Consider the following 57,671-nt stretch of genomic DNA (forward strand, 5'->3'; position numbering starts at 1 on the left):
GCTCGTCGCCAAGCCTGGCCTCGATGGCCACGACCGGGGCGCCAAGGTCATCGCCCGCGCCCTGCGCGACGCTGGGATGGAAGTGATTTACACCGGCCTGCGCCAGACGCCGGAAATGATCGCCGAAGCCGCTTTGCAGGAAGATGTGAACGTGGTCGGCCTTTCCATTTTGTCGGGCGCGCACAATGCGCTCGTGCCGCGAATCATGGAATTGCTCAAGGCCAAAGGCTTGAGCGATGTCAAAGTGTTTCTGGGCGGCATCATCCCTGACGAAGATATCCCCGCTCTCACCGCCCAGGGTGTGACCGGGGTGTTTGGCCCTGGGGCCAACACCCACTCGATCATCAACGCCGTTAAAGAGGCCGTGAAGAAATAACGCCCCGCATGACTCTGCCCGATTCCATCCTCAACGGCGACCGCCGCGCGTTAGCCCGTCTCATCACCCAAATTGAAAACGAACGCCCCGAAGCGCGCGCCGCTCTCGCCGCCCTCCACGCGCACACCGGCCGGGCCTACCTCGTTGGCGTGACCGGGCCGCCCGGCAGCGGCAAGTCCACGCTGGTGACTGAGATGGCTAAAGCTTATCGCCGCCTCGGCCAAACCGTTGCCATCGTGGCCGTTGACCCTACCAGCCCGTTTACCGGCGGCGCGATCTTGGGCGACCGGATTCGGATGCGCGATCTTTCCGGCGACGAAGGCGTCTTCATTCGAAGCATGGCCACCCGCGGCAGTCTGGGCGGGCTGGCCCGCGCCACCGCCGACGTGACCGATGCCCTCGACTCCGCCGGCTTCGATCTCATCCTCATCGAAACCGTCGGCGCCGGGCAATCGGAAGTGGACATTGCCGGGCTGGCTTACACCACGCTCGTCGTCGAAGCGCCCGGCCTGGGCGATGACGTGCAAGCCATCAAGGCCGGCATTCTTGAGATTGCCGACGTGCTGGTGGTGAACAAAGCTGATCAGCCGGGGACGGAAGCGGCGGTGCGCGCCCTGCGCGGCATGTTGACTCTGGCTCATCCCTCGCGGCGGGAATTTTTTCCTCACCACGGTTCTGAGGTGGAAGCCGCCGTCCACGCAGGTGACGGTGAAACCGGCCCCGCGTGGGCGACTCCTATTTGTGAAACTATCGCCCTCGAAGGCAAAGGGATCGAGTCGCTTCTGGAGTCGATCAACAATCACCGCGCCCATCTCAACGCCAGCGGCGAACTGGCTCAGCGAAGACGCGCCCGAATCCGCCGCCACCTGGAAATGTTGGTGCGCGAGCAGTTGTATGCCCGCTTTCTGGATGGCGCGCCCGACAAGCTTGAGGTTGCCATTGAAGCCGTCGTCAACCGGACGCGCGATCCTTATTCAATCGTCGAGGAGCTATTGAAATGATCATCGGTCAGAGAGTCCGTCTGCGGGCCATCGAGCGCGCCGACCTGCCGCGCTTTGTGGCCTGGTTCGCCGACCCGGAAGTGCGCGACGGGCTGGGCCTGCACCTGGGCATGAGCCTGGCCCAGGAAGAGCAATGGTTTGAAGAGACGTTGAAGCGCGACCGCAACGAGCAACCACTTTCCATTGAAGTCGAGTCATCTGAAGGTTGGGTTCACATCGGCTCAGCCGGCTTCCACGAGATTGACTGGCGCAACCGCCACGCCGAGCTTGGCATTGCCATTGGCGACAAACAATTCTGGAACAAGGGTTACGGCACGGACGCCACGCGAACGCTGACCGGCTTTGGCTTCGACGAACTGAATCTGGAGCGCATCTTTCTGCGCGTGTTCGATACCAACCCGCGCGCGATCCGGTGCTACGAAAAAGTGGGTTTCAAGCACGAAGGCCGCCTGAGGCGAGAGCGATTTCACGACGGGCGTTATAATGACACTCTGATCATGGGGATTTTGCGGGACGAGTGGGAGGCGGGCAAGACATGACGGGACGGCTTCACCGGGAAGTTGAATCAATGTATGGCGGCATCCGGCTGATCGGCGGCACTTCGACGCCCGACCTGGCCCAGGAGATCAGCGACTATCTCTACACGCCGCTCGGCGGGCGCGACATCATCGAGTTCCCCAACGAGAATATTTTTGTGCGCCTGCACTCCAGCGCCCGCGGCCAGGACGTGTACGTGATCCAGACCACCAGCTCGCCGGTGAACTACAACCTGATGGAACTGCTCATCGTCCTGCAAACCCTGCGGCTGGACTCGGCGGCCCGCATCACCGCCGTCGTTCCCTACCTGTGCTACTCGCGTTCGGACAAGAAGGATCAGCCGCGCGTGCCTATCACTGCCCGGCTGGTGGCCGACATGATCGAGGCCGCCGGGGCCGACCGTTACATGACGATTGACCTGCACGCCGGCCAGATTCAGGGCTTCTTCTCCATCCCCGGCGACGTGCTCACCGCCTTTCACATGTTGAGCGAATACTTTTTAGCCAAGCGTGAGCAAATGGCCGACCCGGTGATTGTGACCGCCGATCTGGGCTTTGCCAAGAAGGGCCGCAACTTCGCCGCCAAGCTTAACGCTTCGATGGCCTTTATTGAAAAGCGCCGCACCGGCAACGACGCCAACGCCGAAGCCATGACCGTCATCGGCGACGTGAACGGCAAGGACGTGATCATCGTGGACGACGAAGTGGACACGGCCGGCTCGGTGGGCCAGGCGGTAAACATCGTGCGCGATCACGGCGCGCGCGACGTGTATTTGTCCTTTGTTCACCCGGTGCTGTCCGGCCCGGCGGTGGAGCGCCTGCGGAAGCTGGAATTGAAGGAGATCGTCACCACCAACACCATTCCCGTGCCGCAACACAAGAAATTGCCCAACATGACCATTATCTCGGTAGCCAAACTGCTGGGCGAAGTGATCCGCCGCGCTCACGAGGGGAGGAGTGTGGGGGAGATGTTTAATGAATGAAAAAAAGACTTCGGAAGTCTCCTCAGACTTCCGAAGTCTTTTTTAGTTATAGATGCCCTCGTATGGAATTGGGTCACCTGTGCCAATGTCCCAAAACGGATTATAACTGCGTTCTGCAAAGATGTACCAAGCTGTTGCTCCAATATGTAAAGTATTAGGGGAGGTCCATCCATAGCCAGTCACCGCTCCCCCAAGGCAAGCAGATACGATCCCCTTATTGTTATTGTTGGGCACAACAACTTGAACTTTACGCAGAACTTCCAAGAAGTCACTTGCTTTAGCAGTTTCATTTTTCATTTGGAAAGCTATAATCATGTGAGCCGTTCCCTCCCACCAACAACCCCTAGGTCTGTAATTAGGGTCCTTATATCTAGGATCGTCGCTACGCATGAAACTGAATAAGAATCCTGTGCATGTTGGGCAACCAGGGCAGGAACTCACCTCCAAGTTGTTTTCGACCCAAGTGATTCCAGTGCCATATTTGCTTATCTCGCCCAAAGCCATCAGACCCCAAGTCTGTGCGTCTTCGGGGATGGGGCTTCCATTCACAGATCCATTATTTAGTGTACCTGTCCAAAAATGGGCAAGTAATATTGTTGGATTCCACATACTTTGGACAAAGTTCTTGGCGTACATGGCACGTGTTCGCCAATCTGCATTACCCGTAGCTTCATATAACTTCATAAAGGCAACATAAACGTCGATATTGTGTTCTGTGCCTTTCCACTCAAGCTTCTTGTAAGAATTTGTGCCTTCGTCAAAGAAATAGCCGCCAGTATAGCCGTCACATACTCCAGTGTTGCAAGTGTTGTCGTAGATCCACTCGCCCAAACTTTGGGCGGCAGTTAAATAAGTTGTTCCACCTTGAATCTCATAGTAGTCAAGCAGGGCTAACATAGCCCATGCCATGTTTCCAGTGTTCGAGTCGAGGCTTGGTACGATGTAGGGAACAGGAATGCAAGCCTTTCCATCTGGATTCATTAGGTGTGATGCGCAATAGGCATCGCGAAGGCGACCATCATTGAAAACGGGATCATTGTTTTGCGCTTCGATAAAGCTATCCGCTATGACTTTAGCTCTCTCCCAATCCTCAGATGTGCCTCGAGCCATAAAGGCTATCATTGCCAGAGCATTGTCGTATACCCACGCAGTATCGGCATCATTAGTCCCTCTATAACTCTCTAGGAGCCGATTCGTACTGCCATTGCCATAAGCATCCATAACTTCATACAGATGATCATAGGCTAGACCCCCGCCTGGCATGATAAAGTTCCGAATTTCTGACTCGCTATATTGACCTGCTGTATTGTATGCCCTGACCCGCCAATAATAGATCGCTCCTCGAGTCAACGGGGTTTCTACAGTGTAGGTTGAAAAGGGCGTTCTGCCTCCTTGTCTCCGCCCCAAAACAGAACTAAATTGAGGGTTTGTGGAAATTGTGACTTCATAATAGGCAGGTGCAGAGTTGGAGTCGCTCCAATCTAATATTGGCATTGGACCTGTCAGCATTGGTGCACCATTAGTTGGCGAAGTTAACATCGGCACGCTCGGAGGGTTCGGGCTGTCGAAGTGTCCTACTCTTGACCAGGGGCTCGAGCCGCTAGAGTTATTAGCACGGACTCGCCAGAAGATCGTGGCATTGCGCGGCAAGTCGTTTGTTAAGGTGTGTGCTGATGATGCCATGTTCATACTCACTTCGCAAAAGGCAAAGCTCCGCGAAATTGAAACTTGAAGAGTGTAAGACAAAGCTCCAGACACGTTTCCCCAATCAAACAACGGACGTAGTATTGGCGGTGGATATAACTGGTTGGGCGTGATGAGCTGTGGTGTAGAAAGTGCTGGATTTGGTTTATTGATTACAGCACAACTCACTGGCGAGTTTTGACTGTTGGCGAATCTTGAGATTGTTTCTGAAGTGTCAGCTTGAACGGTTGATGGATCAAACCAACCGACACTAGCAATGAGCAAGCTCACGAGTGCAACTGAGCGAAGAAATTTGACCATGCTGTTCCTCCTCGGCTAGAATTGTTATCAGTTTAGCACGGTCATTGCCAGTTTGATCCTTTCAGTTTGACAGGTCTTCATTGGCCACAAAAAAAGAACCGCCCTTCAGTGTTTCGTTGGAGGGCGGTTAGACGCTTTCAGTTTAGCCTCAAGGTACTACAAACGCCCGTCTGGCCGACCACGGCCCAAACTGCAACAGGCCGTCAGCCGAATAGTTCACCGCTCGCACGCGCCAGTAGTAAGCGTTGGATGCAAGCGCCAACTCGACCGTGTACTGCGAAACTGCTGTTCGCCCACCTCGCCCGCGCCCAAGCCAGGTGGCAAAGTTGTCGGTTGAAATTTGCACTTCGTAGTAGGCCGGGGCGGGAGTCAGGTCGTTCCAGTCCAGAGTCGGCGACCCCGTGACGGCGGCGCCGGCGGCAGGCGCAACCATCAGCGGGGCGCTGGTCGGCGGCGTGGCGCTGTCGAAGTGCCGAGTCCGCGACCAGTTGCTGGCGCCGAGCGCCCCGTTGGCTTTCACTCGCCAGAAGATGAGGACGCCACGCGGCAGGTCAACCGTTGGCACGTAAGCCGAAGCGCTGACGTTGAGGTTGACGAGCAAGGTGGCAAAGGTCTGGCTGGTGGAGATTTGAATGGAATACGAGTCTGCGCCGCTGACGTTGTTCCAGTCGAAGACCGGGCGAGTGCTGTTGGCGGCCAGGTTGGCAGGAGCGGGCGACTGGACGATGGTTTTGAAGGTAAAGGTGCTCGACCAGCCGAATGATTGATTCAGGTTGTTGTAAGCGCGAACGCGCCAGTAGTAGGTGACATCGGCGTTGAGCGGTGCGCCGGGCGTGAAGTCGGACGTTGTCAGTGTGGAGTCGTCAATCGTCGGCGACGAGAAGTTGCTGTTGTCGTCCACCTGAAGCTGATAGTGATCCAGGTTGCCGGTCGAGTCATTCCAGTCGAGTGTCGGCGTGTAGTCAGTGGTGGTGGAATTATGGGCCGGGGCAACCAGGGTCGGGATGCCCGGCGCGTTGAAGAGGACGTTGGCCGTGAACAGGCCGCGCCCGTGCGTGGCGGCCACCAGAGTGTCGTTATCCAGCCAGAACAATTCGTCCACCGAAGTGTTGGTGGGGCCGTCGTGCGGCAAGCCCCAGGTCGCGCCGCCGTCTTCACTGGCGAAGATGCCGAGTTCGGTGCCCACGTACAACCAGTCGGGGCTAAACGGCTGAATGACCAGACTGCGCACGGGCAGATCGGGCAAACCGACCGGCGAGTTGCCGCCAGTGATGTCGTTCCAGGTTGAGCCGCCATCGGCGGTGCGCCAGACGTTATCATCACTGAAGCCGCTGAAGGTGACGTAGACTTTGTTGTGGTCGGTCGCGTCAATCGTGATTCGCATGGCAATGCGGTTGGGCAGGCCGGGCGAGTTGGTGTCCACCTGAGTCCAGGTGGGCGAGGCCGCCGTGCCGTTGGCCGTCTTGTAAACGTTGCCGTTGTTGTGGCCGACCCAGATGATGTCTGAGTTGCCGGGAGCGACGGCAATGGCGCTGATGTAACTGCCGGTGGATGATTTGATGGCCGACCACGACGGGCCGACGGTGAATGTGTTGGCCGCCTTGGCGTTGTTCGTCCGCCACAGCGACAGCCCGCCGCCCAGCAGTCGGTTGGCGTTGTTGGGGTCAAGAATGAAAGGCGCGATGAAATTGGCGTCACTGTTGAATGCGTCTTCGATCCGGTAAGGCGGATTCTTCCAGGCCCAGTCAAAACCGTCCCAGTATTGGCCGCTGATGTAGTCCGCCGACGCGCCGCCGTCGCTGCTGCGGTGAATATTCAGATAAACATATTCACCATAAAAGTAGTTGGGATCAACCGGGTCAGCCGCCGACCAGCCGCCATCGCCGCCCTCGGTCGTCCCCCAACTTTGACTGCCCGAGTAGAACAGTGTGCCGTTGTCCTGCGTGCCGCCGATGATGTCACCCGTCGTCGGGTTGCCCGCCGCCCCGTAGAACTGGGTGATGCCCAGGTTGTTGTTCAACTCTGTCCAGCCGGTGGTATCGTCTACGGTGTAAACATTGGCTGTTTTATAGATGCCGCCGTCATTGCCAAAGAACACCGTGGTGTTCGATGTGCCGTTGAAACTTGGGTGTTGGACAATAACGTGATGGTCGGCGTGGGCCGAATAAGGATTGCAGTAGGGCGGGGCGCAATACCAGATGCTGATCTGGCTCAAGGTGGCGCCGCCGTTCGTGCTTCGCCACAGGTCAATGCCGCCGACGATCAGTATGTTGGCGTTCGTCGGATCCACCCACAGGGCATTGTCGTACCAGCCCTGATTGCCAAGATAGCTGTAGCCACTGCTGACTCCGTTATATATTGCGCCGCCGTCAGTGCTCTTCCAGATTTCGCCGCCGTTGCGGTTGACGGAGGCGTATACAATGGAAGGGTTGCTCGGCGCATAAGCAATTTCAACGCGGCCAGGGAAGCCCGACATGCCGGAGAACGTGGCGGCTGACCAGGATGCGCCGCCGTCAATGGAATACCAGGCCTGGCCGCCCGAGCCGCCGGCGACGGCCTTGTTGCTGTTGGAAGGATCGAAGTTTATATCGAACGCCGTTGAAAAAGATGTCAGGCTCCAGTTTGCGCCGTCGTCGGCGCTTCGCCAAATGCCGCTGCCGGTGGCGGCCAGAATCGTGGCCCCGTTCGGCGAGATGGCGAGACGGTTGACGTAGTAGAAGTTGGCGTCGTTGGTATTTGCCAGTTGAGTCCACGTCCCGCCGCCATTGGTCGTTTTGAAGACGCCTGCGCCGCGTATGGCGTCGCCGTTGAAAAAGCCCTCGCCCGTTCCGGCGTAGAGCGTATTCGAGTCGGTCGGGTCAATGATCAGCGCCGAGACGGCCATGTTGGCCATGAAGTCATCCTGAATACTCCACGACACGCCGCCGTCAGTCGTCTTCCAGATGCCGCCGCTCACACTGCCGATCCACATCGTGTTGGGCGTGGTGGGATGAATGACGATGGCCCGGATGCGGCCACCGATGTTGCCCGGCCCGATCCACGTCCACGAGCCGGGCGCGATCCCGGCCTCGGCCGCGCCCACTTCCTGTTCGGCCCGCATCGCGTCCATTTGCGCTTTGGCCGCCAGCAAACCGTCCGGCGGAATAAAACCGTTCTCGTCCTGCAATTGCATATTGCGAAACTCAACGGCCTCGCCCGGATGATCGGGCTTGGGGGTGTTGGCCCGGAAGATGGCCCGGTTGAGCTTGTCTTGTGGCATGGCGCAAATGTTGTCCGGCGTGAGGCCGCGCGCCCGGTGCAGGAGATGCAGAGTCTCCAGCGAGATGCCGCGATAGGCGGCAATTTGGGCTTCGGTCATTGGCTGGCCGTTGCAGGAGAACGTCTCGCCTGCGCCGAATTGCGAGAGGCCAATCATCAAGGCCACCAGCGCCGAAATCAACAGGGCTTGTGGGCGGCTGATCAGTTCAAGGGACGGTTTCTTCACAGGCAACTCCTTTGGCTGGGTCACTTCACTTCAACGGTTAGTTCCAGGCGCTGAGGCATGAGCGGGCAGGGCTGAGGCTGGTTGCAGGTCACAACACTCGTCAGCACGATCAACCCCTGACCGGCGGCAACGGCTTTGAAGCGCCAGCCGGCCTCGGTTGGCGTTGGCGATTCAAACAGGTCGGGGTCAAACTCCACTTGCCATTCAGAAGACGGATCGGGTGACGAGATGACGAAACTCTGGCCCAGTCGAATCGTGATCGGTTGATTGAATTGATCCGGCCTGACGATGACATCCGGCGACGGGGTAGCGGCCACTGAAGTGGGGGGCGGGGGAGGCGGCGTCACCGTTGGCAAAGGGGCGGGCGTGGAGGCCGCCGGTTGGCAGGCGGCGGCCAGCCATCCACTCAAAACGGCGATTAGCAGAGAAAAGTGACGTGGCCGATTCAACTGCATATCCAAAAAAACGAAACGGGCTTGACATTGCCAGGCCCGTTGAAAACGTCAGATAAACAAGTTATCTGCGGCAACCTGGCGATCATAGCTGTGTAGCCGCCTTCGGTTCGGCCACAACTTTAGACCCATAGTTTTGCGCCCCCGGCTTTTGCCGGGTTTGCCTTTCACATTCAATTGGTAAACAAACTGCCCAGACTTTACTGCAAAATTGCGGGCGCTGTCAATCGCCGTTTCGTCTGGGGTGCCGAGACGCGCCCGGCAAAAACTACGGCACGCGGAAGCTCCGACTGCTCGACCAGTTGCTCAAGTGGCCTTCGGCGTTGACGGCGCGGACGCGCCAGTAGTAAGTGCCGGTGGTGAGCGCCGCCTCGACTGTGTACTGCGAAACCGCCGTTCGCCCGCCTCGCCCACGACCGAGCGTGGTGGTGAAGTACGGGTCGGTGGAGAGTTGCACTTCGTAGTGATCCACGTTGGGCGCGGAGTCGCTCCAGTCCAAAGTCGGCTGGCCGCTTGCCACCATCACGTTGTGGGCCGGTGTGAGCAGGGTTGGCACGCCCGGCGGGTTGGGGGTGTCGAAGTGGCGCACGCGTGACCAGGCGCTTGGCCCGTTTGCGCCAAGCGTCCTCACCCGCCAGAACAATAGCGTTCCCTTTGGCAAATCAGCCGTTGGCACGTAAGCCGAAGACGAGACGTTCATGTTCAGCACCAGCGCGGCAAAGTTCTGGTTGACGGCAACTTGCAGGTTGTACGAGGATGCGCCGCTGACATTACCCCAATCGAAGAGCGGGCGCAGGCTGATGGCCTGTTGAACGTTGCCGGGAGACGACAATAGCGGCGGCGCAAGCGCCGTGCGAAAGGCGCGGGCCGCCGACCAGGCGCTGGACTGCCCTGAGTTGCCGAAGACTCGGACGCGCCAGTAATAGCGCGTATTTGGATTCAAGGGCGCCGCAGGAATGAAGTGAGAAGAGGCAATGGTTTGATTCGCTGCCGGACTAACAAAGGCGTTGTCAACGGCGATCTGTATTTGATAGCGATCCGGAGCCGGGACCGAGTCGCTCCAATCGAAGGTGGGCGTGTACTGAGTCAACAAAGCGCCCTCTGCCGGGGAAATAAGGGATGGGACGGGGAGGGGGTCGTTGTCTAAAATAGTGATTGTGGCCGGGTTGAGCGATCCCAGCGAGGCATTGGCCGGCGCGCTGAGCGTGACGATGAACGTTTCGTTGCCCTCGTAAACCGAGTCATCTTTAATTGGCACTGTGAAGCTCTGGCGGGTCTCGTTGGGAAGAAAGGTGAGCGTGCCTTTGGTTGGCAGGTAATCCGCCCCAATTTTTGCCGTGCCGTTGCTGGCGTCGTAGTTCACGCGGATGGTTTGGCCGGGGGCCTCGGACAAAACGGCGGTGACAGTGAGATCGCCCGCGCCTTCGTCAACGCTGTAAGCTGGACTGTCAAATTGCGCGTTGACGCCGATCAAGAACTCATTGTTGGCCGCGTTCCAATGAGTGGCCAGGTAACTGTTCGCCGGCGGATTGGTGTTGAAGTAGTCATCGTGGTTGCAGTCGGCGATCCGGTCGTGGCTCGAATTTTGGCAGATGATTTGCATGGATGGAAAAAAAGGCTCGTCCGAATAACACATCAGGTCGTACTCATCCACACAGTGGCCGCCGCCGCTGGTGTGGGGGGCCGAAAGTTGCACCCCACCCAGGTTGTGCATCAACTCGTGGGCCGCTATTCCGCCTCCCCAGCATCCAACGTAAGTGGCCGCATAATCGGGGCCATTGTTGTTCAGGTTGGCGGCGCCGGGTTGCTCGTCCAGGTCCATAGTGGCCCAGCCGCAAAGGATATTCGAGTCGACGAAAATCATATACTTCCGATCAGCTCTGTTGTAGCCTAGAGCTTGAAGCTCGTTGACAGTGTTGGCAAAGGTGTCATCGCCTGCCGGGGAAAGTTGAACGTTTGGAATGATCAGGTTGCAGTTCGCATCGTGAACAAACCGGATGCGCCTGACGCCGCCCGTCTCTGCCGCGCTGTTCTGATAGATAGCGTCTGCTTCTGCCGCCCACTGATGGAAAGAAGAGAGATAGGTGTTGTAACGGTCGGGGCGATCCGAAGCGCGAACGTACATCACCTGGGTGCGTTTGCCGCTGACGCCCTCGCCTTCACACTGAATGCTCGCCGCGCTGACAAGATCGGCGATGGGCGACATGCTGACCGCAATGTCCACGCCGGGCGGGGCCGGATCAGGTCCATGCGTGCAATAATTTGTCCCTGCGATTTGGAAGGCTCCGGCGCAAGGCCCGTCGGTGGCCCATTCCAGACCGTCATGGATGACGTTGTGTTGTGGCTGGTTGGTGGGAAGGGGCGTTGCGCTTTGCGCTTGGGCCACAACCGTCTGGCGTCCGCCTAAATTTGAGAGAAGCAAATATAGCGTTATGGCCGCAACCAGAAACCTGGCGGGTTGTTGATAATGATGCGAGTTGTGCATGGTTTTACTGCTTCGGATTTTATACTCCTTTTGAGCAGTTGAAAACAAAACCGCCCTCCTGCGAAATATAAGAGGGCGGTGCTGGTGTTGGCTCAGGCCGCAAACTTATGGCACCCGGAAGCTCCGACTGCTCGACCAGTTGCTGAACTGCCCCTGGGCGTTGACGGCTCGCACGCGCCAGTGGTAAGTGCCGGATGGCAAGGCCACTTCGGGCGTGTACATCGAAGCAGAAGTTCTGCCGCCTCGCCCACGACCGAGCACGGTGGCGAATGTCTCGCTCGTGGAGAGTTGTACTTCGTAGTGATCCGCGCCGGGCGACGAGTCGCTCCAGTCCAGAGTCGGCTGTGTTGACGTGGCGGCATTGTTGGCGGGTGAGAGCAGGGTGGGCACGCCTGGCGGGCTGGGGGTGTCGAAGTGGCGAACGCGGGACCAGGCGCTCGGCCCGTTCGGGCCGTTGGCTCGGACGCGCCAGAAGAGAGTTGCGCCTTTCGGTAAGTCGCTAGCTGGCACATGAGCCGACGGTGTAACGTTGAGGTTTAGCGCCAACGTATTGAAATTCTGATCTGTAGAGACTTGAATACTGTATGACGTAGTGCCAGTTGTGGGTGTCCAGTCAAAGACGGGCCGCAGAAGTGGTGTAGTACCGAAATTGCTTGTGGGGAATGACTCTGGCGGTAGCATTGCAGCGTGGAACAATCGAGCAGGTGACCATGCCCCAAACTGACCAACACTGTTGACGGACCGAGCACGCCAGTAATAGGCGGTGTCGGGATTAATAGGATCGTTCAGTGTATAACTTGAATCAGCAACCGTTTCGTCTCGTACCATTGAAAGGAAAGCACTGTCTGTGGCAATTTGTATCTGGTAATGATCAGGTGGCGGAGTCACATCATTCCAATCAAGAGTGGGCGTGTAGATTGTGACAACGCCATTATGAGCAGGCAAAGCAAGGCTTGGAACCTTGAGAGGAATGCTGAAGTCTACAACCGCAATTGATTCATCGTGGATTGTTATTCTAGCTGGATTGGGCGAACCAGATGCGTCGCCATTCCAGCCTGCAAACGCGTAGCCTGTGTCTGCGGCGGCAGTCAGAGCAACGGTAGTGCCTGCGGCATACTGTGAGCCACTATTGCAATTCGGGGGCGGGTTAGCTGTAATCGTGCCGCCGATCGGCGGGTTTGCGGCCAGAGCTAGCGTGTAACAATGAGCGGCAAAGTTTTGGAAGTTGTAAGCCGCCGTCGTCCACAGATTCTGGGCTTGCCAGATGGTAGGAACACCTGCATTTTGTTGATCGGCAATGGTTAAATTGGTCAACTTGTAAGGGCCATTCTTGCCGCTTTGTCCGATTTCGTCGCCGCTAAAAGGTAGAGTTATAAAGCTGTTCCCAAGGGGCAAAGTAGTAGAGGTAACGCTGTGCGCTACCACAGTTGTGCCAGAGACCAGATCCGCCGACAGCAAATAACTACCTGCTTGAAGCGCATTAAGGCCAACGCCTACATCCAGCCTTTCATATTTATCGTTGCCATCAGCATTAACAGGGCTGTCCGAATACGAGCCGACCAATTGCACAGTTTGCGGCGCAACGGCGATCAGGCTATCCACTTGCCGGGCATAAGCAGTGCCGGCATCACTCCCTTCAGCGATAACGCTGAGGCCAAGATAGCCAGGAATATTGGGGATGGTATATGCGCCCTTATAAACGCCATTGCCCTGGCCACTTAAGGTGATTGTGTCGGCGAAGACACCCGGACGGAAAATTTTGGCGGTTGCGGTAGCGCCGTTGAGGCCTAAATTACCGTTTTTTAAAGTAGCTGTGATGGTGGCGGTTTCTCCAACTGAGTACACTAGCTTGTCTACGGTTACATCTAAGACACGAGGTGATACTACTAAGGAACTAATAGCATAATCTGTTCCGCTTGTTCCAACATCTCCGCTGGCAATCTTTAGAATATAAATGCCAGGACTGCTTGCGTTGATATTATATGTAGCAAATAGTTGCGAAGGGCCAATAGTGTTTTCCATATACTGAACTTCGTTTGGATGAGCGGCGACGTAAACCGGATCAATAATTGTGCCTGAGGGGCTTTCCAGGGTGAAATTGATATTACCGGCGTCCCAAACTAGAGTGAATTCGCTATGCTCATTACTGTCAACGGGTGCAAGGCGAGTTACTAATTGCCCACTTGATATATGACCTGAGATGACAGGAATCTGAGATTTGGGATTAGACGTAGCTTGGGCCTCTGCTAATCCTGAGGTAACTACTGGGCAATTCCCATTTTTCTTTCCTAATATTTGCTGTATGCATTTGTAGGTGTCTGTTAATGTGGAATTGTCCCGTAAAGACTGATTGAAATAGCTTGGGAACCAGTCGCGAAGTCCAACAACTACTGTGTAACATTTATCAGTAAGTGGAATGCAAATATTCTTTTCGCCTACTTCTGCACTTGAATGACTCGCTCTTATTTTGTGCGTCATTACATTTGATCCCTTCTGTATAGCAGGGATTGGCGGTAGAATGCCCATATAGAGGTTGCCTATGGCGCTTTGGGCACCAACTGCGCCATCATGAGGTCCTTCTGTCAGGTAAAGGCCAATAGTTTCTATCGGGTTAGAATTCCCAGCGATGAAATTGTATTGAACGAAAAGATCGCGAAATTTGTAAGTGTCATTAAATTCAAAAATTGAAAAAATCCCGAATTCACAGGCTGCATCCTGCTTGGTTCCTGCGGTACAGTAAAACTCCCCAAATGGAGTTCCAGCATGCGGTGCACCTAGAGTGATCAATCGAGAAACGACGAAAGGATCTCTTGGGTAAAGTTCAAAGCTTTCAATGTAAGCTCGGCTTACCAGGCCCCCCATGCTGTGAGCAATCAAAGTAAACTCATCAACTCCAAAATTGTTGTGAATAAATGTTAGTTGGTTCTGTAAGCATACTGCGTTTATGCTAATAAAAGGTGTCCAGTTGTGTCCAGTTGATACATGGGCAATCCAGACATCGTATCCATCTGCACGGAGAAAATCGGGAAATGCTCCAAAGTCGTTTCTGATAGTGCCGTACTGATTATCTGATGGCCAATTTTGATCTCCTAGGTTGTTGTCCGTAACTCTGTATGGTTCGTAGTAAGTGCCGTCACCTCGTAGACAGCGATCATAATTGTCGGGGCTTATCTTTAAGTGACCATGCCACCCATGCACTAACACTACAACGGGTCTAAGCACAGTAAAGTTCTGCTCTCCTTGATCTGGCGGTACGTTAATCGTAAGCGACGGGTCCGAAAAGGAAAGACCTTCCTTATTCGGCGTAATTGTGTACGTGCCTGCCGGCAGACCCTTGAAAGCATAGTAACCGTTACTATCTGTAATGGCAGTATGCCTATGACCGTCTGTGAGGATGACTCCAGAAAGGTGAGGGTTATTAGGATCCGTTACACGACCAGAGATAGAATAGGTTTCGATTGATCCCAGCGCATTAATAATCGCCTCTGCAACATCATCGCCTGTGCTACCAGTATTCTGCGTGCTGCCTCCAGTGATAGATGCTAAATAATCAACTTCCGGGATCACGCCTGCGCCACCGGGCACTAGCCCAATAACGATTGCCTGATTTTCCAAGAGGTCGTTAACTACTGTATTGACATTAGGTCCCGGATAGCCGAACGTGTCTATAGGGTCATGGAATGGAGCATCTGTAGCTAACAAGATGATGCGTAGGACTCCTGCTCTGAAACTAAGTTGTTGACCAATTGGGGTGTCACCAGAGTCCAGGCAATCTCCATCGCCATTGCTATCGATGCAAGGATGGGATGGCGTCATAAGGTAATGCAAAGCCGCGTACTGGCTTTCTGGCCAATCTGAGCCGCCACCAGCAGTAAGAGCATTTACTCCTGAAACAAATGCAGTTCGAGAATTGGTTAAGTTGGCTCGTCGTCGGTACACCCAGTCATCAGGCCCTCCCCAAAAATAAGGGTAATATCCGTAGTCTCGAAAGCCAGCTACTCCCATTCTGAACCCGGCAATACCAATGTCAACAACACTGTCCCATATTTGAGGAGCGAGCCTCTTAAGGGTATCAACATCATCCCACATACTACCGGTTTCGTCTTGCAATAGAGCAATCTCAAGAGGGACTGTAAGGGCGACGGGAGCAAACTCAGTCGTGACTTGCAGTAAGCCCCCACCCGGAGTACCAAAATCAGCTATTTCAATGTAATAGCTTTTGTTGGCCAGCACAGCGAATTCAATTTGAGACTGGAGTGTTCCGGAAAAGTCATCATTGCATGCTTTGCTCTTGAGAGCGCCACGTATGCCGCTGAAGGCAGCCGCGACTGTGTCATAGTTGCTTCCAAAGGTGTTGACGCGAATATGGCCTGGAACGGGAGCCAAAATCCGATACCAAACTGTATTAGAGTTTTTTCCATAACCGCAACCCATAATTGGGTCATCAGAGGCAACTGTTGCACCTGTGGTGTCGAGTAGAAATGCAGATGGAAAATCTGAGATAACAATGGCCGAGTTGAAGTTGTCGTTTGGTGGAATAGCCAATGCGCCAACTTCTGGTGTAGGCCGATTCTCAAGTTCGGCTTTGTCGGGGGCCAGGGTTGGGGTAGCCGTAGGCTCAGATGGGGTGGGTGTCGCTTGAGGGTCGTCCGTTGGCTGGATATCTATTGGATTGGTTGCAATATCAGTGCTAGTAGCCTGATCTTCGGCCTGAGCCGCTGGCGCATTGTTAAGCCCAAAACTGGATAACATAAGGCTAAATAACACAATCAGCGAAAATACTTTGCCAAATTGTTGATAGTATGAGCGATTCATGTGCGTCCCTCCGACGATGGGCTGCTAGTTTTCGGTTACGGAAGAAAGGAAATTCCCCGAATACTTTATACTCCTTTTTGCCAGCCCGTGTAAATAGACGAATGCCTGACTTTCATAGGCAAATGTACTGAATTGTCACGAGACAAGTGTTCATTACAACGGATTCGTGGAATTGAACGGACCCGATCCGTTAAATTCGCCGCATCCGTTGTTCTCCCTCCTCCTCATGCTATAATCCTCCGCGATGTTCAAAAATATCATCAAAGCCATCGGCGGCGACCCCAACAAGCGGGATGTCCGCAAATACACCGAAGTTGTAGATCAGATCAACGACATGTCCCGGCAGTTTGAGGACATGAGCGACGACGCCCTGCGTGCCAAGTCGGATGAACTGCGGGGGAAAGTTCAGGCGGAACTGGGCGAGATTCCCGACGACGCCAGGCTCGAAGAGCGCAAGAAAGCGACCCAGGCAACCCTCGACTCGGTTCTGCCCGAAGCCTTTGCCCTGGTGCGCGAGACCTCGGCCCGCACCATCGGCCTGCGGCACTACGACGTGCAACTCATCGGCGGCATGGTGCTCCACGCCGGCCGCATCGCCGAGATGCAAACCGGCGAAGGCAAGACGCTCGTCGCCACCTTGCCGCTCTACCTCAACGCCCTCACCGGGCGCGGCGTTCACCTCGTCACCGTCAACGACTATTTGGCAAGGCGCGACGCCAAGTGGATGGGGCCGCTCTACCACGCCCTCGGCCTCAGCGTCGGCATCTTGCAGGACGCCTCGCGCACCGAGAACGCCCGCAAAGCTTTCGTCTTCGACCCGGCTCGCGACAGTTCGCAGGAAGACTCGCGCTTCATGCGCATCGTCGAACGCGGCGAGTCTTACGCTTGCGATATCGTCTACGGCACCAACAACGAATTCGGCTTCGACTACCTGCGCGACAACATGGCCACTTCGCTGGCCGAGCGCCGCCAACGCCAGCGCTATTTTGCCATCGTGGACGAAGTGGACAACATCCTGATTGACGAAGCCCGCACCCCGCTCATCATCTCCGGCCCGTCGGGCGAGAGCGCGGCCCTGTATCAAGAGTTGGCTCGCGCCGTGAAAGTCCTCAAGCCCGAACACTACGAAATTGACGAGCGCGGGCGAAGCCTTGCCCTCAACGACGAAGGCTACCAAAAAATAGAAGAGGCGCTGGGCCGCCCCCTGCGTGACCCCGACCGCCCCGAAGACCTGACGCCGGAGCAGGCGACGACCCAGGCGCATCTCGAACAGGCCATGCGCGCCGAGTTCATCTTCAAGAAGAACAAGGATTATCTGGTGCAGGGCGGCCACGTGGTGATCGTGGACGAACACACCGGGCGGGTGATGCCGGGCCGCCGCTGGAGCGACGGCCTCCACCAGGCCGTGGAGGCCAAAGAAGGCGTGCCGGTTCAACCGGAGAACGTCACCTACGCCACCATCACCCTGCAAAACTTCTTCCGCCTCTACGACAAGCTGGCCGGCATGTCCGGCACGGCCCTGACCGAGGCCGAAGAGTTCGACAAAATTTACAAGCTCGACGTGGTGCCTATTCCCAAGAATGTCGAGTACCGGGTGCAACGCGATCCGAATCTCATCGAGCGCGAGATCAGAGAGAACGGCTACAAGTTCTCCTACCTGGCCCGCAAGTCCGACCCCGACAAGCCGGTCTGGTATCGCCGCAAGGATTACCCCGACTCGGTCTTTCGCACCGAAGAGTCCAAACTGCGGGCCATCATGTGGGACGCGCTCTGGCGGCACGTGCCCGGCCAGCCCTTGCTCATCGGCACCACCTCGGTTGAGTCCTCGGAGCAGCTCTCGAAACGATTCAGCGCCGAGCCGCTCCGCCGCCTGGCCCTGGTGAATTTGCTCCGCGACCGCTGGTTCAAAGCCAACAACGCCGAAGAGGACGGTCGGGCCGTCCCTGCTTTACAACCGTTCAACAAGCCCCTGGACTCGCTCAACCCGTCCGACATGCGCCCGCTGGCGAAAGAGTTGAACATGACTCTCAACCCAATCGCCGACGAAAACCTGACCCGTCTCTGTGAACTGCTCTTCCTGGACTCGGGGCACAAGGATCGACTCCGGGCGGTGCTGGAGAGCGGCATCAAGCACCGCGTCCTCAACGCCAAGAAGCACGACGAAGAGTCGCAGATCATCCTCGGCGCGGGCAAGCTGGGCGCGGTGACCATTGCTACCAACATGGCCGGGCGCGGCGTGGACATCAAACTCGGCGGCGACTTTGACGAGACGATGCTGATCGGAGTCAACCGGGTGCTGGAACGAGCGGGCCATGCCAACGCCTTTGAAATGCGCCACGACGATCGTCTGGCCGCCCTCGACAAGATCAGCCCTGATGATTACAGCATCTACGCCGAGCAAGTGGTCGCCTTCCGCCAGCACATGGCCGACGAGCAAACCGTGCGCGCCATCGGCGGCCTGCACGTCGTCGGCTCCGAGCGGCACGACGCTCGCCGCATTGACAACCAGCTTCGGGGCCGCGCCGCCCGTCAGGGCGACCCCGGCTCCAGCCGCTTCTACCTCTCGCTCGAAGATGATCTCATGCGCCGCTTCGGCGGGGCCAACGTTTCCGGTTTGATGGAACGCCTCACTTCCGTGCTCAAGGTAGACGACGCGCTCCCCATCGAACACGGCATTGTGGATAAAACCGTCGAAGGCTCACAACAACGAGTCGAGGGCTACAACTTCGACATCCGCAAGCACCTGCTGGAGTACGACGACGTGCTCAACCAGCAACGCACCAAGATTTACGAACAGCGCGACCGCATCTTCACCAAAGAAGATTTGACCGACGACATTGACGAGATGCTGGTGGCCGAAGTGGCTCGCCGGGTGGACATGAACAGCGCCGACGAAGACCGCTGGAAACTGCTGGCCTGGCTGGACGAAGTTCAGCCGGTCATCCAGCGCGCCGACGGCTCGCTCTACTTCCCGTTCAGCATCGAATTGATCCTCAGCCGGTTCGACGGTCTGGCCGGCCCAGCTCAAGTGAAAGATGAACTGCTGACCGTCGCCAAAGGCGCATCCGACTCGGCCCGCGATCAACTGGTGACGATTGTTGAGACTCAACTGGAGACGTATCCGGCGCGAGTGAAAGAGCGCGTGGATGCCAAACGTGAAGCCGCCGACAACGCCTTCGATAACGCCCGCGACCTGGCCCGCGATCAGGGCCAGCCGCTGGAACTTCGTAATGTGACTCGCGAAATGCTCGAAGCCGCCGAGATTTCCAATTTGCCTCTGCGCAAAGAATTTTTCGACGGCCAGACTGATCGCACGCTCAAGAAAGCTGTAGGCGACGCCATCGAAGCCGCCATCGGCCAGGACGCCGCCATCCGCTTTTTGAAATGGGCGGCGGCGCGAATCGGCCTTGATCTAAAAGTGACGCTTCCCGCGTGGTCGGAATTTGATTGGGATGGCTTCGGCGATCTGATTCGCGAAGCCGTCATCGCCGCTTACGATGCCCGCACCGAACGCCACCTGTCCGAAATCTCAACCTTGCTCGACGAACGTCTGCGAAGCGCCGCTGACGTCGCCCACGACGCGCTGGGCCGCTTATTGCTCGATATGGCCGTCGGCCAGTCGGTGACGTTTAATAAGAAGACGCACCGCCGGGAGACGCGACTCAACCAGCGCTTTCCATACGTGTATTACGCCGCCGGGCGCCTCGAAGATCGCAAACGCGACGATTTGCTGAAAGACATTCTGGCTCATTTGCGAACGGCGCAGGAGGAACAGCAACTGTTCTGGGGCGAGAGCGAGTTGACCCGCCTTAGCCCGGCCCGCCCTGCCGAGCTTGACGCCGACACCCAGGTTGGCCTGCGGCGGGCGCTGGGCGAGGCCGACTTTGAAGCCATCGCTTCACAAAATTTGGGAAGCCTCAACGGCACGAGCGATCTGCGCGACCGCATCCGCAGTGAACTGGGCCGCCAACTGGCGCACGGCCTGCACCGCCAACTCATGCTCGGCGTGAGCGGCCAACTGTGGGTGGACTACTTGACGACGATTGAGGGGCTGAGGACTTCGATCTCGCTCGAAGCCTACGCCCAGCGCGACCCGCTCATTGCCTACAAGAGCAAGGCCTTCGACCTCTTCCAGCAACTGCTGGTAGATATGCGGGCCGGGGTGGTGGGCCGCCTCTTCACTTATCGCCCGCGCAAGCTCACCGAAGTTCGGGCCGAGGTGGAGCGCCAGGCAAGCGAAAGCCCCAAGCGGGCGTTGGGCCGCAACGACCCGTGCTGGTGCGGGAGCGGCAAGAAGTATAAGAATTGCCACATGGCGGCGGACGGGAAGAAATAGCCTGCTCAAAGCCAGACAGGAGAATCAAAACCGGCCTGCATCGTGCAGGCCGGTTTTGATTTGATCAGTAGTTGCCTTCGGGGTTACTTTTCGGGCGCGCCCGCTTGAATCCACGCTATCACCTTTGTCAATTCGTCCGCGTTCAATTGCCCAAAGTGGCCGCCTTTCTGTTGCAGTTGAACCAGCTTGCTTCCGGACGGGTTGCCGGGGATGATAGAACCTGTTGACAACGCACTTTGATAAGAAGACAAAGTAACGCCGGCTGACGTCCCGTGGCACATGGTACATTTGGCCGCAAACAACGGGCCGACAAATCCATTCCAGGTGATGGGGATCGCGGTCGCCGTGGGCGGCACTGAGGTCGCAGTGGCGGTCTCGGTGGGCGGCACAGATGTCGCCGTAGCCGTCGCCGTGGGCGGCACAGATGTCGCGCTAGCGGTCGCTGTAGGCAACATCGCTGTGCTCGTCATCGTCGGTGGAAGCGGCGTGTTGGTTGCGGTAGATGGCGCCGCCGTGTTCGTCATCGTAGGCGGAAGCGACGTGCTGGTGGCGGTCGCCGTGAGTGGCACAGGGGTCTTTGTCCCTGTAGAAGGCGGGTTCGAGTGGATCTCGACGCTTCGCACCGTCCAGTCAACGCTGGCCGTCTCGCGCGAGGCGTTGATCGTCACCCGCGCACCCACGCCCAGTTGATTGGCTCGACGTGAGGTGATAATTTTCGTGTTGGGGGTGATGGCAAAAGTATAGGCCTTGCCGTCTTTAGCCAAAATGGATATTCTCACACCCGCCACATATTCTGTGACCATTCCAGTGCGGTGCATCTTCTCCGGCTTGCCGGGGACGACATGGATGGACAAGGCCAGCCACGCGCCATCCTTCTCTTCTCCCTCCTCTTCCCCCTCTTTCTCTTCTTTCCCCGTTTGAACGGCCTGCACCTTCACTTGCGCCCCGATCTTGACATCGGCCAGCGTCGCCTTAGAGTCGAGCGCAGGCACTTTGATTTTGGTGGCGCTGTTGACGATGAAGACGATCGTCTCGCCATTCGCCAGAGAAAGGGTGAGGCTTTCGCTGCTGATGGCGGCCACCGTGCCCTTGAACGTGTTCCGGTCATCGCTCAGATTTACCGATGTGCCTGGTTGAGCGTCGGCGAAGACATTCGTTGTGGCGAATAACAAGCCGAACAGTAATCCTATGTGTAACATTACGTGTATCTTTTTCATCGTTCATCTCCTTGTTGTAGTGCGGGCAAAATGCCCTCTTGTGTCCTGATCGCCGTCACCTCGGCGAGGCCTAATTCGATCCAGTTGATTTTCACCTCCAAATCCGCTTAGTTAAGTTTGTGGTAAGCACGGCGCCAGGCTCCGTCTACTCACGAACTATCCTAAAGCCAGCCGCATAATCAGTGAACATGCTTGAAGTACCTATCCGGGCCTTTTTTTCAATCATTGGACTGCGCTTTGACACACACAACATCCTCAAAAGACCTGATCTCAAACTGGTGAAAGGGATCAACTCAAAAGCGATACTCAGCTTTAACACAACGCGAACAAGAAAAGAACCTCGTTTCAACAAGGCCTTCACCGCGTTAAAACAAAAACACCTGCGATGACTTTTCATCGCAGGCGCAAATAAAAAAGCAGCGCCGCAAAAATCACTTTTGACTTGACGAACGGGTTCTCGTTTTTTTACAGACGCTTGAACCCGTCATGCTATAATCCTTGCCCAAGACGATCACGAACACTCTCAGCAGACATGATTAGCCACGCGACGCTTGCCGCTCTGCCCAAAGTCGAACTTCACCGCCACCTCGAGGGTTCCCTGCGCCTGACAACCCTGCAAGAGGTGGCGCGCGAATTTAAGATTGACCTGCCGACCGACGACATTGACGCCCTCAGAGCCTACGTGCAAATCACCGACGAGGGCGGCGACTTTCGCACCTTCCTCTCCAAGTTCGGCTACCTGCGCAAGTTCTATCAATCGCCCGAAGTGATCAAGCGTTTCGCTTACGAAGCCGTGGCCGACGCCGCCGCCGACAACGTCCGCTACCTTGAACTGCGCTTCACGCCCATGGCCCTGGCCCGCATCCAGAACTACCCGCTCGAAGAAGTGACCGACTGGGTAATTGAAGCGGTCGAAGATGCCAAGCGCGACTTCCCCATCAAAGTAAAACTCATCGTCAGCATCAACCGCCACGAAGATGTGAGCATCGGCCAGCGGGCGACGCGGATTGCGATTGATAACATGAGTCGGGGCGTGGTGGGTTTGGATTTGGCGGGCGATGAGGCCAACTACCCCGCCGAACCGTTCAGCCGCCTCTTTATTCAGGCCCGTGAGGCCGGGCTGGGCGTCACTATTCACGCCGGCGAGTGGGCCGAGTGTGAAAACATCCGTTATGCCATTGAGAAGCTGGGCGCGAGCCGTATTGGCCACGGCGTGCGGGTGGTGGAAGACTCGAACATCCTGGCCCTGGCCCGCGACCGGCGGGCCATCTTTGAAGTGTGCGTCACCAGCAACGTGCAGTCAGGCGTGGTGCAACGCTTTGTCGATCATCCGGCCCGGACGATGTTTGAGATGGGCTTGCAGGTGACGCTGAACACGGACGACCCGTCGGTCTCGGATATTACGCTGACCGACGAGATCAACATTGTGGCCGCCAGCCTGGGGTTTGTGCTGGCTGATCTAAAGAAGATGACCCTGTGCGCCGCCGAGGCCGCCTTCCTGCCCGAAGACGAGAAGCGCGCCCTGGTGGAAGAATTCAAAGCCGAGTTGGCGAAAATTCAATGATGACTTGTAGGGGCGATTCATGAATCGCCCCTACTTTTTCCTCTCCCATTCCTGAATCGCCGCCTTCACCAGCGCCCGCGCCTCAGGGTCGGGCACTTCGTCAACTGCTGAATACGAACGGCCATCAATCCAGAACAACGCCGCCCCGGTCACGTCCGCCGCCACTTTCAACCCGCGCTGGGCCAGTGGCGTGTCGGCAATCTTCGCCTGCACCAGTTCGTCAATTTCCTCCAGCACCGTTTTGATTTTGATCTCCGGTTGCTTCTCGCGTTCGCGCAAGTAGCGGTATTGCTTCAGGATGTCCATGCTGGGCGCAGTGAGTGGAACCTGGGCCGCTTCACGGGCCGACATGTAGACGACTGATTTGCCGTTCAGATCCTCGACAGGCTTGGACGGGGCGGGCGGCTCAGGTGAAGCCGTCACGGACGGGCGGGCGACTGGTGGCAAGGCCTCTTCCTTCTTCAAAAAGCGTTCAAGTTCATTTAGCGCCGCCATCAATTTGGGGTCGGCAATGTCTTCACGCCGCAGATAAAAATTGCCGTCCGCCTGAAGCGCCAGCAGGCCGTCGGGCGTGCGCACCAGTTTCGCCACTTCGGCGAAAGCTGGATTGGGTTCGGGCGCTGTACTGACGGGGGGCGCAGGAGGCGGCTCTGCTTCTGAGGCGACCGGAGTCTCGGAAGCGTTTGTCGTCGCTCCTTTAGCTTCCATTTCCTTGTCCATCCGCATCATTCGAAAAGCAAAAAACAACACAGTCAGGCCGGCGATGAGGCCGAAGCACAATACGAAAATCGCAATTTCATTCATAGGCGTTGACAGTCCGGGCAGAAGTGAGTGCTTCGTCCGCCAAGAACAATGTGCCGGATGGGAGTGCTGCAGGTGAGGCAGGGCGCTCCCGTCCGGCCATAAACACGTAAATGGTTTTGGTGCTCGCCGCCGCGATACATCCAGTCAATGCTGGAGCCGTTGTGGCGAATGGCAAGGTTGAGGGTGCGCCGCAGACTGCGCCATAGCGCCCGCGTTTCGGCAGGCGAGAGCGAGTCGCTCCGCCGCTGTGGATGGAGCCGGGCGCGATGCAGTGACTCGTCGGCGTAGATGTTGCCCACCCCGGCGATCACGGTCTGGTCGAGAAGCAGGGGCTTGAGCGGGCGGCGGCGGGCGGCGAGGAGGCTACCCAGCTTGCCGGCGGTGAAACTACGGGCCAGCGGTTCGGGGCCAAGATCGCCGGTCACGTCTTCAGGGTCGGCCACCAGATAGACCCGGCCAAACTTGCGGGTGTCGTTAAAGCGCAATTCGGTTTTGTTGGCGAAGTGAAAGATAGTGTGGTCGTGCTTGCCGGGTTTGCCCTGCGCCACCACTTGCAGGTCGCCGCTCATTTTGAGGTGAATGAGCAGGAAGTCTTTCGTGAGGCTGAAGACGAGATACTTGCCGCGCCGGTCGAGGGCGGAGATTTTCTGGCCGCGAATGCGCTGGCGAAATTGGCGAGGGTTGGAGGTGGCAATGTGGCCCGGCCAGCGAAGGGTGACGTTGGTGATGCGCTGGCCGAGGCAGGCCGGGCGGAGTTGGCGGACGAAGGTTTCGACCTCCGGCAGTTCGGGCATGCGCCCAATTATAGAACACAAAGGCGCGAAGGCACAAAGCCACGACGATTATTTTGGCAACCAGAAGGAAAACTCACTGCCGCCGCCGGGAGCGTCTTTCACCAAAATTTGGCCGCCGTGACTCTCGACCACCAGCCGGCAGAAAGTCAGGCCCAGGCCGGTTCCTTTGCGCAGGCTGGCGCCGTTGTTGTTGGGGGCTTGCACGTATTTGTCGAAGATGCGGGGCTTGTATTCGTCGGGGATGCCTTCGCCGTCGTCGCGCACGCTGATGATGACCCGGCCATTATTGTTGTCGGCGGAAGCCAACACGTGAATCTTGCCGTTGCGGGTCGTATATTTGAAGGCATTGCCGAGCAAGTTGTCCAGCACGCGGCCAATGAGCGGCGCGTCAATGTTGCCGCTCAGGCCGGGCGAGCAGGTGAGGGTGAGAGTCTTCTCTTCGTGCGTCGCTTGAGCGCCGTAAGCTTCAAGCCTTTCTCTCAGCAAAGGCTGTAACAGCATGTTCTGCCGGTTGGGCTTCAGCTCGCCGACCTCAATTTTGCTCACGGCCAGCAGGTCGTCAATCAGGGTCGTCATGCGGCGGTTGGCGGCTTGGGCACTGCCGATCACGCGGCTGCGCGATTCGGTGTTGAGGAAGCGGGGCAACAGTTCGATGCTGGCGGCGATGGCGGTAAGCGGGCTTCGCAGATCGTGAACGATCATATCGGTCAGGTTGTCGCGCATGGCCTCGGCCCGGCGCAGGTTGGTGTAGGCCGTCGAGAGTTCTTCGGTGCGGGCGGTGATGATGCGGTCGGCGCGGCCCACGACGGAAAGCAGGGCGGCGAAGAGCAAGCTCATGGTGATGGCGGCAGTGACGAGGCCGGTGAAGCGGGCGTTGAGGATGGCTCTGCCTAATTCGGGCGCTTCCTGAACAATGATCACAACGCCAATGGGTTGGCCGTCGGGCGCGGCCCCCGGGCGGACTGGCGCGTACGCCTCGAGGACGTAGACGGCGGTTGAGGGGTGGTAGGTGGCGGGCGGGTCATCGGGAGGACGGATTCGAGAGACGGTTTCCCCGGCCAGAGCTTGGGAGAAGGCGGCCCGGTCTTCCACGTTCACGCCGAGCCATTCGGCTTCGCTGGCGTACGAGGCAACGCCGTCAACATCGTAAACGAGAATACTTTTGATGGGCAAGCCGGCGGCGCGACTCTCGAAGAGGGCGCGGACGCCGGAACGGTCGGAGAGGGCGCGAAGATCGGCGGCGGTGAGAATGTCGGGCAGTTCTTCGGCAACCTCACTCGACAGGTTGGCGGCTGAATTGCGGGCCGAGTTTTCAATTTCGCCGACGAGGGTGTTGTACGAAAACTGGGTGAAGAGGGCCGAGGCGATGAGGGCCAGCAGGGCAGTGAGAATGAGCGAGGCGGCCAGGTAGTAGCGCACGAGCCGAAACTGGCGGGCTTGCTCGTATTCAATCGCCAGCACGATGACCGTCAACAAAAAGCCGGCGAGCAGGATGATGTGATAAGCCCACCAACCGAGCCGCCAGGCCTCGAAACGGTGCATGCTGACGGTGGCCGTCGCCAGCCAGAAGGCGACGAACGCCAGCACCCCATCCACCCGGTTGCGGCTGGCCCGCGAAAGTCGCCACAGGTGAAAAGCGGCTAAGAGCCACAGGCCGAGCGAAACGGCAAAGATGCTGTTGCGATGCCAGGGTTCCACTTGAGCCGTAATTTGCTCAAGCCATTGCGGGGCGAAGGCGGCGACGGCGAGATAGGCCAGAACGCCGGCCACGGTGAAGTAGACAACGAGCCGGATCGGCAATTTTGACGGGCCGGTCGGCGCGTCCAGCGCGGCGATTGCGAATAGAGCGCCGCCAACAAACAACGTCAGCCACGCCGACCAGTCTACCGCCGGGTGAAAGTGATCAATGAGGGCGTTGGGCGTGGCGAGGCCGTGCGTGAAAAAAATGCTCCCCATGGCCGCGAACGCTGCCGAGGCCAGCACATGCCGAGGCCTGGCCTCATCGCCCAGCGCCAGGCCGAGCATAAGGGCCACCACCGCCGCCGAAAATGTGGTGAAGGTGACGATGTAAAAATGAAATAGGGGCACGCTGACGAAAGTGTCGGCTTTGGGTTGCAGAGTGAAATAAGCCAGCACAAGGGCAGGCGCGAGGAGGCCGAGGACGATCAAAATGCGTTTCATTAGGAAAATCCGATAATCAGGAACAGCCACTATTCTATAAGCGGGGAACAGCCGGGATACGTAAGAGAATGTGGCAATTTAAGCGCAAAAAGAGAGCAGTTTGCAAGGCAAGCCGCTCTCTTTCCAGTTGGCTCCTCAGCCTGGACTCGAACCAGGAACCCTTCGGTTAACAGCCGAATGCTCTGCCGATTGAGCTACTGAGGAAGGTGACGCGGATTATAAAAGGCGGGGGAGATAGTGTCAAGGTAAGGATAAATTAATTCGTGTTGTATTCGCCCTCAACCTCCCCTATAATCGTCGGCATACAAAGGAAGCGTTATGGCCGCCATCAAACCCACCACCTCCTACCCAACTTCCAGCACGCGCCCGGCCTTCTGGCTGGTGCTCCTGGCGCTCGTCATCATCGTCGTCTCGTGGCTCCTCAACTCGCCCGAAGGCCTGCTGGGCAAGGCCGACGCGGTGGGCTACGCCATTTGTCACCGCATTGATGGCCGGTCGTTCCACATTGGCAACATTCAAATGCCCCTCTGCGCACGTTGCACCGGCATCTATCTGGGCGTGGTGCTGGGCGTAGTGACCATGGCGGCGGCCGGGCGAGGTCGGGCCGGGGGCATGCCGCCTCTGCGCGTCATTGCCGTGCTGGTGGCCTTCATTGTCATCATGGGCATTGACGGCGTCAACTCTTATCTGACTCTGCTACCCTTCCTGCCCCACGTTTACGAACCGCAGAACTGGCTCAGGTTGACCACCGGCATGTTCAACGGGGTGGCCGTCAGTGGCCTGGTGTTCCCGGTTTTTAATCAGACCCTCTGGCGAAACTGGGAAGATCGCCCGGCCATCGCCAGCCTGCGCGAACTGGGCGGCCTCGTCTTGCTGGCCGCCATCCTCATCGGCCTCGTTCTCACCGAGAACCCGATCATTCTCTATCCGTTGGCGCTGATCAGTTCGGCGGGCGTCGTCATGTTGCTCACCATCACCTGCGGCATGATCTTCATGATTTCCACTCGCAGTGACAACCAGGCGCGGAACTGGCGCGGCGCGTTTGTGCCCCTCTCTGCCGGGCTGACCCTGTCCTTCGCCGTCATTCTGCTCATTGACGTTTTGCGCTACACTCTCACCGGAACCTGGGGCGGTTTTCTCATTCCTGGCGCATAAGGAAAAACCTGTGACTGACTCAATAGATATTGGCAAAGCTCTCACCCACTTGTTTGAGGACAAGGACTGGATCAGCAAGACCATCATCGGCGGCGTGCTGGCTCTGATCCCCGTTTTGAATTTTGTGCTGGTTGGTTACGAAGTTCGGGTAGCCCGAAACGTGAGCAAGCGCGAAGCTACGCCCATGCCGGCCTGGGACGACTTCGGCCAGATGTTCATGGACGGCCTGTGGCTTGGCCTGGCGCGGATCATCTACGGCTTGCCGGCGTTGGTCTTGATCGTCGGCCCGATTCTCCTCTTCTACTTTTCGATCTTATTTGCCGCCATCCTTAGCGAAGGCCCCGGCTCCAGAGAAGTTGATCCGTTGTTTTCGACTCTCGTTCCGATAAGTTTGCTCCTGTCCACCCTGTGTTGTGGCGTCGGCCTCTTGTACGCCTTTGCTCTGGGGGCCGTCTACCCGGCCATTGCCGCCAACTACGCCCGGCGCGGCACATTCGCCTCGTGCTTCAACTTTGGCGAAGTCTTTGGCCTCATCCGCCGCAACCCCAGCAACTACCTGCTGGTTTGGGCCACCGGCCTGCTGATTGGCGTGGTCACCAGCGCCGTCATCTCATTTGTCAACTTCATCCCCTGCCTCAATCTTCTCCTCATCTGGCCCGCTATCATGCTGGCCGCGTTTTGGAGTTTGATGGGGGTTGGCCATGCCGTTGGTCAACTGCTGGCGATTGATGGAGAACGCCCGGAGGCGGGCGGCTTGCAGTTGAACCCGGCCAGTTAACTTTCAGGAGGTCATCATGATCGAAGCCGTCACTTCTCTCTTTTCAGCCTTCGGCCTCTCGGCCAGCGCCGGCCTCAATGCCTACCTGCCGCTGTTGATTGTGGCTCTGGCCGCCCGCTTCACCGACTGGTTCAAGCTCGCCCCGCCGTTCGACGCCCTCACCTCACCCTGGGCAATTGGCGTGCTGGTCGTTCTGCTGTTGATTGAATTCTTCGCCGACAAGGCCCCGGCGGTCAACCACCTCAACGATGCCATTCAAACCTTCGTCCGCCCGACGGCGGGCGCGATCCTCTTCGCCGCCAGCACCCAAACGGCCATACACGTGCATCCGGTGTTTATGATCATCCTGGGTCTGCTGGTGGCGGGCACAGTGCACACGGCCAAGTCGGCCATTGTTCGCCCGGCAGTGACGGCCACCACTGCCGGCATCGGTAATACGCCGGTCAGCATTCTCGAAGACATCGTGGCCGCCGTCATTTCGATTCTCGCCATCGTCCTGCCGGTGCTCATCAGCCTATTGATGATTTTGCTGACGGCCTTCATCATCTGGTGGCTGTGGCGGCGCAGGGCGGCCCGCCCGGCGCGAGCGTAGTTTTAATACGCGCCAGTTTATTCTGAGGTACACTTAGCGCCACACTCAAACTTTTTCAAGGAGACTTCTCAATGGACTCAGGAACCCCTTCACCCGCCCCGGCTAACAATCAACGCAATATCATTATTGGTGTCGTCGTAGCAGTTGTGTTGCTTTGCTGTTGTTGCTTGACTGCCATTGCCGCCTACTGGCTCTACCAAAACGGCGACGCGCTGTTGGGAACCACCAGCGGACTGGCCCGCCTGCTGAGCTAACCCGGCCTGCACTTCTTCAACACACAACCCTCTCCACGCCGAAGAGGGTTGTTGTGTTTAAAGGCGGGCAAACGGCCCTTCGCGCTTTGCCGCCAGCGCCCGCAATTCATTCAGGGCGGCGCGCGCGGCGGCAATTTCTTCGGCGGCGAGCGGCAACTCGGCAAACTCATCCTCGTCCAACACAAACTCTTTGCCCGACGGCTGAACGAAATAATCGAGCGCCAGGTCTTCGGCGTAAATGTGCGCGCCGTCAATGCTGGCCGGACGGGTGACGTTGCAATACCAGCCTTTGAATGAATCGTCTTGGGCGTCGTAAATGGCAAACACGTTGTACCAGTGGTCGGAATAAAAATATTCCACGAAGCGGTCGCCCGTCGTCAGCGTCACGTAGCCAAGCTCCATGCGCTCGCGCTCGAACCGCGCCTCCAACACCATCATATTCTGTGTGCGTTGCAGGACTTCGCCGGTGTAGGCAATCTTTTCTTTGCCAGTATGATCCAACTTGTGAACAGTGATCACCGTTTTCGGACTCCCTCGGCCCTGAGCAACATCACCACCTCATCTCCCGGTTGAGCCGCCAGCCCATTTTCAACCATCGGCCACTCCCCAACCTCTGTCTTAATTGTAGCCGCCTCTGTCACCCGGCCCTCGATCAACTTCCCCGGTCCCAAAAACTTCCGCACGAAGTCGTTTGCTGGCTGGCGATACACTTCAACGGTCGGCCCAATCTGCGCCACGTTGCCTGCTTGCAGAATCAGCGCCTGGTCGGCAATGCCGAAGGCTTCCTGCTGATCGTGAGTCACGTAAATCGCCGTCTGCCCGAAAGCGCGTAGCAGGCTTCGCAATTCGCCTGTCAACTGCTCCCTCAGCGCCCGGTCGAGCGCGCCCAGCGGCTCGTCGAGCATTAACAGGCGTGGCCGGGGCGCGAGGGCGCGGGCCAGCGCCACCCTCTGCGCCTCGCCGCCTGACAGGGTTTGTACGTCGCGCCGCTCGAAGCCTTTCAGCCCAACACGCTCCAACAGTTCGCTCACTCGCGCTTTGTCGTTCCCCTTCAGCCCAAAGCCCACGTTGTCGCCGACTGAGAGGTGGGGAAACAAAGCGTAATCCTGAAACATAAGACCAAAGTTGCGCTGGTGAGTCGGTTGCCCCTGAATCGACTCGCCGTCCCACAGCACGTCGCCGGAGTTAGAAGGAGTCAGCCCGGCGATAATTGACAGCAGAGTTGATTTGCCACAGCCCGACGGCCCCAGCACCGCCAGCACGTCGCCGGCCTTCACCGTGAACGAGACATTGTGGAGCGCCTGCACGGTGCCAAATGATTTCGAGAGGTTGCGAACTTCCAACATAAAATCTACCACGAAGGCACGAAGACACGAAGTGTCACAAAGAAAACTTGGTGATACTTTGTGCCTTTGAGTCTTTGTGGTGAAAATTCAAAACTCGGCCACACCCTTGAGCCGCGCGCGCTCGATGAGCAGGATGCTGGCCCCGCTGGTGAGCATGAGGATGACGCTCAGGGCGAGGGCGCGGCCAAAGTTGAGCGCGCCTGGTTTGCCGATGAACGAGTAGATAGCGAGCGGCACGGTTGGAAATTCGGGGCGGGTGAGGAGGGCGGTTGCGCCGAACTCGCCGAGCGAGATGGCGAAGGCAAAGGCCGCCGCCACCAGCGCCGCCCGTCCGATTAATGGCAAATCAATCCGCCGCCACACTTCGGCCTGGCTCGCGCCGAGCGTGGCCGCCGCCCCTCGCCACTGCGGGCGAATGCTCTGCCACGTGGGCAGGAGCGTGCGAACTACAAATGGAAATGCAATGAGCGTGTGCGCCAGCGGAATAAGAATTGGCGAGGCGCGCAGGTTGAACGGCGGCCGGCTGAAGGCAATGAGAAAGCCCAGGCCGAGGGTAACGGCTGAAGTGCCGAGAGGGAGCATGAGGAAGGGCTCGATCAGTTGGCTCCACCCCCCAACCGCTGTCGCGCCCCCTGACGGAACAGCACCGTCAGGAGAGGGGGAGTCGTTCGGGCGAGGGTTCGCTAACATCCACGCCGTCGGAAGACCCAACATCAACGAGAGCGCAACGGTGACAACGGCATATCGAGCCGAGTTTCCTACGGCGCTGATGGGCGTGTAAAAAAAGGCGGCTCCCCGTTCGTTTTCAAACAAGGCGTGGTAGTAGTCTAAGGTCAACCCGGTTTGAAACGCCCCGCGTTCCCCCTGATCAGCTTCCAGCTTTATGATGGAGCGGACGGTAAGCGCCGTGAGCGGCGAGAGTAGTAACACAAACAAGCCGGCGATGACGATGGCGGCCAATGTCTTTTGCTTGAGCGAGGTGAGTGGACGCTGGGTGAACTCAGTGGAACGCAAAGTAGCGGCGCGCGTGACACTGGCCGAGAAGCGGGTGTAGAGAATCGTCAGGGCGAGCGTGCAAGCCAGTTGCAGGAGCGAGAGCGCCGCCGCCGCCGGCAGGTTGAAGAAGGCGAAGGTCTGGCGATAAATCTCAACTTCGAGCGTGGCAAACCTGGGGCCGCCGAGGACAAGCACTACGCCGAAAGAAGTGAAGTCGAAGATGAAGACGAGCAGGGCGGCGGCGAACAAAGCGGGCGCCAGCAGAGGCAGGGTGACGGTGGCAAATGCGCGGAGAGGACTCACGCCCAGAGTCCGGGCGGCTTGAGAGAGGCGCGGGTCGAGGTGGCTCCAGTAGTCGCCGACCAGGCGGATGACGATGGTGGTGTTGTAGAAAACGTGGGCCAGGACGATGGCGGCCAAACCGGAGAGAGTCAATGCCGGCAAGTTGAGCACGGCCAGTCCCAAATTGATCCAGCCGCGCTCGCCAATCAGGGCATTGAATCCGGCGGCGACGACGAGCGTGGGCATGACGAAAGGCACGGCGGTGAGGGCGCGCAGAAGACTCTTGCCGCGAAAGCGATGGCGGCCTACCAGGTACGCGCCCGGCAGGCCGACGAGGAGCGTGGCAATAGTAGACAGCGTTGCTTGCCAAAATGTGAAGCCGACGACGCGCCAGGTGTTCGAGTCGGCGAGCGTTGCCAACATGCCGTCGCCGCCGCTCAGGCCGATGATGGTTGCCATCGGGTAAACGTAGAACAGGGCGAAGAAGGCGAGCGGCAGGAGCCAGAGATAGCGAAACATGAGAAGAGAGAAGAGAGAAGAGAGACGCTTCTCTCTTCTCTCCTCTTTTTACTTTACGACGATCTCCGTCCACTCCCTGATCAGCGCCTCGCGTTTGTCGGCGATGATCTGCGGGCTGAGGCTGACGGGCGACTCGACGGTGGGCGTGTACTTCACGAACACGTCGGGCAGTGTTGCCGACGGCAGGGCCGGGTAGACGAACATGTTGAGCGGCATGTCTTCCTGAAACGTCTTGCTCAACATGAAGTCAATCCACTTCTCGGCCAGGCCACGGTTCTTCGTGTCTTTGAGAATGCCCACGAACTCAATTTGCCGGAAGCACGACCCGGCGCTGGCGACGCTGGCCGTCGGCGAGTCACTCAACGGCTGGCTGGCGAAGAAAACTTCGGCGGGCGGGCTGGAGGCATACGAGACGACGATGGGGCGCGGCCCTTTGCCGCTCGACCCACTGAAGTCGGTGTAGTAAGCCGTCTCCCAGTCGGCGGCAACTTTGACATCGTTCTCGCGCATGGCCGCCCAATAATCGCCGAAGCCTTCGTCGCCGAAGGCAGACCAGGCGGCAAGGACGAAAGCCAGACCGGGGGAGGACGTGGCCGGGTCTTCGACGACGGTCAGACCTTTGTACTCCGGCCGGGTGAGGTCGGTGAGGCCGCCGGGTGGCGGGAGACCTTTTTCTGCAAAGTAGGCTTTGTCGTAGTTCAGGCACACGTCACCGTAATCCACCGGCAGAGCGCGATTCTCGTCGTCCAGTTTGAGAGCGGCGGGAATCTCAGCCAGGGCCGGAGCGTCGTAAGCTTCAAACAGTTCTTCGTCGAGGGCGCGAGAGAGCAAGGTATTGTCCACTCCGTAAAGCACGTCGGCCAGCGGCGCGCTCTTGTTGAGGATAGCTATATTCAGCATCATGCCTGCGTCGCCCGACTTGAGCACCGTCACCGTGACGTTGTTGGCCGACTCGAATTCTTTCAGCACCGAGTCGGTGACGGTGAACGAGTTGTGCGTCATCACCGTGAGCGAGCGCGGCCCGGCAGGCGCGACGCAGGCGGCGAGGAGCAAAGTTAGAGTTAGAGTGAGGAGTGAGAGTTTTTTGGACATGGAGTCTCCTGAAATGAACAACCCGCAGGGGGCTGTGCCTGAGACAATGAACAATGAGCAATGAAGAAATCCGTTCAATCAGGTAAATCCGTTGACCCTGATTGTCACACAAATCAAAAGCCCTTTGGTCAAAGCAACAGTGACCTGCGGCTCAATCATCACGTTGCTAATGCCGCGCGTGGAGCCGAAGTTCAACGTTTCGCCGCTCAGCGGATATTCGAGACCGGAGGTGGTGATGCCGCTGGCGTCGCCGCCGACGGGGATCAGAGAGATGGTATCCCCGGCAGTGCCGGCGAAGGTCAGTTCGCCCGGCCCGCGCAGCAAGCTGATCTCTTGAGTTCCATCAAGCAGGCGAATGCGAGTTGAGGACAGTGCGGGCCAGGCGAGCAGGAGCAAATTAGCAAGCGTCTGATCCCAGCGCCCGCCCAGCGCGCCGAGAACGATAATGTCGTCTGCGCCTCCGGTCAGCGCAAAGTCGAGCGCGAGTTCCAGGTCGGTTTGGTCTTTGCGGGCCGGGTGGCGGATGATGCGCGTCCCGGCGGCTTCGAGCGCGGTCAGATCAGTGGGCGCGAGTGAGTCGAAGTCGCCGATGAGGATGTGAGGGAGAACACCAAGAGCGAGACAGTGTTTGGCCCCGCCGTCGGCGGCGATGATGGTGTCGGTCGGTTGGACGACGGCGCGGGCGGCGTCTAAATCTTGGAGTTCGCCGTTGGCAAAAATGACAGTGCGTATGCTTCGCAACAAAACACCCTCCGCCGGGGAGGGTGTGAATGCAAAAGGCTATCAGCTTCCCTCCGCCGGCATTATCCGGATCAGGTTCGCGGGTCGCAGAGTGGGTCTCTGCCTCTCAGCCTGGACGTTACCAAGCTCCCCGTGGTTGGTTTGTTATGCCTGCATGATAGCAAGCGCGGACATGAGTGTCAAGAAGATATTTTAGCCTCAGCCCGGCTCAGCCATTCGTTGACTTTGGCGTTCACAGAGGACTTTGCCCGTCTTCAAAATGTGGTTGAGAAAAGAATGGCGGTCTTTGACACAGGCTTGCACTTCAGCCGGAGTATAGGCCAGAATGTCAACCGGAAAGGTGCGCGGACGCAGAGCGCGGCTGATCAGTTCCTGGCGCTTGTCGCGGCGCAAGTCTGATTCGAGGATCACCAGTAAATCAAAGTCGCTCTGTTCGGTGGCCTTGCCAGCCGCCTGCGAGCCAAACAGCACGATTTTCTCAGGCCGGATGCGCTCGACCAGAGTTTGGGTGATTTGATGTAGGTGTTGTTCCTGTTTGGCAGTCATTAGAGGAAGGTTGCTCTGCTCAAATCATACCACCGAATGAAATTGAAAGGCGACAGCCGCCGAAGAATGACCGGCGGTTGAAGTGACGATAAATAGGAACATCCCGAAGGCGCAAAGCAAACCTTCGGGATGTTTCATAAATAATGGAGCGTCAAGAGAAAATCCACCTCTTTGCATTATGTTTTTATCCGTGTCACCTTGTCACTCGTAAACCACACATATCTCTGGTTGCCACGTTGAGCACCATACACCCACCGTTCTTTTATATTCTCTGCTGTAACTTCTTTATCATCCACTACTGTTGGGTTTCCCCAAGACAATGCTACCATCTCTTTTGTCATTCCCACAGCTATCTGCTTTTTCCGTATAAGAGCCGCAAATTCAGTTCCGAATTTTGACTCTATATCTTTGATACGAGTAGCCCGCTGTCGAGATCTTATGATCCTCATAGCGAGAAAAACGACTACTAACAGCGGAATGCCAAAAAAACACAAGCCGGCGATACATAGAGTTGCCATATCCTGACTGTTCATAATGCTTTCCCTCCAGTATTTGCTTTTGATACAAAAGAAACGGTTACTAACCCACGATCCACTCGGCTTGACGAGCATATCTCAGTTTGCGGTCATTTACCTCATCCTCCGCTTCCACTCATCCTTCAACTCCAAACTCGTCAAATCTTTGGCTTCGAGGAAGTCGGCCACCAGGCGGCTGAACTTGGGCGGGTCGTCGAGCATGGGGAAGTGCTTGCCGTCTTCAAACGAGATGTGGTGCAGGTTGGGCTTGCCGCCGTTGAACCACTCCTCGAGCGGCGGGGTGATGGCGGCGTCTTTGTCGCCGTTCACCAGCAAAGTAGGAGCATTCGTCCCGTTGAGTTCGGCCATCAGGTCGGTCGCGCCGATGTATTCCATTGATTTTTGAATCACCGCCGGGTCGAGCTTGTTGGTTTCGGTAATGACTTCGGCAGAGCCGGGGCCTTTGCCCACCAGCCAGTCGAGCAGAGACGGCACGTCCGACGACGTAAAGCGAGGATTGATGGATGTCTTGTTGAACGGCGTGCCAATCGTCATCAGCTTCACCACCCACTCCGGGTGCTGGGTGGCAAAGCGCAGGGCCACCACGCCGCCCAGCCCGTGGCCGACGAGGGCCAGCTTGGCCACGCCGAGGGTATCCATGAATTTGGTGATCAGTTCAGCCTGAGTGTCGAGGTTGTAATACATCGGCTTCTTGCCGGAGTCGCCGAAGCCCCACAAATCTATAGCGTAGGTGCGGTAGCGGGCCGAGACGGCCTGCATCGTCGGAATCCAGTAGCGCCACGAGCCGAGCCAGCCGTGGATGAACAAGACGCCGGGGCCGCGCCCCAGCACCTCGTAATGGACTACATCGTCGTTGACGACAATGGCGCTCATCGTATCCTAAGAACCATATAACCCATGCACTCTAATCCGCCCCTATCTTTGGTTCCAGGTTGCCCCTGGTTCTGCTGGGGCGCTTCCCCTGAAGAATCAAAGGTAAACAAAGAACAAAGGGACTTAGCGGATTAGAGCGTTCCACTTCTCACTCCGTCTTCTGCCCCAGAATTTCAGCCACGCGCTTGATCAATTGATCGGGCGCGAAAGGTTTGAGAATGTAATCGGCTGCGCCGACCTCGAGGCCGGTTTGAATCTCGCTTTCCTGGCCCTTGGCCGAAAGGAATACGACCGGGACGTCTTTGAGCTTGTCGTCGGCCTTCATGTGGCGGCAGGCCTCGTAGCCCGTCATCTTGGGCATGCGCACGTCCATCAAGATCAGCTCCGGGATGGACTCGCGCGCCGCCGCCAGCGCCTCTTCGCCGTTGGCGGCAGACAGCACCTCGTGCCCGGCGTAGCGCAGGGTAAAGGTAATCAGCTCCCGGATGTCGCGTTCGTCTTCAGCAATCAGTATTTTCGCCATAGCAATTCCCCGTTCTCAACTGGCAATTTCTAATTTCTCCGGCGCAAGTTTCAGGCGCAAATGGAACGTGCTGCCTTTCCCCGGCCCCTCGCTCTCGGCCCAGATGTGGCCGCCGTGCATTTCCACCAGGCGTTGAACAATGTTCAACCCCAGCCCGGTTCCGGCAGAAGCCAGCACCAGCGGGTCTTCGCCCCGGTAGAACCGTTCAAAAATGCGGCCCAACTCCTCCTCGGTCATCCCGATGCCGTTGTCTTTAACGCTAACTTGAACGGAGTTGGCGTCGCAATGGGCCGACATGACGAGGGTGCCGCCGGGGTTGGTGTAGGTGAAAGCGTTGTCGGCCAGGTTGGTGACAATTTGCGCCAGGCGCTCGCGGTCGGCCAACACCGGCGGCAGGTCGGGTGGGATGTTAGTGATCACCGTCATGGGCCGGTTCTGGGCGGTGATGCGGCCCTGCACGTGGTTGGCCGCGTCCCGGATCACGTCGGCGATGGACACCGGAGTCAGCTTGAACTCTACCTTGCCCGACTCGATCTTGGACACGTCAAGCAGATCGTCCACCAGAATTCGCAGACGGTCGGCGTTGGATTTGATCACTTCGAGGGCGCGGCCCTGATCTTTGTTGACAGGCCCGACCGCGCCCATGAGCAACAAGTCGGCGTAGCCTTTGATGGCCGTCATCGGCGTTCGTAGTTCGTGGCTCACCGTCGTCACAAATTCCGTCTTGAGCCTGTCCACTTCCACTTCGCGGGTGATGTCACGGAAGATGGACACCGAGCCGAGATATTCGTCGGTGGAGGTGACCGGCGAAAGCAGAATGGCGACGATGCGTTTGTCGTCGAGTTCGATGCGCTCGGCGATGGCGTCGCCCGGCTGATAGCTGGATGGATCGTTGCTCCAATGATTGATGGCCTCGGCCAGCTTGCGCGCCCCGGAGCCGTAGAGTCCCATGAAGTCGCCCACCACCCGCGAGAGAACGTCTTCGCGGGTGAGTTTGAGGATGCGCTCGGCGGTGGCGTTGAAGAGGATGATCCGCCCGTCGGGGTCGGTCACCATCACGCCATCACCCACCGACTCAAGGATGGCCCGGCTCTTGGAGGCTTCCACCTGATTGGCGCGCAACATGCCGCCCAGCCGTTCAGCCTGATCGCGAATGAGGCGATAGAGTTCGGCGTTGTTGATAGCCGAGGTGACCTGGTTGGCGGCGGCGGCCACCAGCCGCAGTTGGTCATCGCTGAAGGCGTTCCTCTCGTTGCTGTAGAAGATCATCGCGCCCAGCGCGTCTTCGCTGGAGATGAGGGGCACGCAGATGGCCGAACGGTGGTCAGGCGTTTGAGGCCGTTTGATCCAGCGCTCGTCTTCGTCCAGGTCGGGAACGATGATGGCTTGCCGGTTCTTAATCACCCAGCCGGCCAGGCCCTCGCCGCGCCGGAAGGGAGCCACCTGCCCGCCGGGCGGGAGCTGGAAGTTGACGCCCAGGGCGGCGCGATAAACAAGCTGGTCGGATTGCGGGTCGAGCAGGAAGAGGCCGCCCTGAGTGCCGCCGATCACTTCGTTCACCAGGCTGAGGGCGCGGGTGAGCACGCGGTCGAGATCAAGGTTGGCCGAGAGTTCGTTGGTGATGCGCAGAAGCGTTTCCACCCGGTCACGCTCTTTCTCCAGGTCGGTGGTGCGCTCGGCCACGCGCCGTTCCAGGTCGAGGGCATAGGTTTGGACGGTGGAGAACAGGCGGGCGTTGTCGAGGGCGATGGCCATCTGGTTGCCCACCTGCGAGAGCAGGCGCAGTTGCGATTCGGTGAAGTAGTAGGGTTGCTCGCTCTGCACCGAGAGCACGCCGGTGGCCGCGCCGCGCACGATGAGGGGCACACCCAGCCAGGCGCGATACTTAGCCTCGGTGGAGTAGCCAATGGCCACAGCAGTGCTGTCGCGCTCCAGATCGCCGATCATCAACGGCTGTTGGGTGTTAAGCACGTACTCGCTGAAGGTGTTGCCAGTCCGGGCCAGCAGGCTCGGCCCGCGCCGCTCTCCACGCTCTACCATTTCCACCGTCATCTCGTCGCTGTCGGTCAGCATGGTCAGCGACACCGAGTCCACCTGCAAGAGTCGCTGGACGTTGTCGAAGAGGTAATTCGTCAAACGGTGCAGGTCGAGTTCCTGCAGGGCGGTCACGCCCAGATCGTAAAGGGCCGAAAGCTCGGCGCTGCGCTGGCGGGTCTCAGACAACAGCCTGATCTTTTCGATGGCAACGGCCAACTGGCTGGCGATGGTGGACAAGATGCGCTCGTGCCCGGCGTTGAAGGCGTTTTCGTATTTGAGGTCTTGCACGGCCAGGACGCCGATCACGCGGTCCCCGGCCAGCATGGGCACGCCGAGGTAAGACCGGGCGCGGCTGTCGCCGGTGTGGATAGCGCCAAGTTCTTCCAACTTGACGCCAATGTCTCCGGTGAGCAATAGCGATTGCCGCGTTTGAATAATGTAGTTGGAGACGCCAACCGGTTCGTGGGGCGTCACTTCGGCCAGCTTGCCGTCATCGTAAAACATCGGGAAGGTGAGCAGGTTGCGAGTCGGATCGTAGAGCGCCAGATACAAATTCTGGGTGTTGAGCATTGCCCCAAGTTGCTCCGGCAGAGAGGCGAACAACTCGTTGAGGTCGGTGGCGGCGGTGATCACCCGCGAGACCTGGTTGATGGCGCTCAGTTCCGACAGGCGCAGTTGGGTCTCGTCGTAGAGCCGGGCATTTTGAATGGCAACGGCAGTCTGGTTGGCAATGGTCTGGGCCAGTTCGATCTCGCCCGGCTGGAAGCGGCCACGCTCGCCTTGATCGACGGTGAGACTGCCGAGCAATTGGCCGCCGGCGATGAGGGGAACGATGAGGGCCGATTTGACCCGCCTCTGCAGGAGCATCTGGCGGGCCTGTTCGGCCAGCAGTTCGGTGTGGAGAACGTCGTCAATCATCACCGGGGCCAGCGTTTCGCGCAGGCGATCCACCAGCGGGTTGTTGGCGAGCGGAATGGTGACGATGGCGGTTTGAGCCGAGCGGTTGACGGGGAACTCGGCCAGCACGTTGCCAACGCCGGCCCCTTCGTCGTAGATGATGGCCCCGACTCGCGAAATCTCCAGGGCCTTGCTCATCTCGCGAACGGCGATCTCAAGGATGCGGTCGAAGTCGAGGGTGGTGTTGAGCGAGGTGGAGATGCGGTTGAGCAGGGCCAGCCGTTGCGAGCGGTCGTTGAGTTCAAGGGCGCGCTTGACGCTTTCTTCAAAGAGGCGGGCGTTGTCGAGGGCGACGGCGGCCTGGTTGGCAAAGGCCATGGAGAGCACGGCGTGGTTGGCCGAGTAGAAGCCCACTTCCACTTTATCGAGGGCCAGCAGGCCGAGCACCTGGCCTTTGCTGATGAGGGGCGTGCCCAACCAGGAGCGGGTGCGGCTGATGATGCCGGCCGGGAACCGGTCGTCGCGCCGCACGTCGGGCACGATGATGGTTTGTTGAGCCTCCGACAGGTCTTTGAAGAGGCGGCTGTCTTCCACTTGCACCATCAGGCCGATCTGCTCGGTGTTGTTCTCAAAGCCGCGCGCTCCGGCCACGATCAGGAAGTCCTCTTCGTGAATCCAGAGGGTGGCGCTGTCGTAAGGGATGACGCGGCCCACCTGTTCGAGCACCAGGGTGATCACGTCTTCCTGGCGCAAGGTGGACGAGATGACGCGCGAGACTTCGGTGAGGGCTTGCAGTTGAGTGGCGCGTTCGCGCACGTCGGCTTCGAGGCGGGCCTGGGCGGTCACGTCTTCCACCAACAGCACCACGCCCGTCACTTGTCCCTCGCGCCGCAGTGGGTAGCCGTAGAAGTTGCTGACGATGGAAGAGCCGTCGGAAGCCGCGTCGCGGATGACGATGCGGTCAATCGGCTGGCCGGCGGTGACGGCCCGTTGAACCGCGTCGGCCAGACCGAGGTCACGGTAGATCGAGCGGAAGTCGAAGAGGTTCTGGCCGATCAGTCCGTCCGTCCAACCGAACGTCTGCCGCATCCAGCCGTTGAGGCTGAGCACCTTGCCCTGAGTGTTGAGGACGACCAGGCCCTGTTGCAGGGACTCAAACACGGAGGCGCTGAAGGCTTGCAGTTCCTGGGTTTCGGCCACGAGCCGGGTGTTCTTGGCGAGTTGCTCATTGGTTTCCGCGTCGAGGCGGATGTTTTCGACGCCGACGCCGATCTGGTTGGCCAGGATGGTGAACAGGTCAATGTCTTCGTTGGTGAACGGGCTTTGGGTTGATTGACTGCCCACCAGGCCAACGCCGATCAGGCGGCCACTGATAAAGATGGGCAGGGCAATGAAGGAGCGCAGTTCGAGCGCCTGAATGAATTTAGACTCGCCCCAGCCGCGCTGGCCGAGGTCGCGGGCCAGGAGAGGCGTGTTCAGTTCGACGATCTGCGAGAGCGGGTTGAGCCAGCCGAGCAAGGCGTTGAGATCGTTTTGCGGATGGATGTTCCCGGCCTGGGTTACCACTTGCAGGCCGTTGCCGTTGCGCAGGAGAGCGATGAGGCACACGTCGAGGGCCATCTCGCGGACGGTGGCTTCGGTGACTCGTTGCAGGAAGGCGATTTCGGTCTTGGCCTCGGCGGCCTCGCTGGCGATGCGGTGCAGGGCCAACAGGCGCTTGGCGCGCTGTTCGGTCTGCTCGATGAGGTTGCTGAGTTCGATCTCTTTGCGGGTGAGGGCGCGCGAGACGGCGTCGAGGTCGCGATACGACTTTTGCAGCTCGGCCAGGCCGTTGCTCAGTTCGGCGGCGCGGTGCTCGGCCTCGTCGTAGAGACGCGCGTTTTCGATAGCCAGCGCCGCCTGGTTGGCAAAGATTTCAACCGTTTCAATCGTGAGTCGATCCGGGGCGCGGCCATTGCGCGGATCGTCGAGGCTCATGATGCCCAACGATTGACCGCCAGAGCCGATGAGGGGCACAAACAAGAAATCGTCCTGGTGCCACTCGCCGGGTTTAGTGGCAGGCACGTTGCGAGGCACCAGACCGGATTCGACATTTTGCAGTTCGGGCGGCGTGCGGTCGTGCGGAATGTAGTACGACTGGCTGACGCGGAACTCCGTCTGGAAAGCGACTTCGTAGATCGGCCAGGGCGCGGGGTTGTTCTTGAGGCGCTCAAAAGTGGCGATGGGCACGCCGGCGGCGGCGATGCGTTGGGCCAGGTTGGTGTCCGGGTCGAGGACACTGATCAGCACCACGTTATAGCCCACCGCTTCCTGCAAACCAAAGGCAATAGATTCCAGATTCTCGGCCAGCGGTTTGTCGGAGCGCACCGTGCGCGAGATTTGCAGGAGTTGCGAAAGCTGGTCGGCCCGCAGGCGCAGAAGCTCGCCGCGTTGAAGCTGTTCCTGGTAACGCTGGGCGTTGCCCACCGCAATGGCGGCCTGGGCGGCCAGGGCCTGCGAAAAGTCGAGCATGGCCTGATCGAAGCCGTTGACCTTTCGGCTATGCAACTCGATGACGCCCACCGTGTAGCCCTGATAGATGACGGGCATGATGAGGATCGAGCGGACTCCCTCGTGAGCCACCGGGGCGGCGGCCACTGCCGGGTCGGCGTGGACGTTTCCCAGGGCGTCCGGGGCCAACAGGTCGGGCACGATCCGGCTGGCCCCGCTGGAGGCGGCTTCCACTTCCAGCAGGTTGAGGCCTGTGGTTTCGGTATGCTGGCCGAGCCGCATCCGCGCTTTGAGCGGCGCGGCTTCAATATCGAGCAGGACGATACTGCCACAATCGGCGCTGGTGGCGCGGATGGCTTCGTTGTAAACGCTTTGCAGAATGCGCTCCAGTTCGAGCGTTTGATTCAACTCGCGGCCCACGCGGGTGAGGGAGGTGAGTTGATCGATCCGGCGGCGGAGGGTGTCGTCGGTGGCCGAGGCCAGCCGCTCGCGCTCGATGGCCGAGGCCAGTTGGGCGGCGATGGTGGCGGCCAGATCGAGATCGGCGCGGGTGAATTGGTATTCGCGGCGCGCGCCGAGCAACACTTCGCCAATGCTGTGATCCTGCACGGTGAGCGGCACGGCGATCACACTTTCCACGCCAAAGTGCCGCAGAGTGCGCTGGTAGATGTCGGGGATGCGGCGGTCGTGGCTGGCTCGCCGCGAGTAGAACGGGCGGCGGGTGACGGCGACGCTGAACCGGAAGGAAGGGTCGTCCACCTTCAGGCGGGCAAACTCGGCCTCAGCCACGTCGCCGCCGAATTGCGACCCGGGCTGAGGCAGGAACTCGCCTTTGGCTTCGTCGAGCAGAAGGACAATGCCCATGTCGGCCCGGAGCAGTTGAGCGGTGCGGGCCATCACCTCGCGATAAATTTCTTCGAGGCTTCGGGCCGAGCCGGCGATCTCGGAAATGTTGCGCAGGACTTCGGCGCGCTTGAGGCGCTCTTCGGCTTCGCGCACCAGGCGGGCGTTGTCAATGAGGACGGCGGCTTGCCCGGCGAAGATGCGCAGGAGGCGGGCGTCGTCTTCGGTGAAGGGCGTGTTGCTGAGTTTGTTGGAGACCTGCACGATGCCCAGCCGATTGCCGCCGACGATCAACGGAACCAGCAGGGTGGCGCGCACGCCCACGCTCTCGGCGATTTCCTTCAGCCCGATCTCGGCCACCATCGGGTCGTCGAAGACGTTGTTGGAATACCAGTGATCTTCGTCGCGCCAGAGCCGGGCCGCGTGGCTGTCGGGCGTGAGCGGGATGCGATACAGTTCGAGGAAGGCTTCGGGCACACTGCCATGAAATGGCGGCTGGCTTACCAGCGCCTGTTGGCTTTCGTCGTAGAGCAGGAAGCCGCACAGTTGAACATTCATCAACTTGGCAATGCGGGCGGTGAGAGTGGCGAACAATTCGCGTGGGTCGCCCAGGGCCAGGCCGGTTTGGGCCACCTGGGCTAGGCCGGAGAGTTCGGCCACGCGCGTTTCCTGCTGGGTGTAACGTTGCGCGTTGCGAATGGCAATGGCGGCCGGCCCGGCCAACAACTCCAGCAGTGAAATGTCCTGCTCGGTGTAAGTGTTGACATCGTAAGAGGCCAGTTCCAGCGTGCCCACCAGTTCCTGGTCGAGGCCGTACAACAGCGGCGCGCCGATGATAGACTGGAAGGGAAAGTCTTCCGTGCCCGGTTCGGGGAGCAGTTCCGGCGATTGTTCGACATCGCTGATGAGGAGTGGTTTTTTGTTGCGGGCGATCCAGCCGGAGTAGCCCTGATCGATCCGGTGCGACGGCGTGTCGCGATCAATGCTGATCGTGTAACTGCGGTCACCGGCGCGGGCGCGCGGGCGGAGCACTCCGGCCTCGGCGTCCCACAAATTCACCTCACCCAGGTGGTAGTCCATGATCCGCGAGACGGTTTGCAGGATGTTGTTGACGGTGACTTCCAGATCGAGGCTGGCCGAGATGGTCTTGCTGATCTCGTTCAGCGCCGCCAGCGAACGACCGGAGCGTTCGTCGGTGCGCAGAAGGTTGAGTTGGGCCGTCTCGCGCATCATTACCACAAACTGGGCCACCGCGCCGGGGATGCGGACGGAGGTGGCCTCGAGCGGGCGGTTGGAGACGGTGATGTTGCCAGAGATGAGCGTTGGCGGGAGAAGAGGCGCGGGCCAAAATAGACCAGGATCACCACCCCTCCCAACAGGGCGGCGCCCAGGATAATAGCCGTAATGGCAATGCCGGTGAAAGTCGTCAGTTCCATTGCGCTCTGCGCCAGATAAACGGGCCGCGATGTTTACTCGGCGTCGCTCCGCCGGGCCTCGGCGGCTTGCTCGGTGATCTCGCGAATGTCGGAGAAATCGTTGGCCGAGGTGACAATGCCAACCTTCAGAAGCATGAGCGGCATTTGCTGGTCGGCGTTGTTGTCGCCTTTGGTGATGATAAAACCGCGCTCGCGATCAATAAAGGAATAGTGGGTCTTGATCTCTTCGGCGAAGCGGGCCTTGAGCCGGGCGCGGATGGCGGCGGCATTGGACTCGCCGGCGATGACGATGAAGTTGTCGCCGCCGGGGTGGCCGATAAAGTCGTTGGGCGTGCCGTGTTGATCCACCACTTCGCGAATGAGCAGGGCCGTAAACCGCAAGACCTCGTCGCCGGCCACAAAGCCGTACACTTCCTTGAACGGATCGTAGGTCTCGATTTTGCAATCCATGTAAGCCCAGTCGGCGGCGCGCATAATCTTGCGCAGTTCATCCTCGATCAGCCGGCCCGAGGGCAGGCCGGAGCGCGGGTCGGAGAGGTTTTGCAGTTGCGAACGGGTGATGGCGTTTTGCACGCGGAGCTTAAGCTCTTCGATGTCGAACGGTTTGGTGATGTAATCGTCCGCGCCCAACTCCAGCCCGGCAATGCGGTCGGAGCGCTCGTCCTTTTGCGTCAGAAAAATGATGGGGATGTGACTGGTGCGGGTGGTCTGCCGCAGTTGGCGGCAGACGGCGTAGCCGTCCATGTCGGGCAACATGATGTCGAGCACGATCAAATGAGGCAATTGCTGGCGGGCAAGCGTCATGGCCTCGCCTCCGCGCGGAGCTATATTCACGTCGTACCCCTGGCCGCTGAAATAAATCCTCAGCATGTTCGAAATGTCGAAGTCGTCTTCTACGATCAGGATTCTGCCTTTAGCCATTGCATTACCTCCCAAATAAGGAAACCCGGAGCGGGCGAGGATGGATAGCTTAATCTTACTTTAGACCGAGATCGGCGGCAACTTGAGAGCGGCGCGAACATCCGGCCCCGGGCCGCCTGTTCATGGTCTGGCGTTCATGGGGGTCACCACGACTCCCGGACTTCCTCCCCCAACCGGGGATAGAGCCGGGGGTGCTTGCTCGCATCTTTGAGTTTGTGATGGTCGCTCTCTTCATATATTACATTCTTGCTGATCACTCGCCGCTCGGGTGAGGCGAATAAGACAACATCAGACTCGATAGTACGGGCCGGATAAATGATCAGGCCACTGCCTATCCGGCAGTTGTGGCCGACACTGCCACCCAGCACCGGGCGGCCCGCCTCGGCCAGCGAGCCATCTCCGGCCAGCGCCCGGAGCGGGGCCGGGATGAGATTGTAATCGGTGAAGGTGTTGCCGGCGCCGATGAAGGTGTTGCGGCCCACCACGCACATTTGCAGGCAGGTGTTCTGGGCCACCATGGTGTGATCCATGAGCGTCGTCAGATAGAGCGCGGCCCGGAAGGGCAGGAAGCACCCGTCGCCCACCACGCTGAGCATGAGTTGGCAACCCTGAGAGATGGTGGTGTTATTGCCGATGATGCAGTTGTCAATGACGACCCCGGCTTCAATGTTGACGTTATCGCCGATGCTGGTGGGGCCGAGGATGACGGCGCTGGGGTTGATGCTGCAATTACGGCCAACGGTGACGAGCCTGGAGGAGGAAAGCACTTGCCGTTGTTCCAGCAAAGCCTGCCAGAGCACTTGCAGTTTGAACATCAGGTCATTCTCGATGCGGGCTTCGACGCGCGCCCCGCGCGAGAATAAGCCAAAGATGGCGTCGGCGATGAAAATGTGGACCCAGCTTTCGATAGAAAGGCAACTGCGTAACGGAACCTGAAAGGTAAGCTGGCCTTTCTCGGTCGCCATATAAGTCGGGATTCGATAGTAGCCGATCTCACGCTCCTGGAAGTCAATCACCAGCGGCTCGGTGTGGTTCACCGGCCCGTTGGGGAAATACCAGAGGTCGGCCAGGTAGAGGTCGTCGTACTGAGTGTAGCCTTGAGCGAGGGGCAGGGCGTGTTGGGTGAAGGCTTTGTTGGTCTTGGCGAAGGCGGCCCGGCGAGGGCGGCCCGACTTGATGGCTTCGGTGAGAAACGCGGTGAGGTAGCCTTCGTCGAAAAACAAGTTGTCGCGATAAACGACCTGCTCAACCGGGTCGGAGGGAACGTCGGTGAACTGGCCGGACGGGACTTCACGCTCTTCGGTGGCATAGGGCGCCAGCAAGTCGCGCTGGTGGAGCCAGAGCGGCTTGTTGTGCACGCGCAAGTCGCGGGCGGGTTCGTTGAAGGGCGAGAGATAACAGTTGTGCCGCAGGATGACTTTTCGCATAAAGGCGCGTTCTCAGGCAGGCTGATCGTAACGCAAATAAAGCATCCGCGCCATGCGCTGGCAGGGCGGGAGGCCGGAAAGTATGGGCCGTTCTCAAGGAAATACTAGCCGATTGGCCGTGACAAGTAAAGCCTGACCCCGGTTGCGGATGCGTTTCAGTTTGGGGGTAAAAGACAACGGATCCGGCGAATTTCACGGATTGAGACATCCGTTCAATTCGTTGAATCCGTTGTCTCTAAAAAAGGCGGCTAAACCTTAGTCCAGAGGTTTTTTATCTATGACGATGGTGCAGGTTTCGTCGCCGCGAGCGATGCAGGCGATCTCCTGCACCGAGAAGTTTTTGCCGCCGCTCACCCAGTAGAGCGACTCTTGCAAAATGCCGACGGCCAGGTGACAGCACGGCGAGTCGGATTTGCGGTTCCAGCAAATGGGGCATCGTTCGATGTGCCAGAGCAGGCGGTCTTCTTCTTCGCCCAGCCGGACGCGCTGGTCGGTGTATTTGTTGAAGGTGTCGGCGAAGACTTCAGCGCCCACTTTGAGCTTCATATTTAAGGGCAGGAGGCGGAAGGCCAGGTCGGCGATGCCGAGCACCGGGCCGAACTCTTTGAGGCCGTATTTGAAGCAGGCTCGCCCGGCGCGCAGGGCCAGGCCGCGCCCGCCGCGTGGGCCGTACATGTCGTCGAGGGCTTGTTGGATGGCGCCCACGTCGTCGAAGCTGAACTGGCGGTCGAAGTTGTTGGGCGGGTAGTTGTTGATGAGGTGCCGCAGTTTGGCTAAGTTGAGGATGGCGTTCACGCCGTTGCGGCCCATGATTTCTTCCATGGCCAGCAGAACGATGCGGCCAATTTTGTTGGGGTAGTAATACCTCGGCGCAACCGCCGTTTGCTCCGTCGTCATTCTTTACCGTCCAGAAAATCTTTGAGGGTGCCGATGAATTTTTCCGGCTCGTCAATCATCGGGAAGTGCCGCGAGCCGCGCATGACTTCGATGCGGGCGTGCGGCACGCCGGCTCGGAGCGGCTCGTATTGCCGGGGGTGGACGATGGTGTCGCCCACGCCATAGATGCCCAAAGTCGGCACGCGCACCTCGCCCAGCTGCGGGCGCAGGTCGGTGCGGCGCAAACTGCCAATGGAGGCAAAGAATGATTCCAGCGTCGTTTTCGACAAATCGCGCTCTTGCATCCGATACCAGCCCAGCGGGTCTTTGTTGACGATGAGGGGCGAGAAGGCGCGCACGCCAAGCCGCAATAACGTCGGCATGTTGTAAACCGGAATGGCAACGGGCCGATACCCGGCCAGCCGCAGAAACAAATTGAGCGAGTTGCCCACGATGGGCGACCCGACGACGACGACCTTTTGCACCCGCTTCGGGTAACGGACGGCGACGCTCAAGCTGACCGTGCCACCCATGCTGTGGCCCACCAGCGGCGCCGACTCGATGCCAAGCTGTTGCATGAACTGCTCGACCAGCGAGACAAAATCGGCGACGGCGTAGGTTTCGCGCTTCTTACCCGAATCGCCGAAGCCCCAGAAGTCCAGGGCGTAGGTGCGGTAGCCCTTGCCCAGCACTTCCATCGTCCTCTGCCACAGGCCCCACGAGCCGAGCCAGCCATGAAGCAGAACGACCGGCTTGCCCTGGCCGTAGGTTTCGTAGTGGACGATGCCTTGATCGGTGACGATTGAACTCACAGCCGGAAGGCCCCGCCGGGCCTAGGCCTCCATCTCAGCCAGGATGCTGTAGAGCAATTCCAGCAGAACCGATTTCACGCTTTCGCGGTCGGTGGCGACGCAGGGCAACAGTTTGACGTTAGGATCGAGACGGAGGGCGATTCGCAAATCTTCGGGCGCCCAGGCTTCGGGGTGATCTTGTTTGTTGGCCGCCACCACGTAGGGAGTGGGGGCGTAGGCCCGGAACGTTTCCAGGATGCTCTTGGCCTCGCGAAAAGTTTCGGGCCGCGAACTGTCCACCATCACCACAAAGCCCAACATGCCTTCCGACAAAATTTCCCACATGAAGTCGAACCGGCGCTGGCCGGGCGTGCCAAACAAGTACAGCACCAGTTCGGCGTCCACCGTAATGCGGCCAAAGTCCATGGCCACGGTGGTGCTTTCTTTGATCTTCTCGGCTTCCGACGAAATTTTGCGCTCAGTCCGGACGACATCAATTTCGCTGATGGTGCTGATGAATTGTGTTTTGCCCGAACTGAACGGGCCGGTGACGACCATTTTGACGGTTTGCATGCGTTTCTACTCCCACCCTTACAATGAGCGGATTCTCGAAATGAGTTTGTTGACCAGCGACTTCTCCTGCTCTTTGGCCGCCTCTGTCAGGGGCTTGCGTTGCGGGGCGTTGGTCAGGGGCCGGGTTCCGGCGGGCCGCACCAGCTCCACCAGCCCGGCCTGCAGAAGGCCGTAGACGATGCGGCGCAGGTCGAGATCGCTCATGTTGTTGGCTTTGGCAATTTGCCGCATGGTATTCTTGGGGTTGATGTACGACACCACCTTCCACTCTTCCACGTTGAGGTTGACGTTCTTCAGGCGGGCGTCGGGCTTGTCGGTGAACTTGAGAGCCAGGTCGAGGTTGGGCAGTTCTTCCTGCAACTGCTCCCACTCGCGCATGCGCCGCGAGCCTTCGATGATGACGTTGTCGAGGTCAATCGGCACGGTGATGCGCTCGACCGGCGGCGAGGCGTTGGCTTCAAAGTTGAAGATGCCTTCGACCCAGGTGAAGAGGCGGTAGGCCACGTCCAGAATATGTTGTTTGATGCTTTGCAGGATTTCGGTCTGGGTGACGTAGCCGGAGTTGATTAATAGAAGGCCGAGGGCTTTGTCGTTGGCGGCCTCGCTTCGCTGGCGCAGCGCCCTGGCCTGCTCGTCGGTAAGCTTGCCCACCTTGCGCAAAACGTAGGTGAGGTTGGGGTCTTCGTTTCCCACCTGGGCAAAAATTAACTTGCCTTCGCGGAAGGCCATGCGCGCCGCTTCGGTGGGGCCTTCGATGGTCAGAGTGCCGGTCTTGCGGGCCAGGCTGATGAGGTTGAGTAATTTATCGGTGCTAAAGTCGCGCAGGTTGCCGCGGAGTGGCATTGTTCCCTCTTACTGCTTGCCCAATAGGAATTTGGTCGGATTATACCTGTAAGCGAGATAAAGTCAAAGAAAGGTTGATGCGTATCGAAATTTGCAGAACAATCTTGACCAGGAATTGACGTTTCTGCCTGTTTAGACTGGACAACAAGATGCTGAACACGAGTCGTGCAGTTGTGACCAACGGCCAACAGCGGTATGTTTGCGCCCCGTAGCAAGGCGGAGTGGGCTATCCCTTTGGCGAGAGTCGCATCAGGCTGATTCTGCCAATCCGCACTCTTTATGCGGTGCTTCTCGGCAGTCGCGAAGCGGGGCGGCTTTGAGGGCAAGCGGCTGGCGGGTTAAGCTTCAAGAAGCCTTGCCGCACAAAACAAAACACGAAGCATCTTTGCTTCGTGTTTTTGATCTCCCAACCATCCAACCCCCGACTACCCGACTACAGCCCCTTGCATGCTCCACGGCCCAGTCTTCGTAATCTTAATCTCCGCCAGCCGCCCTTTCCAATCCAGATCGCCATCTTCAAAGAAGACGATCTTGTTATTGCGCGTCCGGCCCTTCCACTTGCCTTTGTGGTTCTCTTCCACCAAAATTTCAACCGTCCCGCCGAGAAGTCTGGCGTTGATGTCGCCGACAATTTGAGCCTGCATGTCGTCCAGCGCCTTGAGCCGCCGCATCTTTTCTTCTTCGGGCACGTCGTCGGCCATTCGGCGCTCGGCCACCGTGCCGGGGCGGGGCGAGTAGCGGGCCAGGTGGGCCACGTCCAGCTTGAGTTCGGCCAGCAGGTCGTAGGTGCGCTGAAACTCGTCGGCGGTCTCGCCGGGGAAGCCGACGATGATGTCGGTGGCGATGGACGCGCCGGGGAGGCGGGCGCGGATGCGCTCGATCAGCCGCCGGTAATCGTCGGCGGTGTAGCCGCGCTTCATGTCGGCCAGCACTTTGTCGTCGCCGGCCTGCACCGGCGCTTCGATGTGCTCACACACTTTAGGCAGTTCGGCCACGGCGTCGAGCAAGTCGTCGGTCATGTAACCAGGATGTGAGGTGAGGAAGCGGATGCGCTCCAGCCCGTCAATGTCGTTGATGACGCGAAGCAGTTGGGCCAGGTTCGGGCCGTCGCTGATGTCTTTGCCGTAGCGATCCACAATCTGGCCGAGCAGAGTCACTTCCTTCACGCCCTGAGCCACCAGGCCTCTTACCTCAGCCGCGATCTCGCCCACCGGCCGCGAGCGTTCGACGCCGCGCCGGAAAGGAATGATGCAGAAGGTACAGGCGTGCGAACAGCCGAAGACCACCGGCACGTGCGCCGACACGGCCTGCCCGCGTTCGGCCACCGGCAAGGTGAAGCCGCCGGTTTGCGGGTTGAGCACGGTGGTCAATTCGTCTTGCAAAGCAAAGCGGCGGGCGGTCTCAACTTCGGCGGGCGAGAGGCCGTTGCGCTCGGCCAGGAACTGCACCAGCGGCCCCGGCTCGGACGGCGGCGAGAACACGTCCACCAGCGGGAAGGCTTGCTTGAGGCGGTCGCCGCCTTTGACGCCGACCATGCACCCCATCAAGTTGACGACGACACCCGGATTCTTTTTCTTCAGCGGGGCCAGCATCGTCAGGCGGCCTACCGCCGCATCCTCAGCCTGCTGGCGAACCACGCAGGTGTTGAGGACGATCACATCGGCGGCCTCAACGCTCTCGGCGGGCGCGTAGCCGATCCCCTCCAGCGCGCTCGACACACGCTGAGAGTCGGCGGTGTTCATCTGGCAACCCCAGGTTTGGATGAAATACGATTTCATGGTCTTCTGATTGTACCATTTTGGATTTTAGATTGGGGATTTTGGATTGTTCTGTCAGCGAGGCTTTCCTTTGTAACGCAAGGTCTTGATAGAAGCGACAGTCATGGCCAGGATTTCGCCGGCTTCTTTAGTCAGAGGAGAAGCCCGCTCGATTGCAATGATGCCGGATTCGACGAGCAACTCAAGCCAGTAAATTGTTTCGTCACTCTCTTCTTCAACGATGCCGAGTTTGGCTATCATGTCGGCAGGCGACCTGGCCCGGCACGCGGCCCGATAGTTGGCCCCGATTGAAGTGCCAGAGCGCAACAACTGCTTGCCGATCATATCCGGCGTTCGCCCATGTGGCAAACCCTCTACCAGTTTGATCACTTCCAAAGCCAGCTTTTTCGTCCGTTGTTTGAAAATCTCCTCATTCATGTTTGGTCTTCCTTTCTCCAGAAAAGTAATATATGACCCGCAAAGAACATGCAGGCTATCAATTCAAAATCAAAAGTCCAAAATCCCCACTATCAGCGCCTCATGTAAATGAAACCACAACTGCCCGCCCTTTTCGAAAATGTCGTAGGCTTGCTTTGGGCCGCTGGGAGCCTGGGCGAGCATGGCCCGTAACCGCCAACGGTTGGCCGGTGAGACGTTGAGCCGGTGGCAGTAATCGCCGAACTCGTGCGCCTTGCGAAAAGTTTCGACGAGCGTCACCCGCAGACCGGCCTCTTTGAAGAAAGCCTCCCAGCGCCGGGCGGGGTACAGCCAATGATGGCTGGGGTCACGCAAATTTTCGTAGGCGTTGAGGTAGCGCGCCGTGAAGCCGTCGCCGACGGCAATGCCGTCAATGATCGCCACTGCGCCGCCCGGCTTGACGGCGCGGGCGCACTCGCGCACAAACCGGGCCACGTCTGGAAAATGGTGTGGAGCGATGCGGCAGGTCACGAGATCGAAGGCCGCAGTGGCAAACGGCAATTGCTGGGCGTCGGCCTCACAAAAAGAGACGGCTTCCACCTGGTGGCCGCCGATCATGTTCCGGGCGGCGATCAACATCTGGGGCGTAATGTCGGCGGCGACGACTCGATTCACATGCCCGGCCAGAGCCAGGGCGGTGTGGCCGCCGCCGGTGGCAATGTCGAGCGCGATCCAGTCCCGTTCCGGCTTCACGACTTCCAGCAGGCGGGTGAGGCTTTCGCTACTGGCAAAGGTTGGACTCTGGGCATACTTCTCGGCGTTGGGGCCGAAGGAGTGTTTGACTTGCGAGGCGTTGGTCATGGCTGGTGTAGAATAAGAGAGCTGACGATGGACGATAGACGAAGGACGAAAGAAAGTCCAGGCGCAATTTATAACTGTAGGCAGTATAGCAATTCTGGAGGTTGAAGAATGGTTGAACGTAAGCGAGCCTTTTTCTTCTGGCGGATACTGATTGTAATCCTAATTTTGGCGGCAGTGGGCGGGATGTCATTTGTGCTGGTGCAGTTCTCCAGCGGCGCGTGGACTCTGTTTCCAACCCTCACCCCGACGGCCACCTTCACACCCACGCCGGTGATTCCAACGGCCACTCTGTTTGTGCCCAGCGACACGCCCACCGTCACGCCCTCGCCCACGCGCTCCGGCCCCATCACTTACACCGTCGTCAGCGGCGACACCCTGTTTGGCATCGCCGACACTTATGAGGTGGACGTTCAAACCCTGATTGCTTACAACGGTTTGACTTCCCCCGATCTGTCGGTCGGCCAGCAACTCGTCATCCCGCCGCCCGGCTTTGTGTTTGAAATTCCAACCGCCACGCCCATCCCCACCGGCCTCCGGCCCGGAACCGTCATCACTTACACAATCCAGGTCGGCGATGTGTTAAGCCTTATTGCCGAACGATTCGGGGCGCGGCTGGATGACGTGATGATTGTCAACGGCATCACCGACCCGAACAACATTCAAGTCGGGGAGACCATCCGGATTCCTTACAACAGCCTGACCGGCACACCCATCACCCCCACGCGCACGCCCCGGCCCACCAACACCCGGCGGCCATAAACCGGCAATCGCCGTTAGAGACAAACAGAGTCTCATCATACGATGAGACTCTGTTGCTTTAGAGCCTATCTCTAAACTTCGGAAAACCCTAAAGGTCTCAAAGACCTTTAGGGTTTAGAGGCAGGTTCTCAAAGTTTGGCAAACATGTTTGAGAAAAGATTGCCGATGGCCGGGCCAAGCAGTGACAGGATGATGAGAACGACTACGGCGACCAGAACCAGAATGAGCGCGTATTCCACCAGGCCCTGCCCGGTTTCGTTCGTTTTCTTCAGGCTAAACATCATGATCAGTTCATCCCTTTCGGCGTTGAGTTTGGCCCTTAATTTACAGGCGGCTCACTGCCTATTTTATTGCCTGATCGCGTAAAGTTTGCGTAAAGACCGTTCTACATGTTCGCGCACCAGCCGCTCGTCCGTTTCATCGCGGCATTTTTTCAGGGCCGAAACCGCCTTCTCATCCCCGCGGTTGCCCAGGGCCACGGCCACGTTTCGCAAATAGCCGCGCCGCTTCGTCCGTTTGATGGGACTGCCTTTGAACTTGGCGTTGAACTGCTCCGGGCTGAGTGAAAGTTCCTCGATGAGAGTCGGCGGCGGACGGCGGGGGGCAAGCGCCGGTTCGGGGGGAAGCGAGTCGGCAAAACGAACGTTCCACGGGCAAACCGCCTGGCAAATATCACAGCCGAAAATCCAGCCGCCCATTGCGTCGCCCAAGTCTTCCGGGATCGCGCCTTTGAGTTCGATAGTCAAATAGGAAATACAACGGCGCGCGTCAAGCGTCCGGTTGTTAAGAATCGCGTCGGTCGGGCAAGCCTCGATACAGCGCGTGCAGGTTCCGCAGTGATCAACAGTGAAGGGCGGGTCGGATGGAAGCTCAAGGTCAATCAACGCTTCGCCGAGGAGGAAGTACGACCCGGCCTTTGGGTTGATGAGCATCGAGTTCTTGCCGATCCAGCCCAGCCCGGCGCGCTGGGCCAGTTCGCGCTCCAGGATCGGGCCGGTGTCGGTGTAGATTTTGTGAGCGATGGGGTGGCCGACTTCAGCCTCAAGCCAGTCAACGAGTTGGCTGAGGCGGGGCGGGATCACATCGTGGTAATCGTCGCCGAGGGCGTAAGCGGCGATTGGCCCAACTTCATTGCCCCGTTGATAGGGCAGGGCGACGACGACGATGCTTTTGCAAGTGGGCAGGATCAAGCGCGGGTCGGCGCGGCGCTGGCGGGCGCGCCCGGTTGCGAGATAAGCCATCTCGCCGTGCAAGCCGTCCGCAAGCCACTGTTCGTATTCGTCGAGGTGAGGCGGCGGGTCGGGCGAGGTAATGCCGCAAAAGGCAAAGCCCAGTTCGCGGGCGCGGGCTTTTAGACGGGCAGAGATGTTTGACAACGGATGTAACAGAATAAACGGATTTGGAAGTTGGAGATTGGGATTTTGGATTTTGGGATTTGTTATTGATTACTGCTTGTCCAGCCACTCGCTCAACTTGCCCAGCCCGGCCATGACCAGGGCTAGGACGCCCACCAGCCCCACTGCCGGAATCAGACAGGCCAGCGCGCCCAGGACGCCGCCGCCGCCGTAAAACAACCCGATGAGGCCCACCCCGGCCAGAAACAGAATCACAAAGAAGCCGATGAGCAAATTGCGGTTCGTCGCGGCGCTCAGGGCGCGGTAGTTGGTGGGCGGCTTGGGCTTGTCGGGTTGCATGGGGTTGGACGCAGATTCACGCAGATTTACGCAGATAAAGAAAAAAATCAGCGTTCATCCGCGTCCCATTTTTATGGGTAGATGCCGCGAATCAGGGTGGCGTCGGCCACGCGCTTGATGGCCAGGGTTTGGGCGGCGGTACGATTGTCAATCTTGAGGCGCTGGGCAGTGGCCAGCACGTCCTTGAAGGCTTTGGTCACGTGCCGCTCCAATTGCTTGTTGATCTCGACTTCTTCCCAGAAGAACGATTGCAAATCCTGCACCCACTCGAAGTAACTCACTACCACGCCGCCGCCGTTGCACAACACGTCGGGGATGATGAAGACGCCTTTGTCGTTGAGGATGTTGTCGGCTTCGGGGGTGGTGGGGCCGTTGGCGCCCTCGGCCAGCACTTTGCATTTCACATTGTTGGCGTTGGCGGAGGTGCTTTGATTCTCCAGCGCGGCGGGGATGAGCAGATCAACTTTGAGGGCCAGCAGTTCGTCGTTGGTGATCGTGTCTACGCCGGGGAAGCCGACGACGGAGCGAGTCTCGCCCAGGTAGCGGATCAGGGCCGGGATGTCGAGTCCGTTTTTGTTGTAGACGCCGCCGGTCACATCGGTGACGGCCACGACCGTCATCCCCATTTCGTGGGCGGTGCGGGCCGCTATCGAGCCGACGTTGCCGAATCCCTGCACGGCGGTGGTCGTTCCTTCAATCGGCAGGTTCAAGTGTTTCATGGCTTCGCGGGCGGTCACCATCACTCCGCGCCCGGTAGCCTCGATGCGGCCTTGCGAGCCGCCGATTTCTATCGGCTTGCCGGTGACGACGGCGGGCATGGAGAAGCCGTGATGCATGGAGTAGGTGTCCATGATCCAGGCCATGATCTGGCCGTTGGTGCCCACGTCGGGGGCGGGCACGTCGCTTTGCGGGTTCATGAGGATGGAGATTTCAGTAGCGTAGCGGCGGGTGAGGGTTTCGATTTCCTGCGCCGAGAGAGTCTTGGGATCAACGATGACGCCGCCTTTCGCGCCGCCGTAGGGCAGGCCCATGAGCGAGCATTTCCACGTCATCCACATTGCCAGCGCCCGCATTTCGTCGAGGGTCACGTCCTGGTGGTAGCGGATGCCGCCTTTGGTGGGGCCAAGAGCGGTGTTGTGGTGGACGCGAAACCCGGTGAAGACTTTGACGTCACCACTGTCCATCTTCACCGGGAAGTTAACGGTCAGCTCTCGTTTGGGGTAGCGCAGGTGCTCGACGATGCCGCGCTTGAGGTTGAGGTGGGCGACGGCTTTGTCGTACTGCGCCAGCGCGTTTTGATACGGGTTGGTTTCGGCCATAAAGGTTGTCTCCTGAGACAAGACACCGAGTGTTCGCTTTGCGCAAACACTCGGTATTTGAAGTTTGTGGCGCGGATTGTAGCAAACTTTGGGGAAACGGGCGAGGTGATGGGCAGGTTGGCTGAAAGGTAAGCAGGTTTTTTGCCACGAATCGCTTCGCGCGAATTGCCGCGAATTTCGTAACGGCCCAGGATACGCCCGGCCACGCCGGACAGGTTTTTTGGAGAGTAAGGTGATGAGGATGAGCCGTTCTAATCCGCCAAGCACCTTTGTTCTTTCATTGCCTTTGGGTGTGCAGGGGAAGCTTCTCGGCAGAAGCAGGGATGACTTGGAACCAAAGGTAATAGGCGGATTAGAGCAAATTCCGAGTTGATTTACGGGTTCCAGACTTCCGAAGTCTTCAAGACTTCGGAAGTCTGGACGGACGATGCCGTAAACCAACCTGGAAACCGCTCTAGAAGCTCA

The 57,671-nt window shown here is 58.7% G+C and carries 45 protein-coding genes, 1 tRNA gene and 2 riboswitches (1 of these 48 running past the window's edge); of the genes, 11 read left to right on the top strand and 35 right to left on the bottom strand.

Annotated elements, in window-relative coordinates:
• The 4 genes from HYZ49_00775 to HYZ49_00790 all read left to right on the top strand — a co-directional run.
• Positions 1-376 (top strand): cobalamin B12-binding domain-containing protein (locus HYZ49_00775; GenBank protein ID MBI3240815.1); only part of this gene is annotated, 376 nt, incomplete at its 5' end.
• An 8-nt stretch (positions 377-384) separates the two neighbouring features.
• Positions 385-1,377 carry a methylmalonyl Co-A mutase-associated GTPase MeaB gene (meaB, locus tag HYZ49_00780; protein ID MBI3240816.1) on the top strand — a complete coding sequence of 331 codons (993 nt, stop codon included), beginning with the start codon at positions 385-387 and terminating at the stop codon, positions 1,375-1,377.
• Complete coding sequence (locus HYZ49_00785) at positions 1,374-1,916, top strand: GNAT family N-acetyltransferase (protein MBI3240817.1); 543 nt, start codon at positions 1,374-1,376, stop codon at positions 1,914-1,916. Before meaB ends, HYZ49_00785 begins: the two co-directional genes overlap by 4 nt.
• A 29-nt stretch (positions 1,917-1,945) precedes the next feature.
• Complete coding sequence (locus HYZ49_00790; GenBank protein MBI3240818.1) at positions 1,946-2,896, top strand: ribose-phosphate diphosphokinase; 951 nt, start codon at positions 1,946-1,948, stop codon at positions 2,894-2,896.
• A 42-nt stretch (positions 2,897-2,938) separates the two neighbouring features.
• On the opposite strand, the gene HYZ49_00795 is transcribed toward HYZ49_00790, so the two are convergent.
• The 5 genes from HYZ49_00795 to HYZ49_00815 all read right to left on the bottom strand — a co-directional run bounded on the left by HYZ49_00795 (position 2,939) and on the right by HYZ49_00815 (position 16,136).
• Positions 2,939-4,900: a hypothetical protein gene (locus tag HYZ49_00795; GenBank protein MBI3240819.1), complete on the bottom strand. Its 1,962-nt coding sequence runs from the start codon at positions 4,898-4,900 to the stop codon at positions 2,939-2,941.
• A 148-nt stretch (positions 4,901-5,048) separates the two neighbouring features.
• Positions 5,049-8,384, bottom strand: coding sequence for a hypothetical protein (locus tag HYZ49_00800; protein ID MBI3240820.1), 3,336 nt, complete (start codon positions 8,382-8,384; stop codon positions 5,049-5,051).
• Positions 8,385-8,404: 20 nt separating this feature from the next.
• Positions 8,405-8,833 carry a hypothetical protein gene (locus HYZ49_00805; protein MBI3240821.1) on the bottom strand — a complete coding sequence of 143 codons (429 nt, stop codon included), beginning with the start codon at positions 8,831-8,833 and terminating at the stop codon, positions 8,405-8,407.
• Positions 8,834-8,905: 72 nt separating this feature from the next.
• Positions 8,906-9,011: riboswitch (cyclic di-GMP riboswitch) on the bottom strand.
• A 93-nt stretch (positions 9,012-9,104) separates the two neighbouring features.
• Complete coding sequence (locus HYZ49_00810) at positions 9,105-11,321, bottom strand: hypothetical protein (protein ID MBI3240822.1); 2,217 nt, start codon at positions 11,319-11,321, stop codon at positions 9,105-9,107.
• A 105-nt stretch (positions 11,322-11,426) separates the two neighbouring features.
• Positions 11,427-16,136: a carboxypeptidase regulatory-like domain-containing protein gene (locus tag HYZ49_00815; protein ID MBI3240823.1), complete on the bottom strand. Its 4,710-nt coding sequence runs from the start codon at positions 16,134-16,136 to the stop codon at positions 11,427-11,429.
• A 244-nt stretch (positions 16,137-16,380) separates the two neighbouring features.
• On the opposite strand from HYZ49_00815, the gene HYZ49_00820 reads away from it, so the two are divergent.
• A complete protein-coding gene (locus tag HYZ49_00820; GenBank protein MBI3240824.1) occupies positions 16,381-20,472 on the top strand; it encodes an SEC-C domain-containing protein in 4,092 nt (1,363 codons plus the stop codon).
• Between the two features lie 83 nt (positions 20,473-20,555).
• Here the strand turns inward: HYZ49_00820 and HYZ49_00825 are convergent, their stop codons facing one another.
• A complete protein-coding gene (locus HYZ49_00825) occupies positions 20,556-21,689 on the bottom strand; it encodes a hypothetical protein (GenBank protein ID MBI3240825.1) in 1,134 nt (377 codons plus the stop codon).
• 532 nt (positions 21,690-22,221) lie between these two features.
• Here HYZ49_00825 and add point away from each other — a divergent pair.
• Positions 22,222-23,253 carry an adenosine deaminase gene (gene add, locus HYZ49_00830; GenBank protein MBI3240826.1) on the top strand — a complete coding sequence of 344 codons (1,032 nt, stop codon included), beginning with the start codon at positions 22,222-22,224 and terminating at the stop codon, positions 23,251-23,253.
• Positions 23,254-23,283: 30 nt separating this feature from the next.
• On the opposite strand, the gene HYZ49_00835 is transcribed toward add, so the two are convergent.
• From HYZ49_00835 to HYZ49_00850, 4 genes are all read right to left on the bottom strand, one after another.
• Positions 23,284-24,057: a hypothetical protein gene (locus HYZ49_00835; protein MBI3240827.1), complete on the bottom strand. Its 774-nt coding sequence runs from the start codon at positions 24,055-24,057 to the stop codon at positions 23,284-23,286.
• The gene (mutM, locus tag HYZ49_00840) at positions 24,054-24,851 is read right to left on the bottom strand and encodes a bifunctional DNA-formamidopyrimidine glycosylase/DNA-(apurinic or apyrimidinic site) lyase (protein ID MBI3240828.1); all 798 of its coding nucleotides are present in this window, start codon (positions 24,849-24,851) and stop codon (positions 24,054-24,056) included. Before mutM ends, HYZ49_00835 begins: the two co-directional genes overlap by 4 nt.
• A 48-nt stretch (positions 24,852-24,899) precedes the next feature.
• A complete protein-coding gene (locus HYZ49_00845) occupies positions 24,900-27,032 on the bottom strand; it encodes a hypothetical protein (GenBank protein ID MBI3240829.1) in 2,133 nt (710 codons plus the stop codon).
• Positions 27,033-27,160: 128 nt separating this feature from the next.
• Positions 27,161-27,236, bottom strand: a tRNA-Asn gene (locus tag HYZ49_00850).
• A 114-nt stretch (positions 27,237-27,350) separates the two neighbouring features.
• Here HYZ49_00850 and HYZ49_00855 point away from each other — a divergent pair.
• The 4 genes from HYZ49_00855 (at position 27,351) to HYZ49_00870 (ending at position 29,811) form a co-directional block, all read left to right on the top strand.
• Positions 27,351-28,187 (top strand): DUF2085 domain-containing protein, encoded by an 837-nt coding sequence (locus tag HYZ49_00855; GenBank protein ID MBI3240830.1) that lies wholly within the window; start codon positions 27,351-27,353, stop codon positions 28,185-28,187.
• 10 nt (positions 28,188-28,197) lie between these two features.
• Entirely contained in the window at positions 28,198-28,965 is a 768-nt protein-coding gene (locus HYZ49_00860; protein MBI3240831.1) for a DUF4013 domain-containing protein, read from the top strand.
• A gap of 16 nt (positions 28,966-28,981) precedes the next feature.
• Positions 28,982-29,557 (top strand): DUF4126 domain-containing protein, encoded by a 576-nt coding sequence (locus tag HYZ49_00865; GenBank protein MBI3240832.1) that lies wholly within the window; start codon positions 28,982-28,984, stop codon positions 29,555-29,557.
• A gap of 71 nt (positions 29,558-29,628) precedes the next feature.
• Positions 29,629-29,811, top strand: a complete 183-nt coding sequence (locus HYZ49_00870) for a hypothetical protein (GenBank protein ID MBI3240833.1) — start codon at positions 29,629-29,631, stop codon at positions 29,809-29,811.
• A 57-nt stretch (positions 29,812-29,868) separates the two neighbouring features.
• Here the strand turns inward: HYZ49_00870 and HYZ49_00875 are convergent, their stop codons facing one another.
• The 20 genes from HYZ49_00875 to HYZ49_00970 form a co-directional block, all read right to left on the bottom strand.
• Entirely contained in the window at positions 29,869-30,330 is a 462-nt protein-coding gene (locus HYZ49_00875; protein MBI3240834.1) for a DUF402 domain-containing protein, read from the bottom strand.
• Entirely contained in the window at positions 30,327-31,157 is an 831-nt protein-coding gene (locus tag HYZ49_00880; protein ID MBI3240835.1) for an ABC transporter ATP-binding protein, read from the bottom strand. Before HYZ49_00880 ends, HYZ49_00875 begins: the two co-directional genes overlap by 4 nt.
• 87 nt (positions 31,158-31,244) lie before the next feature.
• Entirely contained in the window at positions 31,245-32,954 is a 1,710-nt protein-coding gene (locus HYZ49_00885) for an iron ABC transporter permease (protein MBI3240836.1), read from the bottom strand.
• A 48-nt stretch (positions 32,955-33,002) separates the two neighbouring features.
• The gene (locus HYZ49_00890; protein MBI3240837.1) at positions 33,003-34,046 is read right to left on the bottom strand and encodes a thiamine ABC transporter substrate-binding protein; all 1,044 of its coding nucleotides are present in this window, start codon (positions 34,044-34,046) and stop codon (positions 33,003-33,005) included.
• Between the two features lie 78 nt (positions 34,047-34,124).
• A complete protein-coding gene (locus tag HYZ49_00895) occupies positions 34,125-34,787 on the bottom strand; it encodes a thiamine diphosphokinase (protein MBI3240838.1) in 663 nt (220 codons plus the stop codon).
• A gap of 31 nt (positions 34,788-34,818) precedes the next feature.
• A riboswitch (TPP riboswitch) is annotated at positions 34,819-34,930 on the bottom strand.
• A 55-nt stretch (positions 34,931-34,985) separates the two neighbouring features.
• Positions 34,986-35,333 carry a nucleotidyltransferase domain-containing protein gene (locus HYZ49_00900; protein ID MBI3240839.1) on the bottom strand — a complete coding sequence of 116 codons (348 nt, stop codon included), beginning with the start codon at positions 35,331-35,333 and terminating at the stop codon, positions 34,986-34,988.
• A gap of 176 nt (positions 35,334-35,509) precedes the next feature.
• Entirely contained in the window at positions 35,510-35,866 is a 357-nt protein-coding gene (locus HYZ49_00905; protein ID MBI3240840.1) for a hypothetical protein, read from the bottom strand.
• Between the two features lie 96 nt (positions 35,867-35,962).
• Positions 35,963-36,742: an alpha/beta hydrolase gene (locus HYZ49_00910; protein ID MBI3240841.1), complete on the bottom strand. Its 780-nt coding sequence runs from the start codon at positions 36,740-36,742 to the stop codon at positions 35,963-35,965.
• Positions 36,743-36,890: 148 nt separating this feature from the next.
• Positions 36,891-37,265 carry a response regulator gene (locus HYZ49_00915; GenBank protein MBI3240842.1) on the bottom strand — a complete coding sequence of 125 codons (375 nt, stop codon included), beginning with the start codon at positions 37,263-37,265 and terminating at the stop codon, positions 36,891-36,893.
• A 15-nt stretch (positions 37,266-37,280) separates the two neighbouring features.
• Positions 37,281-44,765, bottom strand: coding sequence for a GAF domain-containing protein (locus tag HYZ49_00920; protein MBI3240843.1), 7,485 nt, complete (start codon positions 44,763-44,765; stop codon positions 37,281-37,283).
• Positions 44,765-44,968, bottom strand: a complete 204-nt coding sequence (locus tag HYZ49_00925) for a hypothetical protein (protein MBI3240844.1) — start codon at positions 44,966-44,968, stop codon at positions 44,765-44,767. Before HYZ49_00925 ends, HYZ49_00920 begins: the two co-directional genes overlap by 1 nt.
• Before the next feature lie 33 nt (positions 44,969-45,001).
• Positions 45,002-45,889 (bottom strand): response regulator, encoded by an 888-nt coding sequence (locus tag HYZ49_00930; protein MBI3240845.1) that lies wholly within the window; start codon positions 45,887-45,889, stop codon positions 45,002-45,004.
• A 143-nt stretch (positions 45,890-46,032) separates the two neighbouring features.
• Positions 46,033-47,316, bottom strand: a complete 1,284-nt coding sequence (locus tag HYZ49_00935) for a multidrug transporter (protein MBI3240846.1) — start codon at positions 47,314-47,316, stop codon at positions 46,033-46,035.
• A gap of 255 nt (positions 47,317-47,571) precedes the next feature.
• Positions 47,572-48,213 carry a 4-vinyl reductase gene (locus tag HYZ49_00940; GenBank protein ID MBI3240847.1) on the bottom strand — a complete coding sequence of 214 codons (642 nt, stop codon included), beginning with the start codon at positions 48,211-48,213 and terminating at the stop codon, positions 47,572-47,574.
• Entirely contained in the window at positions 48,210-49,004 is a 795-nt protein-coding gene (locus HYZ49_00945) for an alpha/beta hydrolase (GenBank protein MBI3240848.1), read from the bottom strand. The genes HYZ49_00940 and HYZ49_00945 overlap by 4 nt, the downstream gene beginning before the upstream one ends.
• 21 nt (positions 49,005-49,025) lie before the next feature.
• Positions 49,026-49,556 (bottom strand): ATP/GTP-binding protein, encoded by a 531-nt coding sequence (locus HYZ49_00950; protein MBI3240849.1) that lies wholly within the window; start codon positions 49,554-49,556, stop codon positions 49,026-49,028.
• Positions 49,557-49,574: 18 nt separating this feature from the next.
• Entirely contained in the window at positions 49,575-50,399 is an 825-nt protein-coding gene (locus tag HYZ49_00955; protein MBI3240850.1) for a DUF4388 domain-containing protein, read from the bottom strand.
• 425 nt (positions 50,400-50,824) lie between these two features.
• Complete coding sequence (gene miaB / locus HYZ49_00960) at positions 50,825-52,177, bottom strand: tRNA (N6-isopentenyl adenosine(37)-C2)-methylthiotransferase MiaB (protein MBI3240851.1); 1,353 nt, start codon at positions 52,175-52,177, stop codon at positions 50,825-50,827.
• A 54-nt stretch (positions 52,178-52,231) separates the two neighbouring features.
• Entirely contained in the window at positions 52,232-52,594 is a 363-nt protein-coding gene (locus HYZ49_00965; GenBank protein ID MBI3240852.1) for a four helix bundle protein, read from the bottom strand.
• 69 nt (positions 52,595-52,663) lie between these two features.
• Positions 52,664-53,434 carry a class I SAM-dependent methyltransferase gene (locus HYZ49_00970; GenBank protein ID MBI3240853.1) on the bottom strand — a complete coding sequence of 257 codons (771 nt, stop codon included), beginning with the start codon at positions 53,432-53,434 and terminating at the stop codon, positions 52,664-52,666.
• 108 nt (positions 53,435-53,542) lie between these two features.
• On the opposite strand from HYZ49_00970, the gene HYZ49_00975 reads away from it, so the two are divergent.
• A complete protein-coding gene (locus HYZ49_00975) occupies positions 53,543-54,193 on the top strand; it encodes a LysM peptidoglycan-binding domain-containing protein (protein MBI3240854.1) in 651 nt (216 codons plus the stop codon).
• 128 nt (positions 54,194-54,321) lie between these two features.
• On the opposite strand, the gene HYZ49_00980 is transcribed toward HYZ49_00975, so the two are convergent.
• From HYZ49_00980 to HYZ49_01000, 5 genes are all read right to left on the bottom strand, one after another.
• Positions 54,322-54,474: a Flp family type IVb pilin gene (locus tag HYZ49_00980; GenBank protein MBI3240855.1), complete on the bottom strand. Its 153-nt coding sequence runs from the start codon at positions 54,472-54,474 to the stop codon at positions 54,322-54,324.
• Between the two features lie 66 nt (positions 54,475-54,540).
• Positions 54,541-55,569: a tRNA epoxyqueuosine(34) reductase QueG gene (gene queG, locus HYZ49_00985; protein ID MBI3240856.1), complete on the bottom strand. Its 1,029-nt coding sequence runs from the start codon at positions 55,567-55,569 to the stop codon at positions 54,541-54,543.
• A gap of 69 nt (positions 55,570-55,638) precedes the next feature.
• Positions 55,639-55,887, bottom strand: coding sequence for a hypothetical protein (locus tag HYZ49_00990; GenBank protein ID MBI3240857.1), 249 nt, complete (start codon positions 55,885-55,887; stop codon positions 55,639-55,641).
• 71 nt (positions 55,888-55,958) lie between these two features.
• Positions 55,959-57,206, bottom strand: coding sequence for a Glu/Leu/Phe/Val dehydrogenase (locus HYZ49_00995; GenBank protein ID MBI3240858.1), 1,248 nt, complete (start codon positions 57,204-57,206; stop codon positions 55,959-55,961).
• 462 nt (positions 57,207-57,668) lie between these two features.
• Positions 57,669-57,671, bottom strand: partial view of a class I SAM-dependent DNA methyltransferase gene (locus tag HYZ49_01000; GenBank protein ID MBI3240859.1) — the end only. 2,922 nt of this gene lie beyond the right edge of the window; the window shows 3 of its 2,925 coding nt (coding positions 2,923-2,925); its start codon lies beyond the right edge, outside the window; the stop codon is at positions 57,669-57,671.

This window comes from Chloroflexota bacterium (assembly GCA_016197225.1).
Classification (GTDB): domain Bacteria; phylum Chloroflexota; class Anaerolineae; order Anaerolineales; family VGOW01; genus VGOW01.

Bases quoted from the DNA above. Each gene is read 5' to 3' on its own strand.
- meaB (MBI3240816.1), top strand. From the start codon at position 385: ATGACTCTGCCCGATTCCATCCTCAACGGCGACCGCCGCGCGTTAGCC.
- HYZ49_00785 (MBI3240817.1), top strand. From the start codon at position 1,374: ATGATCATCGGTCAGAGAGTCCGTCTGCGGGCCATCGAGCGCGCCGAC.
- HYZ49_00790 (MBI3240818.1), top strand. From the start codon at position 1,946: ATGTATGGCGGCATCCGGCTGATCGGCGGCACTTCGACGCCCGACCTG.
- HYZ49_00795 (MBI3240819.1), bottom strand. From the start codon at position 4,900: ATGGTCAAATTTCTTCGCTCAGTTGCACTCGTGAGCTTGCTCATTGCT.
- HYZ49_00810 (MBI3240822.1), bottom strand. From the start codon at position 11,321: ATGCACAACTCGCATCATTATCAACAACCCGCCAGGTTTCTGGTTGCG.
- HYZ49_00815 (MBI3240823.1), bottom strand. From the start codon at position 16,136: ATGAATCGCTCATACTATCAACAATTTGGCAAAGTATTTTCGCTGATT.
- HYZ49_00820 (MBI3240824.1), top strand. From the start codon at position 16,381: ATGTTCAAAAATATCATCAAAGCCATCGGCGGCGACCCCAACAAGCGG.
- HYZ49_00825 (MBI3240825.1), bottom strand. From the start codon at position 21,689: ATGAAAAAGATACACGTAATGTTACACATAGGATTACTGTTCGGCTTG.
- add (MBI3240826.1), top strand. From the start codon at position 22,222: ATGATTAGCCACGCGACGCTTGCCGCTCTGCCCAAAGTCGAACTTCAC.
- HYZ49_00835 (MBI3240827.1), bottom strand. From the start codon at position 24,057: ATGAATGAAATTGCGATTTTCGTATTGTGCTTCGGCCTCATCGCCGGC.
- mutM (MBI3240828.1), bottom strand. From the start codon at position 24,851: ATGCCCGAACTGCCGGAGGTCGAAACCTTCGTCCGCCAACTCCGCCCG.
- HYZ49_00845 (MBI3240829.1), bottom strand. From the start codon at position 27,032: ATGAAACGCATTTTGATCGTCCTCGGCCTCCTCGCGCCTGCCCTTGTG.
- HYZ49_00855 (MBI3240830.1), top strand. From the start codon at position 27,351: ATGGCCGCCATCAAACCCACCACCTCCTACCCAACTTCCAGCACGCGC.
- HYZ49_00865 (MBI3240832.1), top strand. From the start codon at position 28,982: ATGATCGAAGCCGTCACTTCTCTCTTTTCAGCCTTCGGCCTCTCGGCC.
- HYZ49_00870 (MBI3240833.1), top strand. From the start codon at position 29,629: ATGGACTCAGGAACCCCTTCACCCGCCCCGGCTAACAATCAACGCAAT.
- HYZ49_00880 (MBI3240835.1), bottom strand. From the start codon at position 31,157: ATGTTGGAAGTTCGCAACCTCTCGAAATCATTTGGCACCGTGCAGGCG.
- HYZ49_00885 (MBI3240836.1), bottom strand. From the start codon at position 32,954: ATGTTTCGCTATCTCTGGCTCCTGCCGCTCGCCTTCTTCGCCCTGTTC.
- HYZ49_00890 (MBI3240837.1), bottom strand. From the start codon at position 34,046: ATGTCCAAAAAACTCTCACTCCTCACTCTAACTCTAACTTTGCTCCTC.
- HYZ49_00900 (MBI3240839.1), bottom strand. From the start codon at position 35,333: ATGACTGCCAAACAGGAACAACACCTACATCAAATCACCCAAACTCTG.
- HYZ49_00905 (MBI3240840.1), bottom strand. From the start codon at position 35,866: ATGAACAGTCAGGATATGGCAACTCTATGTATCGCCGGCTTGTGTTTT.
- HYZ49_00910 (MBI3240841.1), bottom strand. From the start codon at position 36,742: ATGAGCGCCATTGTCGTCAACGACGATGTAGTCCATTACGAGGTGCTG.
- HYZ49_00915 (MBI3240842.1), bottom strand. From the start codon at position 37,265: ATGGCGAAAATACTGATTGCTGAAGACGAACGCGACATCCGGGAGCTG.
- HYZ49_00920 (MBI3240843.1), bottom strand. From the start codon at position 44,765: ATGATGCGCGAGACGGCCCAACTCAACCTTCTGCGCACCGACGAACGC.
- HYZ49_00925 (MBI3240844.1), bottom strand. From the start codon at position 44,968: ATGGAACTGACGACTTTCACCGGCATTGCCATTACGGCTATTATCCTG.
- HYZ49_00930 (MBI3240845.1), bottom strand. From the start codon at position 45,889: ATGGCTAAAGGCAGAATCCTGATCGTAGAAGACGACTTCGACATTTCG.
- HYZ49_00935 (MBI3240846.1), bottom strand. From the start codon at position 47,316: ATGCGAAAAGTCATCCTGCGGCACAACTGTTATCTCTCGCCCTTCAAC.
- HYZ49_00940 (MBI3240847.1), bottom strand. From the start codon at position 48,213: ATGACGACGGAGCAAACGGCGGTTGCGCCGAGGTATTACTACCCCAAC.
- HYZ49_00950 (MBI3240849.1), bottom strand. From the start codon at position 49,556: ATGCAAACCGTCAAAATGGTCGTCACCGGCCCGTTCAGTTCGGGCAAA.
- HYZ49_00955 (MBI3240850.1), bottom strand. From the start codon at position 50,399: ATGCCACTCCGCGGCAACCTGCGCGACTTTAGCACCGATAAATTACTC.
- miaB (MBI3240851.1), bottom strand. From the start codon at position 52,177: ATGAAATCGTATTTCATCCAAACCTGGGGTTGCCAGATGAACACCGCC.
- HYZ49_00965 (MBI3240852.1), bottom strand. From the start codon at position 52,594: ATGAATGAGGAGATTTTCAAACAACGGACGAAAAAGCTGGCTTTGGAA.
- HYZ49_00970 (MBI3240853.1), bottom strand. From the start codon at position 53,434: ATGACCAACGCCTCGCAAGTCAAACACTCCTTCGGCCCCAACGCCGAG.
- HYZ49_00975 (MBI3240854.1), top strand. From the start codon at position 53,543: ATGGTTGAACGTAAGCGAGCCTTTTTCTTCTGGCGGATACTGATTGTA.
- HYZ49_00980 (MBI3240855.1), bottom strand. From the start codon at position 54,474: ATGTTTAGCCTGAAGAAAACGAACGAAACCGGGCAGGGCCTGGTGGAA.
- HYZ49_00990 (MBI3240857.1), bottom strand. From the start codon at position 55,887: ATGCAACCCGACAAGCCCAAGCCGCCCACCAACTACCGCGCCCTGAGC.
- HYZ49_00995 (MBI3240858.1), bottom strand. From the start codon at position 57,206: ATGGCCGAAACCAACCCGTATCAAAACGCGCTGGCGCAGTACGACAAA.